We start from the raw sequence: 57,671 nt of genomic DNA, 5'->3' as shown, positions 1-57,671 counted from the left end.
GACGGCACCGGCCGGGCGGCGCTGCGGCCGTGCAGCACGTTCTGCCACAGCTCGTCGAGGCTGGCGGCACCGGGGTAGCGCCCGGCCAGGCCGACGACGGCGATCGGTTCGGTGACGGGGCCGGGAGCGGACGCGGCGTCCGGCGCCACCGCCGCGGACACCTGGGCGGTGCGGTCGACGGCCGGAGAGGCGGCCGGGGCGGGAGGCGGCGCCCCCTCGCCGGCCGCGGGTGCCGGCTCCGAGCCGTCCCCCGCCAGTGCCGCGGCGATGTCGCCGAGCGTCCGGTGCTCGAAGAACAGGGTCTTGGACAGTTGTCCGTACCGCTTCTCCAACCGGATCATCGCGTCCACCACGGACAGCGACGTCATCCGGATCGCTTCCAGCGGCGTATGCGGCCCGATGTCAGCCCGCGGCAGCCCCAGGACCTCGGCGACCACGGAGCACACGGTCTCCCGGGCCTCCGTGAGACCGCCCGTGGCGGGTGCCGCGGGAGGCGCCGGCTCCGTTGGGGCGGGGGCCGTGAGGCGGGCTGAGGGCCTGGTGGCACGCAGGACGGACGACAGCGGTTCCGCGTCCTGAGCCAGGTCGACGAGGGCGCGGCGGCGCACGCCGTCCCGTACGGCCCCGTCGGACGGCTTCGCCCTCCGGGCGGGCTTCGCCTCGGCCGACGGATCCGGCTGCGCGTCATCCGGCTCGAAGGCCACCGCGGCGACGGCGGTGACGGGCGCCCGGAACACGACGCGGCCGTTCTCGCCGGACTCGGCGAAGGAGCCGAGCACCGAGTCGAAGAAGCGGCGTACCGGCGTGTTCCGCTCGCTGGGCACATACGGCGCGACCAGCTCGGACACGCCCGCCTCGGCCAGCTCCCCGGCGAGGGCGGCCACGAAGGCGTGCTCGACACCGCGGCCGAGCACCCGGCAGCTCATCAGAAACGTGTCGAGGACCGCGGACGTCCCGTCGGCGGCCTCCCGGGTGATGGCGAGGCCCACCAGGCCGTAGTCGCCGAAACGGTCCCGCACGCGGGCGGTGCGGATCCGCACCGCCGGGTCGGCGAGCAGCGCCCGTATCTCCGGTTCGCCGCGGCGCACGGTGGAGAGGTTGAACTGGTTGGTGCGGTACGTCAGCTGCGAGATCCGCGGGTACTGCTCGGGCGTCGGCGGCGCGACGTCCACCGACAGCTCCAGACCGGCGATGAAATCGGCGAACGAGGCGGCGTCGCGCAGCATCGCGTCGCGCTCGCCCCGGGCCCGGTAGAAGTCGGACCGCTTGCGGTCCTCGTCGGTGACGGTGAGCCGGTCCAGCGACCACACCCGGTCCAGGAAGCCGGGCACCTCGGTCCCGTCCTCGGGCAGTTGCAGCGCCAGGACCTCGGGGTGGGCGGCGCGTACGTGCGCCACCTCCACCGGGTTGTCGTCGAGGAAGACGAAGCTGTCCAGCCCCAGGTCGAGTTCCGCGGCGAGGGAGGCGATGTTCAGGGCCTTCGGCTCCCAGTTCACCCGGCGGGCGGTGATGTGCTCGGCGCGCAGCGGCATGTCCGCGCGCACTGCCAGCACCTCATCGACGTCGGCAGCCTCGTTCTTGCTGGCCAGGCAGATCAGGACGCCCTCGCGCCGGCGGGCCACGGCCCACTCCTGCACCGCCCGGTGGGCCGGCTCCAGCCGTACCCCGTGCGGGCCGTCCTCGCCGACCACCCCGCCCCAGAGCGTGTTGTCGCAGTCCAGGACGATCACCTTCGAGGGCGGGATCAGCACGCTGTGCGCGGCCCTGGTGACGCCGGCCGCCAGGGCGGCGCAGCCCTCCTGGGTGAACGGGATGTGCGCGGCGGCGTCCCGCGCCTCGTCGTAGTGGGTCTCGCCGGCCGGGACGATCCCGCCCGCCCAGCGCTCCCGACCGAGCACGTGCACGCCCGGCACGCCCGTGAGCTCCTGGATGATCAGCCGCTCGGCGGCGGTCAGTTCCGCGTCCCGGCCACCGCCGTCGGAGTGCGCGGGGGACGGCGGGCACAGCAGCACCAGCAGCGGCACCGGGCTGCGGGCCGCGTGGGCGCGCACCGCTTCGGCGAACTCGCCGGCGGTGCGGCCACTCTCGTCCCGCGGCCAGTCCTCCGTCCGGACCAGGACGGCCTTGGCCCCCTGCTCGACGGTTGCGAAGACGCCGTCGGGGGAGAGGAGTTCCTGGAAGACCTGCGCGTAGTCGGCCGGTCGGACCCGCAGGCCGAGTCCCAGCCGGTCGCACCAGTGCTGAAGCGGCTCCACGAGCGGATCGAGGGTGAACGTGGCGACCACGCCGAGGTCGAGGGGGCGCGGGACGGCGGCGTCCTCCGGCTTCCCGGAGGGCGCGGTCTGCTCGCTTGTGCCGTCGTCGCCCGCAGCGCTGTCTTCCTGTCCGTCGGTGAGTGCGGTCCCGTCCTCGGCGAAGGGCAGTACCCGGACCTCGCCCGGCTCGGCGCGCCCGGCCAGCGCGTGGACCAGCGCCGCGGCGACCGGCTCGACGGCCGCGCCGCGTTCGCCGAGCGGGGTGGCGGTCATGGCGGTACGCAACCGGGGCGGGCGCGCGATCAGCCAGGAGGCGCCGGGAAGCTCGGCCGCCGCCGCACGCACGAGGCCCTCGACCGCGAACTTGGCCGTCACGTAGGCGGACCAGCCCGGCGGGGGAGCCTGCGTCCACGCACTGGAGACGGCCATGACCCGGCCGCCGCGCTCCGCCACCTCGGCCGCGAGGCCGGCCAGCGGTTCGCGGGTGAGGGCCAGCGCCCGGGTGACATGGTCGGTGGCGCGCTGTGAGGTGGCCGGTTCCAGCGGCAGTTCGGCCGGTGTGGGGCAGGCGTTGAGCACCAGCAGGTCCAGGCCGCCGCGCTCGGTACGGATACGGTCCAGGGCCGCGGCGACCCACTCGGGGTCGGCGGCGTTCCCGGGCAGCGGGTGGATGCGTGCCCCCGCGTCACCGACCCCTTCCACGGCCCGCGCCACGTCCTCGGTGCTGCGGTGGAAACCGGCGTACACCTCGGCGCCCTGCAGCGCGAGTGCCTGGGTGACCGCCGCCCCGAGGCCACGGCTGGCGCCGACGACCAGGGCGGTACGGCCGCGCAGCGGTTCCCGTCGCGGCAGCGCGGCGGTGAGCGTCCCGACGTCGCCCGGCGGCACGTCCGCACGGTGGAAGGCGCGGACCGTGGCCGAGGCCCGCAGACCGGCCGCTTCGACGGTGCCGGTCAGCCGCAGCATCCGGAACCGCTCCGTCACGTCCGCCACTTCGGCACGGGCGGTGAACGGACCGGCGTCGTCCGCCGCGCGGAACTCCACCTCGAAGTCGGACAGCAGAGCGGCCCGGCCCGGTGCCTCCATGCCGACCAGGTAGCTGATCCACGCCAGGACCCCGACCGGAACCGGCCCGAGTCCCCGCTCTGGCAGGCCGAGTTGGCCGGCCAGGCGCGCGACACCGTCCCACCGGGGCGCGTAGCCCTCGCCCAGTGGCAGGCCGGGGGCGAACTCCGTGAGCTGGGCGTCGCGCGGTTCCGCTCGCCGTGTCGCCGCTCCGTCCGGGGTCTCCTCGCCGGCGGCCGGGCGCTCGCCGAACTCCGCCGCCACCTCCAGCAGCGTGCGACTGCCGTCGCGCAGCCGCACCGTCGCGCGCTCAGCGGTGTCCTCGGCGATCTCGCGGAGGTAGTCCTGGTCGGCGTAGACCGGCGCGTGGAAGCGCGCGGAGATCCGGACCGGGCTGCGGCCGGGCCGAGGCGTCAGGCCGGACAGGGCGAGGAGCGTGCCGAGCACCCCGTAGACGACGGGCGTGCCGAAGGCGGTGCGCCGTGCGTAGTCGGCGTCGACGTGCAGCGGGTTGTCATCGGCACTGGCATGCCGGAACGTCTCGACCACAGCGGCGGAGGCCCGCACTCGGGTCGGCGTCGTCTGGTCTTCCATGATCGCCTCTCGACTCACTCGCTCGTGGGGTTCAGGCGGCGGCGGAGAGCGCCTGCCGCTGGGTCTTGATCTGGGCGATGAGCCCGGTCAGCACCTGGCCGGGGCCGACCTCCCGGAACTCCGGTTCGGGCCGGTCCAGCAGATGCTCGACAGACTCGGTCCAGCGCACCGGCGACGCGATCTGCCGGGTCAGCAGAGCGGCCGGGTCGTCCGTGCCGTACGGCCGTGCCGTCACGTTCGAGATCACCTCGATGCGCGGCGTCGCCAGGCGGTACTGCGCCAGGAACGTGCCGAACTCGGCTGCGGCGTCGGCCATGTGACGGGAGTGGAAGGCACCGCCGACCTTGAGCGGAACGACCGCCTGCGCCTCTTCGCCGAAGACCTCTCGCAGCTTCGCGATGTCGTCCCGGGGGCCGGAGACGACCGTCTGGCCGGGGGCGTTGAGATTGGCGACGTCGAGCGCCGGGGCACGAGCGGTGAGGATCTCGCGGACGCGGTCCGCTCCGATGCCCATGACCGCGGCCATGCCCCCCGCGGGTGCCTGGGCCATCAGCTCGCCACGCCGTATCACTATCTCCAGTCCGGTGAGGAAGTCGAAGGTGCCGGCGGCGAACAGCGCCACGTACTCGCCGAGACTGTGCCCGGCGACGGCGTCCGGCACCCGGCCGGTCTCACGGACGGCGTCCAGATACGACAGGGCGTTGACGACGTACATCGCGGTCTGGGTGTTGCGGGTGTCGGTCAGCTCCTGGGCGGAGGCGTTCAGGCACAGGTCCGTGATGGAGCGGCCGAGCACCGAATCGGCCTGCCGGACAAGGTGCGGGAACTTGGGGAACAGGTCCTGGCCGATGCCGGGGCGGTGCGAGCCCTGGCCGGGGAACACGTGGATGAGCGTCATGTCCGGGTCTCCCGAGGTCTGGTGTGGCTATGCCGCGGCGAACGGCCGGGACGGGGGAACGAGGTGGGCGGCGCGGGAGAGCAGTTCGGCGGCGCCGGTCATGATCAGTCGGGCGAGGTCGTCCGGGTGCCGGGCGCGCCAGTCCTCCCGGGAGGTTCCGCGCAACCGCTCGTTGAGCGCGCCGAGCGCCGGACCGCACGGGATCTGGAAGTCGACCCGGCTGTCCGCGTCACCCTGCAGCGCCACCCGGGTCGCCTTGGCGAAGTACCAGGTGAAGATCAGTGCCATACGGCGTTTGGGGTCTTCCTCCGCGCGCTCGATCACCGTCGGGCGGGTGCTCGCATAGCGGTCCTTGACCTCCTGCCACACCTCCTCGAAGGTGCGGCCGAGGATGCGCCGCTGCACGTGGTCGGCGGTGTCCGGATCGAGGTCGTCCAGCGATTCGTGCCGCAGCCACAGCTCGTACAGTTTGTTGGCGCGGGCCGGGAAGAACAGGCCGCGACGGAGCACCTGTGCCTTGGTGCCCACCTCGAACATGTCACCGGCCGGGACCAGTGCGGTGTCCTGTACCTGGGCGCGCTGGAGCAGGTCCTTCGCGGTGTCGGAGGTGCCTGCCTCCACGGTGCACTGGTTGATGCTGCCGGTCAGGACGAAATCGGCGCCCATGACGAAGGCGGCGGCGGCGGCCTCGGGCGTGCCGATTCCGCCTGCCGCCCCGATCCGGACCCGCCCGGCCGCCGGGTGGCTGAGGGACACCCGGTCGCGGAGGGTGAGGACGGCCGGCAGCAGCGCCGTCAGAGGCCGCTGGTCGGTGTGCCCGCCCGAGTCGGCCTCTGCGCAGAGGTCGTCGCACATGGCGACCGACGCGGCGAGCCGGGCCTCCTGATAGCTGATGCGTCCTGCCGCTTCCAGATCGCGGACGATCGTCGCGGGCGGCGCGGCCAGGAACGCCTCCGCGACCTCCTGGCGCGAGACCTTCGCCAACACGTGGTTCGGTGTCCGAACGGACCCGTCGGGCCGGCGGTGCGCACCCGTCAGGCGAAAGCGGACGAGGGCAGGGCTGATCTGGACGAATGACGCGGCTTCCATGCGCCGGACGCCGTGCCTGAGAAAGGCGTCGACCGTGAGTTCCTCGCGGTCCGGGCGAGCGGCGAGCAGATTGACGCCGAAGGGGCCGTCGCCGAGTTCGGCGCGGATACGCCGCAGGGCGGCGTCCAGTTCGTCCCCGGTGAGGCCGCCGGCGCCGAGGTAGCCCAGTAGGCCCGCCCGGCCCATCCGGACGACCAGGTCCACGGACGCGATGGCCTTGTACATCGACCCCGAGGCGTACGCGTACGCGACGCCGTGGTCGGCGCGGAAGTCGGCACTGCCGAGATCCTCCGGCCGCAGACCGGACCGTGGGGCGGCGGCCCGTGTCCCTGACGTACCGTCGGGCGAGTGCACGGGAGTCCTCCAGGACGTGGGTGAGTGGCGGCGCTCCCGCCCGCGTCGACGGTGAGAGGCCGTGGTGAAGGTGAGGTGCGCGGCCTAGAACAGTTCGGGCTCGCGCATCACGAACCGCAGCTCCTCGCCGCGGCGGCGGCCGATGCACACGGCCGCGTGGAAGTCGGCCGGCACCCTGACGAAGTCGTAGAGCCAGTGGTCGGGCCGGTCGGCCAGCGAGGGCTTCAGCATCAGCTCCGGGGTGCGACCGTCGGGAAAGAGGAAGGAGATGTCCTGCAGCGGCAGCGAGATGCCCTGGCCGCGGGCCTTGGCGTAGGCCTCCTTGAACACCCACACGTCGAGGAAGCGGCTCTTCCAGGCACGTGCGGGCAGGCGGCGCAGTTCCTCGATCTCGGGTTCGGACATGACTTGGTGGATCAGGTCGGGCAGCGAGATCCGCGCGTCGCGCTTCTCGACGTCCACTCCGATGGGGCGCTCCCGGGTGATGCCGAGCAGGCACATGCCGCGCGAATGCGACAGGTTGAAGTCGAGATCGAGGCCCAGCCGGTGGTGCACGGCAGGCTTGCCGTACTCGTTGAACTCGAACTCCCACTCGGCCGGTTCGACGTCGGCGTACTCTGACAGACAGCGCCTGAGCAGCGATCGCGCCATCACGAACTGGGCGCGGTCCTCCGCGAAGTAGAACTGGTCGGCCCGGTTCTGTTCCTCGGGGGACAGGACGGACTCGTGCGCACGCAGGCTGTGGGGTTCGCCGTCCCGCCCCGCGGAGGACGCGATCCACAGGTGCACGTCTGTCCTGCTCAACGTGACGTGTGCTTCCCTGGTCATGGTCCCTCGGTGCTCTCCGGACGCGGCGCGGATGCGACCGTCGCCCTGAAGGTGGTGGCCGGCGGTGGACGGGGCGCCCCCGGGTGGCACCCGGGGACGCCGAGGCGGATGGACGGACGGGCTCAGACCGCCGCCGAGTTGCGGTGCTCCTCGAAGACGTCGAAGACGCCCTCGAGCTTGCGGGAGATGACGCCGTAGAGGTTCTCCATGCGCTTGAGGCGCTCCAGACGCTCCTCCGGCTGGTCCTTGAGCACCTCCAGGCCGTGCTGGACGGCCGCGTGGAACTCGGGGATGCGGCGGAAGGAGTGCTCCACAGCGTTCGGCCAGGCGCCGTCGTTCAGGGTGATGTAGTAGTCGTCGGCACCGGGGATCTCTTCACGGGAGTAGACGCCCGGCGGCGTGAGCAGATCGGCGATCCAGTCCACCGGCTCGCGGGGGATGTCCAGCGTCTTGGCGATCTCGTTGGCGCTCTGCTTCGCCGGGTAGTTGATGATCAGCCAGCCGATGACGTAGCCGCGCTCCCACTCCATCCCGTCGGTGATGTGGTAGTGCTCGGCGATCTTGTGGACGAAGGACTTCTCGGCCTCGGTGAGGGTGGAGCGCTCGGATATGGCGCCCTCGATCTTTTCGGTCATGCCCTCAAGTATTGAGGCGTTGAATTACTGGTCAAGGCTTCGGCGAATGGCGTGATGCTGATTCCGCAAGGCTTCTGAAGTGTCTGTTTGCCTGGATGGACGAGCCGATGAGCTGCCACTTCACCGTGTCTTGAGCTTCACCTGTCACGGTCTTGGCATTCCGCTTTACATTCCCGGCAGGCCGCTGTGGCGGAGTTATGGCCGAGGGGTTTCCCATATTTGTTGTTCGGGTGGAGGGGCAGGGTTGGATGGGCAGTTGGGCCGACAGACGGGTGAGAGGGCCTTCCGGCGTGAGGTGCCGAGACGCGAGCGACCCGCTCGGCCCACCCTCTGCGCGGGGGCTGAGCGGGTCTCCCTGGCTGCTGGCCTACCGGCTCACCCTCGACCCGATGACGAGGCCGCTCTGGACTGGCTCGGCGCGCGGCGCGCAGCGGATCCCCGTCCGTCATGCGGAGACCTGGACGGCCTCCGGCCGTAGCGGCTGCTCCGCCAGCCCGTGGTTGGTCAGCCGCAGCACCCTCCGGTTGAGCGCCATGAACGGCTGGATCAGGCCGTCGACGAATACGAGGAAGCACAGCGTCCCGACACCCACGGGACCGCCAAGCAGGAAGCCGAAGCCGAGCAAAACCGCTTCGATGCCGGCCTTGGCCACCCAGAACGGCCACTTCCAGCGGTGGGTCATGGTGATGACGATGAGGTCCATGGCGCGTATGCCGATGCCGCTCATGATGATCAGAGCCGAGCCGTAGGCGCACAGGAGCACGGCCGCAACGAGCGACGGGACGCTCGCCATCCACGACAGGTCGGCGAGCAGCATGAGGTCGATGAGGCTGCCGCAAAGAAAGAAGGTGACGAACGGTGCCACCACCGGCCGTCGCCGATTCCACACGGCCCACACCGCGATGCACACCGCGGCGATCGCCCCCTGAGCGATGCCGATGGTCATCGGTATGTGCTCCTTGAGGCCCAGCGCGAGGACGTCCAGCGGGTCGGTGCCGAGGTCGGAATGGATGAAAAGGGTGGCTCCCGCGGCGAAGAGGACGCAGCCGGCGAGATAGACGCCGAGCCGCTGGGCCAGGCCGCGCGCCGACGGGGCAGCGAAAAGAGCAGGCAGTCGAGACATGAGGTTCCTTTGCGTCGGGGATGACGGTCTGCTGCACTCGCCCTGACCTTACGAATCCGAATGCAAGCCGCATATCATTGAAATGACAGGTAAACAGCAAAAATACGTACGAACCTCGTAAGGTCTCCGGGCGAGGCGGAGGGACAGAGGTGCAGGCGCATGCGCAGGCGCATACGTGAGGATCGGCAGGTTCTCTATGTTCGGTGTATCCTGAACGAATGGAACGCAGTGCACAGGGCAGGTCCACTGCCACCGAGGAAGAGCTCGCCTTCGTTGAGGAGGCCGCCATCAGCCTTGAGCGGCAGGGGCTGTTTCGCATGGCCGGGAGGGTGCTCGCCTGGCTGCTGATCTGTGATCCGGTGGAGCAGACGGCCGGTGATCTGGTCGAGGTGCTTCAGGCGAGCAAGGGGTCGGTCAGTGCCGCGACGCGTTTCCTGGTGCCGAGCGGCATGGTGGAGAAGATCTCGCGTCCCGGCGAGCGTCGGGACTACTACCGCATCAAGGAAGGCGTGTGGCCGGCCCTGGCGAAGAGCCAGGCCGAGCACTACCAGTCCTTCGTCGACATCACGGAGCAAGGACTGCGCATCCTTGAGGGAGCGCCGGCTCAGCGTAAGGAGCGGCTGCAGACCATGCACGACTTCTACGCCTGGTTGGCCAAGGAGATGCCGCTGCTCTGGAAGCGCTGGGAGGAGGAAGAGGGGGCCCGCAGCGCCGGCCGGGGAGCCTGACACCTCGCGGCCGAAAGCACTGATGCCCCGTCCACGACGGGGCATCGGCATGAGCAGGACGACCGGGTGTCGCCGTCCGGCGACATGACACTAGCGGTCGCGGTGCAGCGTGACGAACCTCCGTGCGGTTTCCTCGGCTTCGTCGAGGGACAGGAAGCCGCGGTCGCGTGCGGTGGCCTCCAGCTCGGCCCGCTCCTCGACGTGCCAGACGTCCGCCAGATGGCGCCGTGTGACGGAGCGCGGCAGGTGGCGGGGCGCGTGGCGGTCACCGGTCCGCGCCAGCCGCTCATTGAGGCGGTCCGCGGCGGACACGGCCTCGGCGCTCGACCTCCAGGCCGGGTCCGTGTCCCGCAGTTCCAGGGGCACGTCATGGAAGGGGGCCGCACCCGGGGCAGTGCGGAAAGACCGGACCAGCAGCTTCAGCAGCCGGCGCTCGGCGCCGCCGTCCCGCAGCTCACCGGGCGTCAGCCAGTACGTCCAGGCGGTCCGCGGCACCAGCTGCGCGGTGATGCCGCGCTCGGCCGCCGCCGCCAGTGCGGCGTGGACGAGACCTCGGTCCTCGGAGGCCAGGAGCGGTCCGGCGATGCGGGCCAGGGCGAAGCGCCGGTAGCGGCTCGGGAAACCAGGGGCGTACAGCTGCTGGAAACGCAGCACGTCCAGCTCGGAGACCGTGCCTTGTCCGCCGCCGGGCAGCGCGGCCCGGAAGGTGCCGCGCCAACGCTCCAGATACATGGTGCTCGGCACCATCCAGGCCGGAGTGGACCACGCCGCCGAGGCAGTGGCGGCCGGACGGGGCGTGCCGCAGTGCGCCAGTGCCAGCAGGGCATCCCGGCGCTTGAGGTCGGAGAACGCCGGATGGCGCTCCGCGAACCGCCGCAGTGCCTCGGCGGCTTCGCCCGTCGCGAGGGAGCGGTGCCCCGCCGTGTGCACGATGGCGGCCCACGACCGTTCCGTGAAGTGCAGCGACCGTGCCGCTTCCAGAACGTCCGCGCCGTGCGCCTCGTCCAGCCACTCCTGAGCGACCGCGTGGGAGATGGCCCACCGTACGTTGACCAGGGGGACGGTCGGCTGCCGGTGGTCGCCGGACGGCAGATGGCCGACCGCCACCTCGTCGTCGGCATCCAGGACGCCCTGGGCATACATCCCGAAGACGAGCCCGACGCCCTCCATGCCGTACGGCCACAGCTCGGCAGCGCGCAGGGCACCCGTGCTGGAGGCGCCGATGACCCGCGCGCCCCGGGCCAGCACATCGGTGATCTCCTTGTGCCGTACCGGAGCGGTGTGGTGGAACACGCCGTCGATGACGACCACGGTGTCGTCCGCGTCCGTGCCGAGAGCGAGGAGGTCTCCGTGCCGTACGGGGCCGTGGACCACCGCCGCCGGTAGTGCGGCACGGACTTCCCGGGCGGACAGGGTGGGCCCGGTGAACACGTGGGTCGTCATGGGATGTCCCGCCGTGGGCGGACGGACGTCGCCGTCGCGAGTGGGCGGGGGATCCGGTCGCGGTCGTCGGACTCCATTCCCGCCGCCACGACCTTCACCACGCTGAAGTCGCTCTCGGTGCCCAGGTCGACGACGACGGGCGGACAGCCGGTGTGCCGGCGCACCTGCTCGGCGAGCCAGCGGGCTTCGTCGGTGTCCTCGGCGAACTCGTGCGAGACCGCGGACACCTCCCTCCAGGAAGCGACCTTTCCATCGGCGACCGGGGGCGGGCCGGGTCGAGCGGGGCCGTGGGCGAAGAGGGTGGCGGCCAGGTCGTCCCGGCTTCCCGCGATCGCCGTCAGACGGTTCCGCGCCGATTCCGTGAGAGCCCGACTCAGCGCTACGGCCGGAGAACCGTGCACACCGGACCCGACCGCCGACGCGGGAAAGTCCTCCGACCGGACGTACGTGACGAAGCACGACAGCCCCCAGCGGTTGGGGACGTCCACGATCTCGGCCCAGGCGCCGGCCTCCCTGATCCGGGAGAGGACCTCCGCGCACACCGGGTCGTCCACGCTCGCCGGATCCACCTGCCGACGCTCCGTGAGGGGCACCGAGCCGGTCCCCGCGGTGCAGTCCCGCTCGATCACCTCGTACAGGGCGTGGGTGACCGCCTCGTCGTAACTGTTGCCGCCGGCCAGGCCGTTGGCGGAGCTGTGCAGCAGGGGCGGCTGCCAGGCGTCGGACACCTGGTGGTCGACCGTGACGTAGGAACGGGGCACCAGCGTCCGGGCTCCGCTCAGGGCGTCGGTGCCGACGACCCAGTCCAGCGGGGTGCGATCGGTCAGCAGACTCCCCGGGTGCTGTCGCAAGTCCGTCACGTCGTAGGGGAGATCGAGTCCGACCGCAGGCGTTTCCAGCACCTCCGGAGCGGGACATGCGTACTCGGCGTGCCACCGCTCCACGGACGCCATGACGGCCGAGACACGGGCGAGCAGGAGGGAAGTGCCCTTGCCCTGCGAGACGGTGAGGGTCTTCGCCGCCGGCCGCACCGCCGTCACGACCGGCACCCCCAAGGTGTCCAGCCCGGTGACGTCCGCGACCCGCGTGATGCCGAACCGGCTCCGCAGGCCGTCGACGAGAGCCCAGGTGTCCCCCGGACGCCGGACGCGATGGGTACCGTCGAAATGAACCTTCTTCATGCGCCCCTCCTCCCTCTTGCATGCCTGCGCATCAGCATCGGCGATGGCACGGAAAACACGTGCCAGGGGGGCGGACGTACAAGCGCAACTGTGGGGAAAGTCTTCGCACGGCCGGGATCAGATCAGAATGGTGCGAGCGCAAGCCCAGGGCGAATCTGAGGAAGCCGCATTACGGTGCTATGGCACGCCCGAGGTGGCGACGCGAGTTCGCCTCGACGTAGGCCCGCCGGAGTGCGAGCCGCTCCTGTGGTGTCGTGACACGTCGGCCGGTCTCCGGCGGCGGCCCGTGTGGCTGAGCACCTGGCGCGACGATCGACCCTCCTGTGGCACACGGTGACGGAGCGCGCATGTCACCCCCTTGCGCGCGGAACCCTGCGCACCGGCAGGGACTTCTCCCGGGGAGACGCGCAGGTGCCCGGCCTGAAACGACATGGTCGACGACCTCTCGGCATCGTCACGCCGGCGCAGCGAGCGGGTCAGACAGGTGCTCAGGGTGACCGCCGCGGCCGTCGACACCGCGAAGCCGATCCAGCGTGCCTCGAACCACATGCCGTTCACCACGCCGAGCCCCACCAGGTAGCAGGCCCACACCAGTCCGGCCAAGGCCGACCAGCGCAGATAGCGCGCACGCTGCTCCGGCTGGGCGCCCAGCGTCAGACCGAGGACGGTCCGGCCGGCGGGCACGAAACGCCCCGCCACCGTCACGGACGGCAGCCGCCGTGCGAGGTGGCGGCGCATCCGGCCGGCGGACGAAGCGAGCCCCGCGTGCCGGGCGAACAGCGCGTCCGTTCGAGCGGAGCCACCGCGGGCGAGCGCGACCACGGCCAGATCGCCGAGGAACGAGGCAGCCGCGACGGCAACCGCCAGCGCGACCGGCGCGCCGCCGTGGTCCAGGGAGAGCAGCGCGGCGGCGATCACGAGGCTGCCGCTGGGCAGGAACGGCAGCAGCGCGTCGCAGGCCACGGCGACCAGCGCGAGGCCGGTGACGAGCCACGGGTCGGATACGAGCGCGCCCAGTTGGATCTGCATGGATCGATCGTATCGAATGTTCAGAGAGTAGTGAACAGAGTAGAAATCGAAGGGTCGCTGTTGACGGATTCTTGATGCCTCGCGGCCGGTGCGAGGCAGGACGATCACGCCGCCACGACACGACTTCGGACGCGTGGTGCAGGATGTGCGGCCGAACCGTGCCCGCTTCGGAAGTCAGGACGCCACACGCCGGAGGCCGAGGCGCTCATGGGCCCGGCTGGAGCGTCGCCGGATAGGGTGACGGCGGTTGCGAGCTTGACGTAACCCGTACGGCATTCGTATCCGTCTCTGACTCAAGCAGCGTCGCGCGTAGAAAGGCAGCCGGTGGCAGGACGTCTCGCGCAGGCGCGACATTCGCTGTTCGCCGCGCATCCGGCCCGTACCGTCGTGGTGGCCTTCGCCGCCGTGATCCTGATCGGCACGGTACTGCTCGCGCTGCCGGTCGCCGCCGAGGACCGGACGGCCACTGCACTGGTCACCGCGCTGTTCACGTCGACGTCCGCCGTCTGCGTGACGGGCCTGGCGGTGGTGGACACGGGCACGTACTGGAGCGGCTTCGGCGAGGGTGTGATCCTTGCCCTGATCCAGGTCGGTGGCTTCGGCATCATGACGCTGGCCTCCCTCCTCGCCCTGCTGGTCTCCGGCAAGCTGCGCCTGCGCCTGCAGCTGACGGCCCAGGCGGAGACCAAGAGCCTGGGCATCGGAGACGTACGCCGGGTGCTCCTCGGCGTGGCCGGTACCACGTTCGCCGTCGAGGCCGCCGTCGGCGCCGTACTGTCTCTGCGCTTCCGCTACGGCTACGGCCACTCCATCGGCGACGCCCTCTACCTCGGCTACTTCCACGCGGTGTCCGCCTTCAACAACGCGGGCTTCGGTCTGCACGCCGACAGCCTCACCCGCTACGCCGAGGACCCGTGGGTCACTCTCCCGATCTCCGCGGCCGTGATCCTGGGCGGCCTCGGCTTCCCGGTGCTGTTGGAGCTGCTCCGACACCGCCACCGGCGCCGCACGACCGGTCGGCGCAGCTGGTCCCTGCACACCAGGCTCACGCTGGTCACCACCGTGTCCCTGCTGGCCGCCGGAACCGTGCTGACCTGCCTGCTGGAGTGGAGCAACGCCGCGACGCTCGGTCCCCACACGGTGGCGGAGAAGATGCTGAACGGGTTCTTCCACTCCGCGATGTCACGCACCGCCGGCTTCAACGCCGTAGACGTCGGCGCGCTGCAGCCGGCCACCCTGCTGACGACCTGCGTGCTGATGTTCATCGGCGGGGGCAGCGCCAGTACCGCCGGCGGCATCAAGGTGACCACCTTCGCCGTGCTGCTCGTCGCGATCATCGCCGAAGTGCGCGGCGAGCCGAACTCCTCCGTACTCGGACGCCGACTGGGCCCCCACGTGCTGCGTCAGGCACTGACGGTCGCCCTCATGGGCGTGGCACTGGTCATGGCGGCCACACTCGCCCTGCTGAGCATGACGTCGCTGCCGTTCGAGAAGGTGCTTTTCGAGGCCGTGTCCGCCTTCGCCACGGTGGGCCTGTCCACCGGCATCACCGCCGACTTCCCCGACGTCGGACAACTCATCCTCGTCCTGCTGATGTTCATCGGCCGACTCGGCCCGATCACCCTGGTCTCGGCGCTCGCCCTGCGCGAACGCACCCGCCGCTACGAACTGCCCGAGGAGCGACCCGTCATTGGCTAAGTACCCGCATTCCCTGCGCCGCGGCCGTAAACGCCCGGCCGGCCGGCAGCCCCGGCACACCGGTGACCAGCGCGTCGCGGTCATCGGCCTCGGCCGGTTCGGCAGCTCCCTCGCCAACGAGCTGATGCGCCGCGGCTGGGACGTCCTCGGCATCGACACCGACGCCCGTCTCGTTCAGAAGTACAGCGACGGCCTGACCCACTCGGCGGTCGCCGACTGCACCGACCCGGAGGTGCTGCACCAGCTCGGCGTCCATGACTTCACCAGCGCCGTCGTCGGCATCGGCACCGACATCGAAGCCAGCATCCTGGTCAGCTCGAACCTGCTGGACGCCGAAGTCCCCAACATCTGGGCCAAGGCCATCAGCCGTCAACACGGCCAGATCCTCGAACGCCTCGGCATCCACCACGTCGTCCTGCCCGAACACGAGATGGGCGAGCGCGTCGCCCACCTCGTCACCGGCCGCATGCTCGACTTCATCGAGTTCGACGACGACTACGCCCTGGTCAAGACCGTCGCCCCGGACGTCGCCACCGGGCTGTCCCTCGGGCGCAGCCAGGTCCGCAGCAGGTACGGCGTCACGGTCGTCGGTATCAAGCGCCCGGGCGAGGACTTCACCTACGCCACGGCCGACACCATCGTCGAGAAGGGCGATGTCATCGTGGTCACCGGCAAGACCCGCGCAGTGGAATCCTTCGCGGACCTGAGCTGACAGAACCGCACGGGCCTCGCCCCACCTGCCCTGCTCCTCGCGACATTCCTGTTCAACTGCTCGCACAACCGGTCGCGGTAGGTTCGGGCCGCTTCTCCACCGGCCGGCGCCGCGCAAAAGCCTCGGACGTCGTCGCCGAGCATCTCCTGGACGCTCAGCCCGTCCGCCGCGGTCTCTTCAAGCAGCCCCAGTCAGGTTCAGCGGTTCCAGCAGTCTCATTCGTCGTCTCATCGACTTGCGGCGACGGCTGGTACTCAATGTTCCCCGAGGAGGTCGCCGAGGTGTTCCGGTCGCCGAGGTGTTCCGGTCGGCGAGGTAGTCGCCGGCGCTCCTTGAGCGCGCTTCGACACCCCAATAATCACGAAGTCCGCGCCTGCTCTGCTATGCACCCCAACCGGGCCGCGCTTTCAGCCAAAATCCTTTACAAATAGGCCATACTCGCATGCGCTCGAACTCGTTCACGCCATATTCATCTGCCGTTAAGGAGAACCAATGAAGGTCGCCGAGAAAGCACATGATCGAGCATCGACTCATTGTCGTAGCCGTCAGAACCATGGAATTCCTGGGAGACCACATGAAAAGACGTGGCATTAAGGTCGCTCACGCCGCTGTAGCGCTCAGTGGATTATTGGTCGTCTTTGTGGCGCCCGCAGCCCATCCCGTCCCGGCTCCAATCGTAGACGCCATTGCGGCACAAAGGCTGGCCGCGGACCTGGGCCCTCACGATACAGCCGGTGTCTACTATAGAAATAATCGTCCGGTAATCGCAGTCACTAATGCGACCGCAGCTCATGCGGTTCGAAGCGCCGGAGGGCTGCCGGAAGTCGTGGAACACAGCACTGCGGAGCTACAGGCAGCACATGCCGATCTGGACAAATTGGCCGGGATCCCCAACACTGCGTGGGGTATTGACTCGCCCAGCAATTCGGTAACGGTGGAGCTGTATGACGGGGTGTCACTCGAAGATCGATCTCGCATCGAAGAGACCATAAAAGAGCATGGGAATGCCATACGCATCGAGGAACACTCGGGGGTACTTGAGGAAAGTGCTACCTACTATATGAGAGGTGGCCTCGGCATCAGCAATGGAAACAGAATATGCAGTGCTGCGTTCAACGTCGAGAACAGGGCCGGGAAGAAATTCCTCCTCAGTGCCGGGCACTGCGTGGTGGGCGGCTACGATCATTGGTGGAGGCGAACTGGCCAGGTCTACTTGGGTCCTGTGCACGAGTGGGGATACGAGCCCGAAGACTACGCTTTCATCGAATACACGAATTCTGATGTAGTTGCTGTTGGCTCCCTCCAGCTGAGGAATGAATCGGAGCAGTCGATCACGACTTCACGCGATCCTGTGACTGGGGAAAGCGTGAAGCGAGTGGGCACCATGAGCCAGGACTTGGTCGGCAAGGTGATCCGGACCAGCACGACCGTCACCTACACCACCGGAGCAACGCTCTATAATATGATCGAAAGTGACTTGTGCAACGTGGGTGGCGACAGCGGAGGAGCACTCTACAGCGGGACGAGCGCTCTGGGAATAACGTCTGGCGGAAATCACCTCGACAAGCCCTGTTCCGACTCGGATGCGGAAGTAGGTCGTCGCTCATTCTATCAGAATGTGCAGCGTTTGGTCAGCCGAGAAGGGTACGAGGTGTATTGACCATCGCCCATCGAGCGAAAAGTAATGGCATAGTTCATGGGGGATTCATGGTCGCACATAGCAGGCGCAGGCCGCTCAATGTATTCGCCACCGTAGCGATGGCTGCCGTCACCGCAGGTGTGCTCGCTGGTTGCGGCGGCGAAGAGACGGCCGGAGATTCCGAGAAGGCGGACCGTACAGACCATACCGCCTACGCAGAGGCTCGCGCTCGTGAGGTCGCTGACGCCTGGCAGAAATCCAAAGCAGCCGACGTGTGGAATCGCGGCTACTATCCTATGGCCGACCTGACGGAGGCGCCGGAGCGAGGCTTTCGTAACAAAGCCGACGAGCACGCTTTCGCAACAGGAAACTTCGAACTCCGTGGCGATCTCTCCGACGGGTCCCAGAAGAGCGGAAAAGTGACCTGGCGGACGGGAGAATCGCTCGAACTGCCGCTGATGGAGCCGCGCAAGGCATACGAGGCCTTGGACCGTAGTGAAGCCGAGGGAACGAGTCTGATCGTCACAGGGGTGAGACTCGGGGCGATGGTGCACCAGACGAGCCGTGGCCCGGCAACCGTCCCAGCCTGGTTGTTCACCGTGGACGGCTACGAGGCACCGCTCAAACGGGTAGCGGTCAGTCCCTCTGCATTGCCTACCCCTCCGATTCGACCCGCACGTGACGTGTCCGGGAGCGAGTTGACTCCTTTGAACGGTATCGCCGAAGTGGCCCAGGACGGGCGGTCGCTGACCGTACTGGCCAGCCATGGAGCTTGCGACGACGGCCCCGCCGTGCGCACGCTCGAGACACGGACGACTGTAGTCCTGTCGGCCTCCGTGCTCGGGGCCGAGGACGGTCCGTGCTCCGGCGAGAGCAATGTGACATCCGTGAACGTGAAACTCGATCGATCGGTCTACGGCCGCATCGTGCTGGACGCCTTCACGGGTCGGCCTGTGCAGTACGCACCACGAGTTGTCGGCAGGTCTTGATCAAGGTCCGGAGTCGTGCGGCTGGTCTGGGGCATGACCGGTCGGGGTGCACAGCAGAGCAGGCACGAACTTCGTGATCATTGGGCTGTCGAAGCTCGCCGATCACGAGGTGGCCCGTGCATGCCGCGGGGCTGTGTCGCTGACCTGCGACCATGCTGACGGCCGTCGGAGTCCGGCGGCACCCGCTCAAGTAGCGTCGCTCGCCCTCGCAAACCACGATCAGCCCGCCTGCCCGCCGCCCTCTCCCTGGCGGGACATCGCCGTCCAGCGGTGCTTCCCAGAGGGAGTAGACACCGAGCTTACCGGGGTTGCTCCAGCCCTTGTTCACGCAGATCTCGCGGATGATCGACTCCCGCTGACGGAGCGGCCCAGCCGGCAAGGGACCGCCGGCATTGCCCGAAGGGGCAGCGGAATTGCCCGGAGAAGTTTTTCAAGATGCTCACAGGCGATGATTTCCAGCTCCGGCCGCCCACTTGACGGCTGGTAACGTGCCCGCCGTTCCACCCCCACAGAACGAAGTACCCGATCTTTGGAACTCACTTGATGACTGGTACGCCCGACGAAACCCCCACGAACACTTTCGCCCCGGGCGGACGCCGCCGGCACCGCCGGGCAAGAGTCGGCCGGATCGGCGCGCGACGGGCCCTCGTGCTCGCGATGGCCGTGCCCGTGGCCTCCGCCACGCTGGCCGGAACCTCGGCCTTCGCCGCCGACGACAGTGCCGCGGCACCGCAGGGCATCGCCATCGACGGTCTCGACGCCGACGACGCCCAGTTGGTCAAGAACCTCAACGAGCGGGTCGCCGACCAGCGCCTGGGTGCGAACGTCAGCGGCGTGGTCCTCGACGCCGACTCGGACACCGCCCTGTGGGACCACAACGGCTCCACCACCCTCATGCCGGCCTCCAACGCCAAGCTCGCCACGGCGACCACCGCACTGACGCTGCTGGGCGCGAACCACGAGTTCACCACGAAGGTCGTGTACGGCGACGGCACCCTCACCCTCGTCGGCGGCGGTGACCGCACCCTCACCGGCGACGACGTGGCCGAGATGGCCAAGACCGCCGTCGACGGGCTCAAGGCCGCGGGCCTGACCGGCGTCAAGGTCCGGGTGGACGACAGCCTGTTCGCCGAGCCCAGCCTAGCCAAGGGCTGGAACGAGGGCTACTACCCCACCGAGGTCGCACCCGTCCGCTCACTCGTCGTCGACGGCGCCGCGGTCGACGACACGGCGATCGACGCCGGCAAGGTCTTCGCCGAGAAGCTCGCCGCGCTGGGCGTCACCGTCGACGGCGAGGTCGGCCGCGCGAAGGCGCGGCAGTCCGACGTACCGGTGGCGCAGCACAAGTCGGCACCGCTGTCGGAGATCGTCAAGAAGATGCTCAAGACGAGCGACAACAACATCGCCGAGACCCTGCTGCGGATGTCCGCGGTGGAGCTGGGGAAGCCGGCCACCTTCGAGAGCGGCGCCGGACTCGTCCGCCAGGTGCTCAGCTCGTACGGGGTGTCGCTCGACCACTTCGAGATGTACGACGGCAGCGGCCTCTCCCGCGCCGACCGCATCCCCGCCGCGACCCTCGCACAACTCCTCGACGCGATCACGGAGTCCCCGGCCCTCGGCTCGATCCTGGAGGGTCTGCCGGTCGCCGGCGAGGCCGGTGCCAGCCTCGGCCCGGAGTGGGGACGCTTCGACGACGCCGACTCCAAGTGCGCAGTCGGCAAGGTGCACGCGAAGACCGGCACACTCACCGGCGCCATCGCCCTGAGCGGTGTCACACGGACCGATGACGGCGAGTGGCGGATCTTCTCCTTCATCGAGAACAACTCGTCGGCCGACCCGAGCGACATCAAGGACGCCATGGACGGCCTCGCCGCCACGGTGAACGGCTGCTGGGCCTGACCCCCCCCCGCACTCACGCCCGCCCGCGCGTCGCCAGGCGGCGGCGCGTGGGCGGACGTGGGCGGACGCGTGCGGAGTTTCGGTGAAGAACCGAGCGGACTCGGAGACTCGTGGCCATGCTTGTCGACGGTGCCGCGAGTGCAACGGCGCATGACCTTTCGGGCAAGAGCCCTGATTCCCACCATTCGGCTCCCAGCGAGGTGGCGACAGGTCAGCCGTGTTACGGGATGCAGCCGTTGCCGTCCCTGTCATTGGCCTTCTTCGTGCAGGCGGGGACGCCGCCGGGTGCGGTGCCGAGCCGGTCGGCGGGCACGCGTTCTATGCGGGTCCAGCCCTTCCAGCCACGCTCCTGCAGAATCGCCAGCACCAGTTCGGCACCCGGCGCTGACGCCACCATGGCCGAGTCCATCAGGGCGACGAACTGATCGTCGAAGCCGTCCTCACCCACCTCGCCGGCCTCCACGGCACGAATCATCAGGCGCTCCAGGATGTCCGCGATCTCGACGATCCGTGGATCGCCGGCCCGCCAGTCGGGCTCCCCGGTGAAGAAGGAGTAGAGCCGCACCATGTCGGGGTCGTCCAGCTCCTCGTGCTTCTTGGCGATCACGGAGTCGATCAGGTGCGGCACCTGCGCGGCGATCATGATCCAGGCATCCCGCTCCAGTTCGATGTACCGCTCACCGACGCCGAGACCGCGCAGCCGGTCGAGGTACCCCACGACGCACTGCGGCAGCGCCAGCTGCTCCCCGGCGGCGAGCCGGGCGAGCCGGCCGCGGGTGCCCCGCAGCCGCCGGATCTCGGCGCGCAGATCCTTGTCGATCTCCCGCACGCCACCGGCGAACTCCTCGGGACCGGCGTCGAGGAGTTCCTGCACCCTGGCCAGCGGCACGCCCGCGTCGGCCAGGGTGCGGATCCGGATCAGCCGCACGACCGCGCCGGCGTCGTAGGTGCGGTACCCGGACCGGTCGCGCTCGGGCTCGGGCAGCAGCCCGATCTTGTGGTAGTGGCGTACCGCCCGTACCGTCACCCCGGCGTACGCGGCCAGCTGGCTGATGGTGAGCATGGGTCTCAGCCTGCCTCAGGCGATCTTCCGGCGGTAGGCGAGCATCGCGAAGACGTACGCCACGACGAGGATGCCCGCACACCACGCGAGCGTGATCCAGATGTCGTCGCCGACCGGTTGCCCGGCGAACAGGGCACGGATCGTGTCGACGATCGACGTCGCCGGCTGGTGCTCGGCGAACCAACGCACCGGGCCGGGCATCGTGTCGGTCGGCACGAACGCCGAGCTGACGAACGGCAGGAAGATGAGCGGGTAGGCGAACGCGCCCGCTCCCTCGACCGACGACGCGGAGAGCCCGGGGATCACGGCCAGCCAGGTCAGCGCCAGGGTGAACAGGAGCAGGATGCCGGCGACCGCGAGCCATGCGGACACTCCCGCCCCTGAGCGGAAGCCCATGAGCAGGGCGACGCCCACCACGAGCACGAGCGCGATCAGGTTGGCCACCAGCGAGGTGACGACATGCGCCCACAGCACACCCGACCGCGCGATCGGCATGGACTGGAACCGCTCGAAGATCCCGCTCTGCACGTCGGTGAACAGCCGGTACGCGGTGTACGAGATGCCCGACGCGATGGTCATGAGCAGGATGCCGGGCAGCATGTAGTCCACGTACGGGACCGACCCGGTCTCGATGGCGCCGCCGAACACGTAGACGAACATCAGCATCATGGCGACCGGCGTGACGACGGTCGTGACGATGGTGTCCATGCTGCGTGTGACGTGCCGCAGGGTCCGCCCCGTGAGCGCGGCGGTGTCGCCGAGGAAGTGCGCGGTCATCGTTGCCCCTTGGGTGTCGTGCCAGTGGCACGGCTCGTCTCTCCGCCGACCACGGCGAGGAAGATCTCTTCGAGGGTCGGCTGCTTCTCGACGTACTCGACCTTCGCGGGCGGGAAGAGCCGCTTGAGCTCGGCGAGGGTGCCGTTCACGATGATCCGGCCCTGTCGGAGGATCGCGATCCGGTCGGCCAGCTGTTCGGCCTCCTCCAGATACTGCGTGGTGAGCAGCACGGTCGTCCCGTTGCGGGCCAGTTCCCTGACCGCGTCCCACACCTCGATGCGCGCCTCGGGGTCCAGCCCGGCCGTCGGCTCGTCCAGGAAGATCACCGGCGAGTCCCCGATGAGACTCATCGCGATGTCCAGGCGGCGGCGCATCCCACCCGAATACGCCGACACCCGCCGCGCCCCCGCCTCGGTCAGCGAGAAGCGCCTCAGCAGGTCGTCCGCGACCGCGCCCGGATCCTCCAGGTGGCGCAGCCTGGCGACCAGAACGAGGTTCTCCCGGCCGCTGAGGATCCCGTCGACGGCCGCGAACTGACCGGTGAGACTGATGGACTCCCGCGCGTCGGCCGGCTGCGTGGCGACGTCGAACCCGTTGACGCTCGCCGTCCCCGCGTCGGCCTTCAGAAGCGTGGCGAGGATGCGTACGGTCGTGGTCTTGCCCGCCCCGTTGGAGCCGAGCAGGGCGAAGATGCCGCCCCGCGCCACGTCGAAGTCGACGCCGCGCAACACGTCGAGCTTCCCGTACGACTTCTCCAGCCCCCGCACACGGATCGCCGGACCGGCCATCGCTTGGGCCCTCACGGTCATCTGCCTCCTTGGTCCTCCGTGGAGCCGTTCCAGGCGACCGCCAGGAAGCTCCTGCGGAAAGGATGGAGGGTTGACCCCGCGTCAGGGTCAACCCGGTTCACCTCCGGACTTCGGAGGGACTCGGCCTCGCCGTCGCCGGAGAGCGATCGATAGCCTGCCGACGGAGCGGGACGAGGAGAGCGTCACGCGGACGACGATGTGAGAGAGGCCCCGTGTTCACCACCCGACCCACCCTCCAGGGCACCTTCGGCATGGTGTCCTCCACCCACTGGCTGGCCTCGCAGTCGGCCATGGCCGTCCTCGAGGACGGGGGCAACGCCTACGACGCCGCCGTGGCCGGTGCCTTCGTGCTGCACGTCGTCGAGCCGCATCTCAACGGGCCCGCCGGGGAGGTGCCCATCCTGCTCGCGCCCGCGGGCGGCGAGGTGCGGGTGCTGTGCGGGCAGGGTGTCGCGCCCGCCGGGGCCACCGTCGCGCACTACAAGGGGCTCGGTCTGGACCTCGTACCCGGCACCGGCCCCCTGGCCGCCGCCGTGCCCGGAGCCTTCGACGCCTGGCTGCTCCTGCTGCGCGACCACGGCACCAAACCGCTGGCCGACGTGCTGAAGTACGCCATCGGCTACGCCGAAGACGGGCACGCTCCCGTGGAGCGCGTCGCGGAGACCGTCGAGACCGTACGGAACCTGTTCGAGACGGAGTGGACGACCTCGGCCGAGGTCTACCTGCCGGACGGCCGTCCGCCCCGCCCCGGCGAGCTGTTCCGCAACCCCGCCCTCGCCGCCACCTGGAGGCGGCTGCTGGCCGAGACGGCAGGCGCGGGGGACCGCGAGGCGGAGATCGACGCCGCGCGGGAGGTCTGGCGCTCCGGGTTCATAGCCGAGGCCCTGGTCCGGCAGGCCGCCCGGCCCACCATGGACACCAGCGGCGAACGCCACACCGGCACGCTGACCGCCGCCGACCTGGCCGGCTGGTCCGCGCACTACGAGGCTCCCGCCACCTACGACTGGAACGGCTGGACCCTGTGCAAGGCCGGCCCGTGGAGCCAGGGTCCCGTCCTCCTCCAGCAGCTGGCGCTGCTCCCGCCCGAACTGCCCGCGTACGGCTCCGCCGACTACGTCCACCTGCTGGTCGAGGGCTGCAAGCTGGCCATGGCGGACCGGGAGGCCTGGTACGGCGACGCCGACGGCGCGGAGCGGGTGCCGCTCGACGACCTGCTCTCGGCCGGGTACAACGCCGAGCGGCGCGACCTCGTCGGCGACAAGGCGTCCTTCGAACTGCGGCCCGGCGGTCCGGGCGGCCGCACCCCACGGCTCAGCGCCCACGCGCTGTCGGCGGCGGACGAGGCCGAGGGCTTCGACGCCCTGGGGGTCGGCGAGCCGACCGTCGCCAAGAGCCCGGCCTCCCCGGTGCCGGGCGAACCCGAGGTCACGGGAGAGCCGGACGTCACGGGAGAGCCGGAGATTACGGGAGAGCCGGACGTCGCCGCCGACGGAGGCACCCGCGGCGACACCTGCCACCTCGACATCGTGGACCGCTGGGGCAACATGGTCTCGGCGACGCCCAGCGGCGGCTGGCTCCAGTCCAACCCCGTCGTGCCCGAACTGGGCTTCCCGCTCGGCACCCGGCTGCAGATGACCTGGCTGGAAGAGGGCCTGCCCAACTCGCTCACCCCCGGCCGCCGCCCCCGCACCACGCTCACGCCCTCCATCGCCCTGCGCGACGGCGTCCCCGTCATGGCCTTCGGCACGCCCGGCGGCGACCAGCAGGACCAGTGGCAGCTGCACTTCTTCCTGGCGGTCGCCCTGCGCGCCCGGATCCGCGGCGGCCTCGACCTCCAGGGCGCCATCGACGCACCGAACTGGCACAACGACGGCTTCCCCGGTTCCTTCTTCCCGCGCGGCATGCGGGCCGGCAGCGTCACCGTGGAGTCCCGGATGCCGGCCGGTGTGGTGGCGGAGCTGCGGCGCCGCGGGCACGACGTGACGGTGGGCGACGCCTGGTCGGAGGGCCGGCTGTGCGCCGTCGCGCGGGACCCGGAGACAGGCGTGCTGTCGGCGGCGGCGAACCCGCGCGGCATGCAGGGGTACGCGGTCGGCCGGTGACCCCCGCACCGCATGTTCGTGCCGATTCCACCCGGAGTACACCACCCGGGCGGGGATTGTCAGCGGGACGTGCTCTCATGGAGCCATGATCGAGAACAACGAAACCATCGACGAGTTTCTCGCCCGGCACGCCGACGACGTGGAGGAGGCCGTCCGCAAGGCGGCCGCCCAGGAGATCATGCCGCGCTGGCGGCGGCTCGCGGCGGACGAGGTCGACCAGAAGGCCGGCCCGCACGACCTGGTGACGGACGCCGACCGCAAGGCCGAGCTGTACCTCACCGACGCCCTCGCCGACCTGCTGCCCGGCTCGGTCGTCGTCGGCGAGGAGGCGGTGCACGCCAACCCCGCCTCCTACGAGGCGCTACGGGGCGACGCACCGGTGTGGATCGTCGACCCGGTCGACGGAACCCGGCAGTTCGTGCGCGGCGAGCGGGGCTTCTGCACCCTGGTCGCGCTCGCCCGGCACGGAGTCGTGCACGCCTCCTGGACCTACGCCGCGGCCGACGACCGGCTCGCCACCGCCGTACGGGGCCGGGGTGCGTACCTGGACGGTGAGCGGCTGTACGCGGGCGTGCCCGAGCCCGGCCGCGACCTGCGCGTCGCCACCTCCCACCCGGACTACACGACGGACGAGCAGAAGCACGACCTGCTCGGTCTGCGCACCCCGGGTGTCGCCCCGCGGGCCTGCGGCTCGGCCGGCCTGGAGTACCTCGCCGTCGCCCGCGGCGAGTCCGACGCCACCGCCTTCTCGTGGGAGGCCGCCTGGGACCACGCGGCCGGACTGCTCCTGGTCGAGGAGGCGGGCGGCGTCCACCTGACCCGTACGGGCGTACCCTTCCGCGTCACCGGGGGCAATGACCTGCCGTTCACCGCGGCCCGCGACGCGGCCACGGCCCGCCGGGTGGTGGGGCTGCTGTCCGGCGAAGCCTGATCTCGGCGCCGGAGGCGACCCGCCCCCGCCCCCCGGCGACCAGGGGCCCGCCCTCGCCCCTCGCCTCCAGCCCTCCCCGCCCCACCCGCGACCGCCGGCCGTCGGACCCCGGGCATATCCTGATCCGGAGTTGCCATCGGCTGACGAAGGGGTCCGAAGGTGCCGTCGATGCTCGATGCGGTCGTAGTGGGTGCGGGGCCGAACGGGCTGACCGCTGCCGTGGAGCTGGCCCGCCGGGGTTTCTCGGTCGCCGTCTTCGAAGCCCAGGGCGCGGTGGGCGGCGGGGCGCGCACCGAGGAGCTGACGCTGCCGGGCTTCCGGCACGACCCGTGCTCCGCCGCGCACCCCCTCGGCATCAATTCGCCCGCCTTCCGAGACCTCCCCCTGGAGCGGTACGGACTGGAGTGGCTGCACCCCGCGCTGCCCATGGCGCACCCCTTCCTGGACGGCTCCGCCGCCGTGCTGTCCCGGTCGGTGGGCGAGACCGCCGCCTCCTTCGGAGCGCGCGACGCGGGCACGTACCGCAGGCTGGTCGAGCGCTTCCTGCCCCGGTGGGACACCCTGGCCCGGGACTTCATGTCCCTGCCGCTGACCGCGCTGCCCCGCGACCCGGTCACCCTGGCCCGGTTCGGCCTGGTCGGGCTGCCCCCGTCGACGTGGCTGATGCGCCGCTTCCGCGACGAGCGGGCCAAGACCCTCTTCGCGGGCCTCGTCGCGCACGTCATGGCCCCGCTCGGCGGGTTCGCCACCGGCGCCATCGGTCTGGTCTTCGCCCTCGCCGCGCACGCCCGCGGCTGGCCCGTGGCCCGCGGCGGCTCCCAGGCCATCTCCGACGCCCTGGCCGGCCACCTCCAGGACCTCGGCGGCGCCGTCCACACCGACTACGTGGTCAAGCGCCTCGACGACCTGCCGCCCGCCCGCGCCTACGTCTTCGACACCTCGCCCACCGCCCTCGCCCGTATCGCCGGCCTCGGCAACCACTACGCCGGCTACCGGTACGGCCCCGGCGTCTTCAAGATCGACTACGCGCTGGACGGGCCCGTGCCGTGGACCGCCGAGGCACCGCGCCGCGCCGGCACCGTGCAGATCGGCGCCGACAGCGCGGAGATCGGCGCCGCGCTGAACGCGGCCTCCCGCGCGGGCCGCGCGCCCGACGCGCCGTTCCTCATCACCGTGCAGCCCGGCGTCGCCGACCCCACCCGCGCTCCGGCCGGCAAGCACGTCTTCTGGGCGTACGGCCACGTCCCCAACGGCTGGACCGGCGACCTGACCGACGCGATAGAACGCCAACTGGAGCGCTTCGCCCCCGGCTTCCGCGACCGCGTCCTCGCCCGCGCCACCGCCGGCCCACCCGAACTGGCCGCCCGCAACGCCAACTACGTCGGCGGCGACATCGCCTCCGGTGCGGTCTCCGGCCTCCAGCTCCTGCTCCGCCCCAAGCTCTCCCTGTTCCCGTACACCACCCCGCACCCGGCCGTCTTCATCTGCTCGTCGGCCACCCCGCCCGGCCCGGGTGTGCACGGCATGTCGGGGCACAACGCGGCCAAGGCCGTGTGGCGCAGGCTGCGTCAGACCTGACCACGCGACGAAGCCGGGTGGCGCGGGCAGCGGCAGACCCCGGGCACGAGGCAGACGGCGACGACAGGGAAGGGCCCATGACCACCATCACGCTCGTCCAGGGCGACATCACCCGCGAGAGCGCCGACGCGATCGTCAACGCGGCCAACTCCTCCCTGCTCGGCGGAGGCGGCGTCGACGGCGCCATCCACCGGCGCGGCGGACCCGCGATCCTGGAGGAGTGCCGCAGGCTCCGCGCGGGACACCTCGGCGGAGGGCTGCCCACCGGCCGGGCGGTCGCCACCACCGCCGGAGCCCTGGACGCGCGCTGGGTGATCCACACGGTGGGGCCGGTCTGGTCGGCCACCGAGGACCGCTCCGGCCTGCTCGTCTCCTGCCACCGCGAGTCCCTGCGCGTGGCCGACGCGTTGGGTGCCCGTGTCGTGGCCTTCCCGGCGATCTCCACCGGCGTCTACGGCTGGCCGCTGGAGGACGCCGCCAGGATCGCCGTGACGGCCGTACGGGAGGCGGACACCGAGGTCGAGGAGGTCAGGTTCGTGCTCTTCGACGACCGGGCCCACGCGGAGTTCGCCGCCCGGCTGGGCCGATAGTCCGGGCGGCTACGCGGGGCGGCTACTCGGGCGAGTTCGCTTCCGGAGAGTCCGGGCGGTGGCTGGGCAGGGCGGACCGGTCGGTGGCCTCGCGGTGCAGGCGCAGGAATTCCAGATGCCGCTCGTACTGGTCGAGGCTGTCGCCGATGAGCTGTTCCTGGGTGTAGCCCATCACGTCGTAGCCCTGGTTGCCCTCGGCGAGCCGGACCTCGAAGCGCACGTAGGTGTCGTGGGTGGTGACCGACCGGGTGGCGAAGCCGGGGGTCGGCTTCTCGACGGGCCAGACCTCGTACCTGAACGCGTCGCTCGGGCCGATCGGCACCTGGAGGCCGACGTGCGGAAGTCCGTTCTCCTCGCTGACCCCTTCCAGGAGTTCGGCCTCCGCTCCCTGTTCCCGCAGAGCCTGGCCGACCTCCTGGAAGGCCGGGCGGCACACGTCGTCGACGAACCTGACGGCGGCCCGCCTGCCCGGGAAGGCCATCGCACGCGTCAGCCGCTGCCGCCAGTTCCGTGCCGCGGTGGGGCCCTGCTGCGTCGTCCGTCCCGACAGCGACGCCGGCAGCGTGGTGGCCAGCGCCTCCTCCCGCATGTACTCGGTGCGCAGCGCCAGATAGAGCCCCACCATGATCAGGAACATCACGAAGGAGAACGGCAGACCCATGATGATGGTGGCGTCGGTGAGTGCCTGCACGCCGCCCACGATGAGCATGGCGAGGGTGAGCAGACCCGTCGTCAGCGCCCAGAAGATGCGCAGCCACGGGGCCGCGTCGGTCACCGGAGTCGGCAGGTGGGAGCTGAGGTTGCCCATCACCAGGGCCCCGGAGTCGGCGGAGGTGACGTACAGCAGCAGTCCGACGAAGGTGGCGAGTCCCGCGCTGAACAACGCGCCCGGATACTGCTCGAGCAGGCCGTAGAAGCCCTGCTCGGGGGTGTTCATCGCGGTCTGGCCGAACTCGGTGTTGCCGTCGCGGACCAGGAACAGCGCGCTGTTGCCGAAGACGGCCAGGAAGAGACCGGTGAAGACGAAGGGGATGATCAGCGTCGCGGCGACGAACTGACGCAGGGTGCGGCCGCGGGAGATGCGGGCCAGGAAGAGTCCGACGAAGGGCGCCCAGGCGATCCACCAGGCCCAGAAGAAGAGCGTCCACGCGTCCAGCCACTCGGTGGGCTGGTCGTAGGCGAAGGTGTTCAGGGTCATCGAGGGAAAGCGGCTGACGTAGTCCCCGACGTTCTGCACGAGGGAGTTGAGCAGCCGGAAGGGCTCACCCACCACGAGGATGAAGAGCATCAGCAGGACGGCGAGCAGGACGTTGAGCTGCGACAGCCGACGGATGCCCTTGTCCACACCTGCCACCGCGGACACCGTCGCCATCACCACCGCCACGGCGATCAGGCCGATCTGGGCGGGGAGACCCTCCGGCACGTCGAAGAGCACCTTCAGCCCGTAGTTGAGCTGCACCACACCGATGCCGAGCGACACGGAGATGCCGAACACGGTGCCGATGATGGCCGCCAGATCGACGGTGTCCCCGATCCGGCCGTGGATCCGGCGTCCGATGACCGGGTAGAGCGCTGACCGGATGGCGAGGGGCAGCCGGTACCGGAAGGCGAAGAAGCCGAGCGCCATGCCCATCAGCGCGTACATGGCCCAGCCGGTGATGCCGTAGTGGAACAGCGTCCAGACCACGGCCTGCCGGGCGGCCTCCACCGTCTCCGGGTCGCCCTCCGGCGGCGCGAGGTAGTGGCTGACCGGACCGGAGACGGAGAAGAACATCAGGTCGATGCCGATGCCCGCCGCGAACAGCATCGCCGCCCAGGCGAACAGCCCGTAGTCGGGCTTGTAGTGCTTGGGCCCCAGCTTGATCGTGCCGTACTTGGACACGCCGACGAAGACGACGAATCCGAGGTAGACGGTCGCGGCGAGGAAGTAGTACCAGCCGAACCAGGACGAGATCTTGTCGACAGCCACTCCGATGGCGGATTCGGCACCGGACGGCGTGGCGATCGCCCAGATCGAGATCGCCAGGATCAGCACCGCCGACCCGAAGAAGACCGTGCGTTTGAGCGCACTCGGGCCCGCCGGTCCGGTATCCGTCGACGGCCCTTCCGGTTCTGCTCCGGTGCTTCCCTCTGCTGCGGTCGACACGGCCGTTTCCTCCTGGTTGGCGCCCGTCGCACGGTCAATCGGGCGATATGGCAGTTTCCTGCCGATCGCATGCGCCGTCCAGTACTGGTCCCACGTGTCGCTCCCGGTCCCTGCGGAGGCAGTCGCCGGGCGAGGCGCCTCTCACCTGGCTTGACGCCTTAATTGCAACTGATGTGCAATAACCCCGCATCGCCAACCAGTGTGGGGGAGACATGACAACCCGTCGGATACGAAGTGCCGCCGTCGCGGCGGCGGTCGCCGTCGGCGTCACCGCCTGCTCCGCGCCCGGCGGTGGCGGAACGGACGACGACGCCGGCGCGGCCGCGTCCGTGGTGATCGGGGTGGGCTCCGAACCGGACACCCTCAGCCCGCTGCTCGGCTACGGCAAGGACGGCAACTCCAAGATCTTCGACGGGCTGCTCGCCCGCGACACCGGCCTGAAGCTGAAGCCGGCCCTCGCGGCCGCCCTGCCGAAGATCGCCGACGGCGGCCTGACCTACACGTACACCCTCCGCAAGGGCGTGAAGTTCAGCGACGGCGAACCGCTCACGGCCCAGGACGTGGTCTACACGTACCGCACCGTCCTCGACGAGAAGACGAACTACACCGCCCGTAGCGAACTCGACGCCGTCAAGGACGTCCGCGCGACCGGTGACGACACCGTCGTCTTCACGCTCAAGTACCCCTACGCCGCCTTCGCCGCCCGCACGGTGCTGCCCGTCGTCCCCGAACACCTGGCGGGCGGGCAGGACCCCAACACCGGTGACTTCAACACCAAGCCCGTCGGTACCGGGCCGTACGTGCTCACCAACTGGAGCAAGGGCGAGAAGCTCGCCTTCAAGGCCAACCCGCACTACTGGGGCGACAAGCCCACCGTGAAGTCGTTCACCATGGCGGTCGTCGCCGACGACAACGTGCGCGCCACCCGGCTGCGCTCCGGCGACCTCGACGGCGCCGTCCTGCCGCCCAACCTCGCCGCCACCTTCAAGAACGACGAGGGCAAGCGCACCTACGAGGCCCGGTCCTACGACTTCCGGGCCGTCACCCTGCCCACCTCCGGCAAGGTCACCGGCGACCGCGCGATCCGGCGGGCCCTGGACGCCGCCGTGGACCGCCGGGCGATGGTCGACAAGATCCTCGACGGCGCGGGCCGGCCGGCGTACGGGCCGCTGCCCGTCGACGACCCCTGGTACGAGCGCGCCATCGAGCGCCCGCGCGACCTCGCCAAGGCCGAGCGCCTCCTGGACGAGGCCGGCTGGAAGGCCGGTTCCGGCGGCATCCGCGCCAAGGACGGACAGCGCGCCTCGTTCACCCTTTACTACCCCTCGGGCGACAAGGTCCGTCAGGACCACGCGCTCGCCTACGCCTCCGACGCCAAGAAGGCCGGCATCGAGGTGAAGGTGGAGGGCGCCACCTGGGAGGTCATCGAGCCGCGCATGGGACGCGACGCCGTCCTCGCCGGCTTCGGCAGCGTCGGCGACCCCGACTTCGGCCTCTACACCCTGCTGCACTCCTCGCTGGCCGGCGACGGCTTCAACAACATGGCCCACTACGACGATCCGGCCGTGGACCAGGCCCTCGATGCCGGCCGCCGCACCCAGGACCCGAAGACGCGCGCCGCCGCCTACGGCAAGCTCCAGAAGGCGCTCGTGGAGAACCCGGGCTACACCTTCCTCACCCACATCGACCACCTCTACGTCCTCGCCGACCGCTGGGACGGGCTGACCACCCAGCTGGAGCCGCACGAGCACGGCTTCGCCAGCGGGCCCTGGTGGAACATCGAGGACTGGCAGCCCAAGAAGTGACCCGGTCTCCCCGGCGCGTGCCCTGGGAAGCGATGGCACGGCTGGCGGGGCGGCGGGCGCTGTTCGCCGTCCCCGTCGTCCTCGTCGTCACCTTCGGTGTGTTCGCGATCGCCGCCGCCTCCCCCTTCGACCCCGTCAAGGCGTACGCCGGCACCGCCGCGCTCGGCGCCGACCAGGAGACCCTGGACCGGCTGCGGGAGAACCTCGGCGTCGACCAGTCGTTCGTCGTCCGCTGGTGGAACTGGCTGACCTCCGCGCTCACCGGCGACCTCGGCCACTCCGGGGTGATGCGCCAGCCGGTGACGCAGGTCATCGGCGAACGCCTCGTCTGGTCCGTCCTGCTGTGCGCCGTCGCCTTCGCCGCCGCCGTCCTGGCCGGCACGGTCCTCGGCGTGCTGGCCGCCCGCCGCCCCGGTTCGATGCTCGACCGGGCGGTCACCTCACTCGCGTACACCCTGGAGGCGGCACCGGTCTTCTGGATCGCGCTGCTCGCCGTGTGGCTGTTCGCCCTCCAGTGGGACGTCCTGCCGGCCGGCGGCCTGACCGACACCGCGAGCGAGCGGGTCACCCCCGGCCAGGTCGCGAGCCACGTCGCGCTGCCCGCGGGCGTGCTCGCCGTCTCCCAACTGCCGTGGTTCACGCTGTACGTGCGCCAAGGCGTCGGCGACGCCCTCGCCGAGGACCCGGTGCGCGGCGCGCGCGCCCGCGGCCTGGGGGAGCGCACCGTCCTGCTCGGGCACGCCCTGCGCTCGGGACTGCTGCCGGTGCTCACCCTGATCGGCTCGCGCGTTCCCGAACTCATCACCGGCGCCCTGCTGGTGGAGAGCGTCTTCAGCTGGCCGGGGATCGCCGCGGCCACCGTCGAGGCGGCCACCGCCGTCGACTTCCCGCTGCTGGCGGCCTTGACCACCCTCGCCACCGCCGCCGTACTCGCCGGCAACCTGCTCGCCGACCTGCTCTACGGACTGTTCGACCCGAGGGTGAAGCTCAGTGACATGTGACCCCGCCGCGCCGCCACCCACCGCGCCCGCGCCCACCCCGGCCCCCGACCCCGCCTGGCGCTCCCAGGGCACCGCCCGCCGCTCCACCCGCACCCTGCGCCTGCGCACCTCCGCCGCGCTGCTCGCCCTGACCGTCCTCGCCGTGCTGCTCGTGCCGCCGCTGGTCCAGCTCGACCAGCAGGCCGTCGACCTCGCGGCGAAGCTGCGGCCACCGAGCCCGGAGCACCCCTTCGGCACCGACGACGTCGGCCGGGACCTGCTGCTGCGCTGCGTGTACGGACTGCGCGTCTCCCTGCTGGTCGGGGTGGCGGCCGCGCTGACGGCGACGGTCGTCGGCACCGCCGTGGGCGCCACCGCCGGGGCGCTGGGCGGCTGGGTCGACCGGGGCGTGATGCGGGTCGTCGACACCATCTCCTCCGTGCCCCACCTGCTGCTGGGCATCTTCATCGTCGCGATGTTCCGGCCGGGCGTCTGGCCGGTGGTGGCCTCCGTGGCGCTCACCCACTGGCTGTCCACGGCGCGCATCGTCCGCGCCGAGGTGCTGTCCCTGCGCTCGCGCCCCTACGTCGACGCGGCCGTCTCCGGCGGCGCCTCCCGGTGGCGGGTGACCGTACGGCATCTGCTGCCGGGCGTGCTGCCCCAGGCCGCGCTCGCCGCCGTGCTGATGGTGCCGCACGCCATGTGGCACGAGTCGGCGCTGTCCTTCCTCGGGCTCGGGCTGCCCACGCACACCGCAAGCCTCGGCAACCTGATCCAGGAGGCGCGGGGTTCGCTGCTCGCCGGACAGTGGTGGCCGACCCTCTTCCCGGGACTGTTCATCATCGTCCCCACCCTCGCCGTCGCCGGACTCGCGGGCGCCTGGCGGGAGCGGATCAACCCCCGCCGCCGATCGGAGCTGATGCTGTGACCGGGCGAGCCCCCGTGCTGTCGGTACGCGGTCTGTCGGTGCGCTTCCTGATGCCCGGCGGGCGCCGCGTCGCCGCCGTGACCGACGCCCACTTCGACGTGGCGGCCGGCGAGTGCCTGGCCCTGATCGGCGAGAGCGGCTGCGGCAAGTCGGTCCTCGCCTCCGCCCTCCTTGGCCTGCTGCCCGGCAACGCGCAGACCGCGGGCGCAGCTCTGCTCGGCGACCTGGACCTGCTCGCCACCGACGAGCGCACCTTCGCCCGTACCGTGCGGGGCCGGCTGGTCGGCCTCGTCCCGCAGAGCCCGGCTGCCCACCTCACCCCCGTGCGCACCATCCGCTCCCAACTGGAGGAGACGGTCGCCGAACTGACCGGCACCCGTGGCCGCGCGGCCCTGCGCAAGGCCGCCGAGGCCGCCGCCGGACGCGCCGCGTTCCCCGTGGACCACCTCGACCACCACCCGCACGCACTCTCCGGCGGCCTCGCCCAGCGCGCCGCCACCGCCCTCGCCCTGGTCGGCGACGCCCCGCTGCTGCTGGCCGACGAGCCCACCACCGGACTCGACCGGGACCTGGTCGACCGCACCGTCGACGAGCTGAGACGACATGTCGACAACAAGGCGGACGGCGAGGGCCGTGCCCTGCTGATGATCACCCACGACCTGGCCGCCGCCGAGCGCGTCGCCGACCGGATCGCCGTGATGTACGCGGGCCGGATCGTCGAACTCGCCGACGCCGCCGCATTCTTCGGCGCCCCCGGCCCCCGCCACCCCTACAGCCGGGGGCTGCTCGACGCGCTGCCCGACCACGCCTTCACCCCGATCCCCGGCCTGCCGCCCGAGCTGGGCGCCCTCCCGGACGGCTGCGCCTTCGCCGCCCGCTGCGGCCGGGCGACCGACGCCTGCGCCGTCCTGCCGCCGCTCACCGGCACGGTCGCCTGTCACCACCCCCACGCCGCGCTCCCGGAGGCCGCCGACCGTGCTTGAACTGCGCACCGTGACCGCCGGATACGCCCGCAAGGCGCCCGTCTTCCGGGACGTCACCCTCTCCGTCGCGCCGGGGGAGGCCGTCGGACTGCTCGGCCCCAGCGGCTGCGGCAAGTCCACCCTCGCCAGGGTCGCCGCCCTGCTGCACCAGCCCGAGGCCGGCACCCTGGTCGTCGACGGCACACCCGTACGGCGCTGGCGCCACCGCGCCCCGCGCGAGCGCCGCACCGCCTTCGGTGTCGTCTTCCAGCAGGCCCGGCTCTCCGCGGACCCCCGGCTCACCCTCGCCGACCTGATCGCCGAACCGCTGCGCGCCACCGGCCGGCGCGCGGACGCCGCCGTCAGGGTCGCCGAACTGGCCGCCATCGTCGGACTGACCACCGACCTGCTGACCAGGCGCCCGCACGAGGTCAGCGACGGCCAGTTGCAGCGCGCCTGCCTGGCCCGCGCCCTGGTGCTGCGCCCGCGCTGGCTGGTGTGCGACGAGATGACGGCGATGCTCGACGCCTCGACCACGGCCGCCCTGGTGCGGGTCGTGGAGGACTACCGGGCCGCCACCGGCGCCGGACTGCTGGCCGTCGGCCACGACCGCGTCCTCCTGGACCGCTGGTGCGACCGCACCGTCGAGTGGGACACCCTCACGCGGCCCTGAGTTCCGGCCTCTCGCTCAGGAACCAACAGAGTCCGACGGGATAATTGATTCGGTTGTGTTCGGGTCCTAGGGTGACCTTGACTCAGTAGTCGCCGCGTCACCGGCAGTTGTGAACAAGCCCAGTGTCAACTGCCTCCACAGCACCGTGTGTTGAGCCGCCCCCGAAACCCACGGAAGGCCACGGTCATGCCGCACTCGCCCGTGTCACCCACCGGATCCCCGGCCCGCCTGCCCCGCCCCGTCGTCAGCCGCCGCCGTCTCATGGAGGGCGGTGCCGCCGTCCTCGGCGCCCTCGCCCTGTCCGCGTCGCCCGCCGGAGCGCACGCGGCCGGGCGGCGGCCGCAGCCCGCCGCGCCCCCGGAGTGGAACGACTTCGGCGTCTTCCGGCTCGGGACCGAGCCCCCGCACACCACGCTCATGCCGTACCAGGACGTCGAGCAGGCGCTCGCCGCCGACCGCACCCGCTCGCCGTACCGGCTCAGCCTGGACGGCACCTGGAAGTTCGCCTACGCCGACCGCCCCGAGGACCGGGACGCCGACTTCCACCGCACCGACACCGACGACGGCGACTGGGAGACGATCCCCGTCCCCTCCGTCTGGCAGCTGCACGGCCACGACTTCCCGATCTACCTCAACATCACCTACCCGTACTGGGGCCCCAACGGCCTCGGCGAGGACCCGCAGCCGCCCACCGCGCCGACCCGCTACAACCCGGTCGGCCAGTACCGGCGCACCTTCACCGTCCCCCGCGACTGGACGGGCCGTCGCACCTTCCTCCACTTCGAGGGCGTCAAGTCCGCCCACTACGTGTGGATCAACGGCGAACTGGTCGGCTACGACGAGGACTCCTACACCCCCTCCGAGTACGACATCACCGACCACCTGAAGCCCGGCACCAACCAGATCGCGGTGGAGGTCTACCGCTACGCCGACGGCGACTGGCTGGAGGACCAGGACATGATCCGGCTGAGCGGCATCTTCCGCTCGGTCTACCTCTACTCCACCCCGGCCGTGCACCTGCGCGACTTCAAGCTCGACACCCCGCTGAACGACACGTACACCGCCGCCGAGCTGGCCGTCACCGCGAGCGTGCGGGCGTACGGCGAAGGCGGCACCGGCCGCTGCACCGTCGAGACCCAGCTCTACGACGCGCGCGGCCACGCCGTCTGGTCCCGGCCCCTCCAGCAGTCCGCCGACCTCGGCACGGCCGGCCCCGGCGAGGACGTCACCGTACGGGCCGCCAAGGCGGTGCCCGAGCCCCGGCTCTGGTCGGCCGAGCACCCGTACCTCTACACGGCCGTCCTGCGCCTGCGGGACCCGGCGGGCAAGGTCATCGAGACCCTGTCCCACCGGGTGGGCCTGCGCGAGTTCGCGCTCAAGGACGGGCTGATGCGGATCAACGGCCGGCCCGTCTCCTTCCGCGGCACCAACCGGCACGAGATGCACCCGTCCCGCGGCACGGCGCTCACCCGCGAGGACATGGTCGAGGACGCGAAGATCATCAAGCGGATGAACATGAACTCCGTCCGCACCTCGCACTACCCCGACAACCCGTACTGGCTGGAACTGGCCGACGAGTACGGCCTCTACCTCGTCGACGAGACCAATCTGGAGACCCACGGCATCCGCGACGAGTACCCCGGCGACCACCCCGACTGGACCGAGGCGTGCGTCGCCCGCGCCCAGAACATGGTCCACCGCGACAAGAACCACGCCTCCGTCGTCATCTGGTCGCTCGGCAACGAGGCGGGCGGCGGCAGCACCTTCAACGCCATGCACGACTGGATCCGCTCCTACGACCCCACCCGCGTCATCCAGTACGAGGGCGACGACCGCCCCGGCATCAGCGACATCCGCTCGGAGATGTACGACACCCCGCAGCGCGTCGAGCAGCGCGCCCGGGACACCTCCGACACCCGGCCGTACGTCATGATCGAGTACGCCCACGCGATGGGGAACTCCAACGGCAACCTCAAGAAGTACTGGGACGTCGTACGCGCCCACGACGTGTTGCAGGGCGGCTGGATCTGGGACTTCGTCGACCAGTCCCTGTACACCCCGGTCCCCGCCCGCACCCTGCTCACCGAGTCCGGACCCGCCGCACTGCGCGGCGAGATCCTGGCCACCCGCGGCGGGCTCGACCGGGACGAGGGCCTGTCCGGCATCACGGTCTTCGAACGCGACGACAGCCTCGACCTCCGCGACTCATTGACCCTGGAGGCCTGGATCACCCCACACGTGACCGGCTACCACCAGCCGATCGTCGCCAAGGGCGACACCCAGTACGCGCTCAAGCAGAACGACCGGAAGCTGGAGTTCTTCATCCACTCCGAAGGCCAGTGGATCACCGCGAACTGGGACGTGCCCGACGACTGGACCGGCCGGGAGCACCACCTCGCGGGTGTCTTCGACGCGGACGCCGGAACGCTGACCCTCTACGTGGACGGCGTGGTACGGGCCACCCGCACCACCGACCGGCGCCCCAGCGGCAACACCGCGCCCCTCGCCCTCGCCACCGACGCCGACGCTCAGACCCGCGAGTTCAGCGGCAGGATCCGCCGCGCCCGCGTCTACGCCCGGGCGCTCTCCGCCGGCGAACTCGCCCGGGACGACCGCGGTCCCAAGGACGACGGCGTGCGGTTCTGGTTCGACGCCGCCACGGTGCGGACCGAGCGGAAGCGGCCCCGGGAGAAGACGTTCCTCGCGTACGGCGGCGACTGGGGCGACAACCCCAACGACGGCGCCTTCGTGGCCGACGGCATCGTCACCGCCGACCGCGGCCACACCGGCAAGGCCGCCGAGGTCAAGCGCGTCTACCAGGCGATCCACGTCACCCGCCGGCCCGGCGGCGACCCCGGCGCGGTGACCCTCACCAACGAGTACCTCTTCACCGGCCTGCGTGACTTCGACGGCCGGTGGCAGCTCGTCGCCGACGGCCAGGTGGTGCGGCGCGGGAAGCTGACCCGGGACCAGCTCGACGTGGCGCCCGGGGCCGCCAAGGACATCACCCTCCCCGTCCGCCTCCCGGACGACGCGGACGACGGCACCGAGTACTTCCTGGAGCTGTCCTTCACCACCAAGGACGCTACGCCGTGGGCGGAGGCGGGCTTCGAGGTGGCCCGCCTGCAGCTCCCCGTCGGCCCCGAAGCCCCCACGGCGGCCCCCGTACCGCTCGTGAGCGTCCCGGCCCTGCGCCACGACGACCGCGACAAGGAGGTGCGGGTCCGCGGCAAGGACTTCTCCGTCACCGTCGACAAGCGCACCGGCACCATCACCTCCTACGAGGCCAAGGGCACCCCGCTCATCACCTCGGGACCCGCGCCCAACTTCTGGCGGGCGCCCACCGACAACGACAAGGGCAACGGCCAGCACACCCGCAACCAGACCTGGCGCGACGCCGGCTCCCGCCGCACGGTCACGGACGTGGCCGTGCGCCCCCTCGGCGACCGCGCCGTCGAGATCAAGGTCAGCGGCACGCTGCCCACCACGGTGGAGTCGACGTACAGCACCACCTACACGGTGTTCGGCAACGGCGAGATCAAGGTCGACAACACCCTGCACCCGGGCGCCGCGACCCTGCCCTACATCCCCGAGATCGGCACCCTGCTCTTCCTTCCCGGCCGCCTGGACCGCCTGCACTACTACGGGCGCGGCCCCGAGGAGAACCACTGGGACCGCAACACCGGCACCGACGTCGGCCTCTACTCCGGCACCGTCGCCGAGCAGTGGACCCCTTACATCCGCCCGCAGGAGAACGGCAACAAGACCGACGTCCGCTGGATCGCCCTCACCGACCGCCAAGGGGTGGGCCTGCTCGCGTCCGGCGAACCGCTGCTGGAGGCCAACGCCTCGTACTTCACGCCGGAGGACCTGTCGACGGGAGTCCGGCACGACTACCAGCTGACGCCGCGGGACGAGGTGGTCCTGCGCCTCAACCACCGTCAGATGGGCGTCGGCGGTGACAACAGCTGGGGCGCGCACACGCACGACGAGTTCAAGCTCTTCGCCGACCGGGACTACGCCTACACCTACCGGCTGCGCCCGCTGACGGACGTGAAGAAGGCGACGGCGGCCTCGCGGCGGCCCACGGCCACCGAGTAACCGGGGACGGAGCGGGAGCCCGGGCAACCCGGGCTCCCGCTCCCCAAGGTGATCCGGGCAGGCCCAGGAAGCGCGAGGTCCATGTCGGATTCTCGCCAGCACCTGCCCGGCCGGTGGACCATCCTGGACCCATGCAGACGGGAATGCACACCGACACCGAGCGCTGCGTGCGCGCCGTCCGGTCCAAGGACGCGCGGTTCGACGGCTGGTTCTTCACAGCCGTCCTGACCACCCGCATCTACTGCCGGCCCAGCTGCCCGGTGGTGCCGCCCAAGCCTCAGAACATGATCTTCTATCCGAGCGCGGCGGCCTGCCAGCAGGCCGGATTCCGGGCGTGCAAACGCTGCCGCCCGGACACCAGCCCCGGCTCCCCGGAGTGGAACCAGCGGGCCGACCTCACCGCCCGCGCCATGCGGCTGATCGCCGACGGCGTCGTGGACCGCGAGGGCGTGCCCGGCCTCGCCGCGCGCCTCGGCTACAGCACCCGGCAGGTCGAACGCCAGCTCCTCGCCGAGCTGGGCGCCGGACCGCTCGCGCTCGCCCGCGCGCAGCGAGCCCAGACCGCCCGGGTGCTGATCGAGACCACCCCGCTGCTCATGGCGGACGTCGCCTTCGCGGCCGGCTTCGCCTCCGTGCGCACCTTCAACGACACCGTCCGCGAGGTCTACGCGCTCTCCCCGAGCGAACTGCGCACCCGCGCCCCGAAGGACCGCGTCGCCGGCACCACCCCCGGCACCCTCTCCCTCCGCCTCCCCTTCCGCACCCCCCTCAACCCCGACAACCTCTTCGGTCACCTCGCCGCCACCGCCGTACCCGGGGTGGAGGAGTGGCAGGACGGCGCCTACCGCCGCACCCTGCGCCTCCCGTACGGTCACGGCATCGTGGCCCTCACCCCCGGCCCCGACCACATCGCCTGCCGCCTCACCCTCAGCGACCCGCGCGACCTGACCGTCGCCATCAGCCGCTGCCGCCGGCTGCTCGACCTGGACGCGGACCCGACGGCGATCGACGGCCAGCTGCGCGCCGACCCGCTGCTCGCGCCGCTCGTCGACAAGGCGCCCGGACGGCGCGTGCCGCGCACGGTGGACGAGGCGGAGTTCGCGGTCCGGGCGGTACTCGGCCAGCAGGTCTCCACCGCCGCCGCCCGCACCCACGCCGCCCGCCTGGTCACGGCGCACGGCGAGCCGGTCGACGACCCGGAGGGCGGCCTGACCCACCTCTTCCCGTCCACGGCCGCACTGGCGGCGGTGGACCCGCGGACCTTGGCGATGCCGGGCACCCGCCGCACGACCTTCACCACCCTGGTCGCCCACCTGGCCGACGGCTCGGTCAACCTGGGCGTCGAGTGCGACTGGTCCGAGACCCGCGCCCGGCTCCTGGCGCTGCCCGGCTTCGGCCCCTGGACCGCCGACGTCATCGCCATGCGCGCCCTCGGCGACCCCGACGCCTTCCTCCCCACCGACCTCGGCATCCGCCGCGCCGCGGGGGAACTGGGCCTGCCCTCCACCCCGGCGGCGCTCACCGCCCGCGCGGCGGCCTGGCGGCCCTGGCGGGCGTACGCCGTCCAGTACCTGTGGGCGACGGACAGCCACCCGATCAACTTCCTGCCCGTGTAGGACGACCCGTGGGAACCGGACCCGTGAAACAGCACACCGTGATCGACAGCCCGTACGGCCCCCTCACCCTCGTCGCCGAGGACGGCGTCCTGTGCGGCCTCTACATGACCGACCAGCGGCACCGCCCGCCGGAGGAGACCTTCGGAACGCCCGACGACGCCCCGTTCGCGCGGGCGGTGGAGGAACTGACCGCGTACTTCGACGGCAGACTGACCGACTTCACCCTCGACCTGCGTCTGAACGGCACCCCGTTCCAGCGCACGGTATGGGACCGACTCCGTTCCATCCCGTACGGCGAGACCCGCACCTACGGCGAACTCGCCGACGCCCTCGGCAACCCGGCCGCCTCCCGGGCCGTGGGCCTCGCCAACGGCCGCAACCCGATCGGCATCATCGTCCCCTGCCACCGCGTCATCGGCGCGAGCGGCAGCCTCACCGGCTACGGCGGCGGCCTGGAACGCAAGCGCCGGCTCCTGGACTTCGAACGGGGCACGGCGGGACCGGCGCCGTTGTTCTAGGGCGCCGCTGTTCCAGGCCCTAACCCAGCCCGCGCAGCAGCTCGGGCAGGGCCGTGCCGATCGGTTCCCGGACCACCTCGTCGGCCAGGTCGTCGTACGGCGTCGGTTCCGCGTTGACGACGACCAGCCGGGCGCCGTGGTCGGCGGCCACGCCGGCCAGCCCGGCGGCGGGCTGAACCTGGAGGCTGGTGCCGACGGCGACGAACACCTGGCAGGCCTTGCTGATGGCGAGCGCCTCACCCATCACCACCGGGTCGAGGCGCTCGCCGAACATCACGGTCGCCGACTTCAGGATCCCGCCGCACTCCAGGCACGGCGGGTCGTCCTCACCGGCGTCGACCCGGGCGAGCGCGTCCGTCATCGGCCCGCGGACCCGGCAGCCGGTGCACACGTAGCTCAGCGCGGTGCCGTGCAGTTCGAGGACCTTGCGGGCGGAGAGCCCGGCGAGCTGGTGCAGCCCGTCCACGTTCTGCGTGATCACGCGGACCGGGACCCCCGAACGCTCCAGCTCGGCCACCGCCCGGTGCGCCGCGTTCGGCTCGGCCCCCAGTGTCCGGTTCGCCCGCCGCATCAGCCAGGAGCGGCGGCGGATCTCCGGATCGCCCATGTAGTACTCGTACGTGACGAGCTTCTCGGCCTCCGGGTCGCGCCGCCACAGCCCGTTCGGGCCGCGGTAGTCCGGGATGCCGGAGTCGGTCGAGATCCCGGCCCCGCTGAGGATGGCCACGAGCGGCTTGCTGGTCATGCGGCCGAGGGTAGGGCGGCCGCGCTCCGCCAGGCGAACGGTTATCGGCCGACCCTGACGCCGTTCTCCAGCTCCGCCGGGCCGGTCCCGTCCGCCAGTGCGTCCAGCGCGGCCAGGACCCGGCCGTGCAGTGCCCCGAGCAGATGGGTGCCCAGTTCGCCGCGCTCCACCAGCCGCCACGACAGCAGTTCCTCCTCCTGGAGCCTGATCGCCTTCAGGTCAACCTCGGAGAGCACCCCGCCGTCGTACAGGTACGCCACGATCGGCGGGCGGCCCGTCCCGCCCACCCAGTCCACCGCGAGCAGCCGGCCGAGCCGGACGTCGAGACCGATCTCCTCCAGGGTCTCCCGCCAGGCGCCCTGCCGCGGGGTCTCCCCGTCGTCGGACTCGATCGTCCCGCCGGGCAGCGCCCATCCCTCGCGGTAGTTCGGCTCGACGAGCAGCACCCGTCCCCCGGCGTCCCGGAAGAGCGCGGCGGCACCGGCGAGGACCCGGGGGAGACCGGCGATGTAGGTGGCGTAGTCAGGAGTGGTCATCCCGAAAGCGTAGCGAGAGCCGGCCCCGCCCCCGGCGCGGTCGTTCCAGGGTGCGGGCAGGGCATGACGACGCGGGTGTCCTCCGGTTATGGTCGCAGCGGCGCGACTGCCTTGACGTGCGCAAGGCTCGGAGAGCAAGGGGAGATCAAGGTGGCTGACGCTGCTGTGGACGGGGCCCGTCGGGTGCTCGTCGCCGCGGACAAGTTCAAGGGGTCGCTGACGGCCGTGGAGGTCGCCGAGCGGGTGACGGCCGGGCTGCGCCGTGTCGTGCCGGACGTCCGGGTCGAGGCGCTGCCCGTGGCCGACGGCGGCGACGGCACCGTGGCCGCGGCGGTCGCGGCCGGGTTCGAGCGCCGTGAGGTGCGGGTCGCCGGGCCCCTCGGTGACGAGGTGACGGCGGCGTTCGCGCTGCGCGAGGACACCGCGGTCGTGGAGATGGCCGAGGCCAGCGGCTTGCAGCGGCTGCCCGAGGGCGTTCTCGCGCCGCTGACCGCGTCCACGTACGGTTCGGGCGAGCTGCTGCGGGCCGCGCTGGACGCGGGGGCCCGGACGATCGTGTTCGGCGTCGGCGGCAGTGCGACCACGGATGGCGGTGCCGGGATGCTCGCCGCGCTGGGCGCGCGGTTCCTGGACGCGGACGGCGAGCCGGTCGCGCCGGGCGGGGGCGGTCTCGCCTCGCTGGCCTCGGCCGACCTGTCCGACCTCGACCCGCGGCTCTCCGGCGTCGAGCTGGTGCTCGCGAGCGACGTCGACAATCCGCTGACCGGGCCGAAGGGTGCCCCGGCGGTCTACGGCCCGCAGAAGGGCGCCTCGCCGGAGGACGTGGCGGCCCTGGACGCGGCCCTCACGCACTTCGCGAAGGTGCTGGCCCAGGCGGAGAGCGTGGGCGCGCGGGGCGCCGAGTACGCGGCGTCGCCGGGGGCCGGTGCGGCGGGCGGCATCGGATACGGTGCGCTGCTCCTCGGGGCGCGGTTCCGGCCCGGCATCGAGGTGATGCTGGACGTGCTGGGCTTCGCGCCGGCGCTGGAGCGGGCCGACCTCGTGGTCACGGGCGAGGGCTCGCTGGACGAGCAGACCCTGCACGGCAAGGCCCCTGCGGGCGTCGCGGCGGCGGCGCGGGCCGCGGGCAAGGAGGTCGTCGCGGTGTGCGGGCGGCTGGCGCTGCCGGCGGAGGCGCTGGGGCGGGCCGGTATCCGCCGGGCATACCCGCTGACGGCCGTGGAGCCGGACGTGGAGAAGTGCATCGCCGAGGCGGGGCCGATCCTGGAGCGGGTGGCGGAGGGCATCGCCCGGGACTTCCTGAGCTGATCCCGCCGCTCGCCGGAGGGGGCTGTTGCGGTCCCTTCCATCCCACCGAGTCGGGTGGTGGGTGGGCATAGGCCCGGGGGGCTGGGGGCGGAGCCCCCAGCGAGGGCGACAGCAGCGCCGGGCCCGGCAAAAGCGAGGGCCCCGGACCAACCCGGTCCGGGGCCCACTCAAGCCAGCGCAGCGCTACGGCTGAGCCGCCCGCGCCTCCCGCCGATTGTCACGGAAGTTGTTCACCCGCCGCGCCGTCGCGAACAGCGGGATCACCGCCCCCATCACCAGCTGCAACGCGCATCCCGTCTGCAGCAGCAGCTGCCCGCTCGGCGCGTCGAACGCCCACGCGGCCAGCAGCCCCATCGACAGCACGATCCACGACAGCATGGCCACCGCGAGGCGCCCCCGCGGCTTCGGGTACTCCACCCGGCTCACCATCAGCCACGCCGTCCCGATGATCGCGAGGAGCGTCGCCACGAACGGCAGCTCCAGCAGGACGATCGACACCACCGTCAGCGCCCCGAACGGGGACGGCATGCCCTGGAAGGTGCCGTCCTTGACGGTGACGCAGGAGAACCGCGCGAGCCGCAGCACCACCGCCAGCAGCACCACGATCGCCCCCACCGCCGCCACTCGCTGGTAGGCGTCGTCCGCGACCATGCCGTAGACGAGGACGAAGTACGCCGGCGCCAGCCCGAAGCTGATCAGGTCGGAGAGGTTGTCCAGCTCCGCGCCCATGGGCGACGACCGCAGCTTGCGGGCCACGAGGCCGTCGCACAGGTCGAAGATCGCCGCGCACAGCATCAGGATGACCGCGGTGGCCGCGCTGTGCCGGGCCATGCCCGACTCGTCGCTGCCCATGAGGTGCGGGATGAGGATCCCGGTGGTGGTGAAGTACACCGCCATGAACCCGCACGTGGCGTTGCCGAGGGTGAGGGTGTCCGCTATCGACAGACGGAGCGAGAGAGGCATCTCCTCCTCTTCGTCCATCTCGTCGGCCTCGGGCACCCATCCGGCCTGCGTCTGTGGATCAATCACGGTCAATTCGAGTCACCCCAGCCACCGTCTTCTGACCCACTTCGACATCGACCTCCACACCCTCGGGCAGGTACAGGTCGACGCGCGAGCCGAAGCGGATCAGACCGACCCGGTCGCCCTGCTCGACCTTGGTGCCCTGCGGCACGTAGGGGACGATGCGGCGGGCCACCGCGCCGGCGATCTGGATCATCTCGATGTCGCCCAGCTCGGTGTCGAAGTGCCACACGACGCGCTCGTTGTTCTCGCTCTCCTTGTTGAAAGCGGGAACGAAGCCGCCCGGTACGTGCTCGACCGAGGTGACCGTGCCCGACAGCGGGGCGCGGTTCACGTGGACGTTGAGCGGGCTCATGAAGATCGCGACGCGGGTACGGCCGTCCTTCCACGGCATGATGCTCTGCACCACACCGTCGGCGGGCGAGACGACCCGGCCCTGGGTGATCTCGCGCTCGGGGTCGCGGAAGAACCACAGCATCCCGGCCGCGAGCGCGGTGGCGGGGACGGCGACGGCCTTGGCCGCGCCGGAGCGGCGGGCGCGCAGGAGGCTGACGGCTGCGGTGGCGACGGTCGGCAGAAGCCACGGCGATGCTCCGCGCGCGAGGCGTACGCCGGCGAGGCTGTCGCGAGGTGCAGAGGTTTGGCTGTGGGGCATGGATGACCTTCGTAGCGGATGATGCCGCACACTGACGGGGGACGGCGGCTTTCCGGCGATCGTAGCGGCTCTCAGCCGCAACTGGGTAAGCCAGGAAGCCGAGTCGGCGGCCGAACACTGCCTACGGGGTGTGACCTTGTTCTCCAAGAAAACACCCCGTATCCGGACATCTAACCCTGGAATCGATACTCTTCGAGCAGTCGGCGGCCGATGATCATTTTCTGGATCTCGGCGGTGCCTTCACCGATCAGGAGCATCGGAGCCTCGCGGTAGAGGCGCTCGATCTCGTACTCCTTGGAGAAGCCGTACCCGCCGTGGATCCGGAAGGCGTCCTCCACGACCTCTTTGCAGTACTCGGATGCGAGGTACTTGGCCATACCCGCTTCCAGGTCGTTTCGTTCGCCCGAGTCCTTTTTGCGTGCAGCGTTCACCATCATCGCATGCGCCGCCTCCACCTTGGTAGCCATCTCGGCCAGCTTGAACTGAATGGCCTGGTGCTGGGCGATCTGCTTGCCGAAAGTGTGGCGCTGCTGGGCGTACTGGATGCCGAGTTCGAAGGCACGCTGAGCGACGCCGCAACCACGCGCCGCCACATTGACGCGGCCGACCTCGACGCCGTCCATCATTTGGTAAAAACCTCGCCCGGTGACGCCGCCGAGCACCCGATCGGCCGGAATGCGCAGGCCGTCCATGATGAGCTCGGTGGTGTCGACGCCCTTGTAGCCCATCTTGTCGATCTTGCCGGGGATGGTGAGGCCGGGGCGGACCTCGCCGAATCCGGGCTCCTTCTCCACCAGGAAGGTCGTCATCGACTTGTGGGCTGCGGTTCCCTCGGGGTGACCCTCGTCACTTTTCACGAGAACGGCCACCAGCGACGACGTACCGCCGTTCGTGAGCCACATCTTCTGGCCGTTCAGGACGTACTCGTCGCCGTCCCGCACCGCCTTCGAGGAGATGGCCGACACGTCGGAACCGAGCGCCGGTTCGGACATCGAGAAGGCGCCGCGGATGTCGCCCGCGGCCATCCGGGGCAGGAAGTGGTCCTTCTGCTCCTGGGTGCCGTGCTGCTTGAGCATGTACGCCACGATGAAGTGCGTGTTGATGATGCCGGACACCGACATCCAGCCCCGGGCGATCTCCTCCACGCACAGCGCGTAGGTGAGGAGCGACTCGCCCAGGCCCCCGTACTCCTCCGGAATCATCAGCCCGAACAGGCCGAGCTCCTTGAGCCCGTCGACGATGTCCTGCGGGTACTCGTCCCGGTGCTCCAGCTCCGTCGCGACCGGGATGATCTCCTTGTCCACGAAGTCCCGGACGGTGGAGAGGATCTCCGTCTGCACGTCCGTCAGGCCGTGGGTCTGGGCGAGGCGGCTCATCTACTTCCCCTGTTCCTTCAGGTCGGGGCGGCCCGGCTGCTCGCCGCCGCGCTCCTTGATGTACGTCTCGGTGGGCACCATCACCTTGCGGCGGAAGACGCAGACCAGTGTGCCGTCCTGCTTGTAGCCCTTGGTCTCCACGTGCACGATGCCCCGGTCGTCCTTCGACTTCGACGGCCATTTGTCGAGCACGGTCGTCTGGCCGTAGAGCGTGTCGCCGTGGAAGGTCGGCGCCACGTGCTTCAACGACTCGATCTCCAGGTTGGCGATCGCCTTGCCGGAGACGTCCGGGACGGACATGCCGAGCAGGAGCGAGTAGATGTAGTTGCCCACCACCACGTTCTTGCCGAAGTCCGTCGTCTGCTCGGCGTAGTTCGCGTCCATGTGCAGGGGGTGGTGGTTCATGGTGAGGAGACAGAACAGGTGGTCGTCGTACTCGGTGACCGTCTTGCCCGGCCAGTGCTTGTACACCGCCCCGACCTCGAACTCCTCGTAGGTCCGTCCGAACTGCATGGCCGTCACGCCTCCGGGATCTCGAACGTGCTGGTGCGCTTCATGCCGGCGGCGCGGCCCTTGCCGGAGACGACCAGGGCCATCTTGCGGCTGGCCTCGTCGATCATCTCGTCGCCGAGCATCGCGGAGCCCTTCTTGCCGCCCGCCTCGGACGTGTAGTAGTCGTACGCGTCCAGGATCAGCTCGGCGTGGTCGTAGTCCTCCTGGGAGGGCGAGAAGATCTCGTTGGACGCCTCGACCTGCCCGGGGTGCAGCACCCACTTGCCGTCGAAGCCGAGGGCGGCGGCGCGCTGCGCGACCTCGCGGTAGCCGTCGACGTTGCGGATCTGGAGGTAGGGGCCGTCGATCGCCTGGAGGTTGTTGGCGCGGGCGGCCATCAGAATCTTCATCAGGATGTAGTGGTAGGCGTCCGCCGGGTAGCCGGGCGGCTGCTCGCCCACCACGAGGGACTTCATGTTGATGGACGCCATGAAGTCGGCCGGGCCGAAGATGATGGTCTCGACGCGCGGGGAGGCCTGCGCGATCTCGTTGACGTTGTTCAGGCCCTGGGCGTTCTCGATCTGCGCCTCGATGCCGATGCGGCCGACCTCGAAGCCCATCGTCTTCTCGATCTGCGTGAGCAGCAGGTCGAGGGCGACCACCTGCTGGGCGTCCTGCACCTTGGGCAGCATGATGCAGTCCAGGTTCGGGCCCGCGCCCTCCACCACCGTCACGACGTCGCGGTACGTCCACTCGGTCGTCCAGTCGTTGACCCGCACGACGCGGGTCTTTCCGGTCCAGTCGCCCTCGTTGAGGAACTTGACGATGGTGTGCCGCGCCTCCGGCTTGGCGAGCGGCGCGCAGGCGTCCTCCAGGTCGAGGAAGACCTGGTCGGCGGGGAGGCCCTGAGCCTTCTCCAGGAAGCGGGGGTTGCTTCCCGGTACCGCCAGACAGCTACGGCGGGGGCGAAGGCGGTTGACGGTCGTCATGCGGGGACCTCCAGGGGGTCGAGCTTGTTCGCGTGCCGGATCTCGTCGACGATCCGGCCGATGATTCCGGTGATGTCGAAGTCCTTCGGGGTGAAGACCGCGGCCACTCCGGCGGCCCGCAGCGCTTCGGCATCACCGTTGGGGATGATGCCACCGGCGATCACCGGTATATCCGTGGCACCGGCCACACGGAGGCGGTCCAGCACGTCGGGGACGAGCTGGGCGTGCGACCCGGACAGGATGGACAGGCCCACCGCGTGCACGTCCTCGGCGAGGGCGGCGTCCACGATCTGCTCCGGGGTCAGCCGGATGCCCTGGTAGACCACTTCGAACCCGGCGTCGCGGGCCCGCACCGCGATCTGCTCGGCGCCGTTGGAGTGGCCGTCGAGGCCGGGCTTGCCGACCAGGAAGCGCAGTTTGCCCACTCCGAGGTCCTTGGCCGTCAGTTCCACCTTGCGGCGCACACCGGCCATCGCCGATCCCTCCTCGGCGGCGACGGCGACCGGAGCCGAGGAGACCCCGGTCGGTGCCCGGAACTCGCCGAAGACCTCGCGCAGCGCCCCGGCCCACTCACCGGTCGTGACGCCGGCGCGGGCGCACTCCAGGGTGGCCTCCATCAGGTTGTCGGTGCCCTTGGCGGCCTCCTTCAGTTTCTCCAGCGCCTTGCAGGGGCGCGGGTGGTTGAAGGGCGGCTGGTAGCGGGTGTCCCGCCAGTTCAGGAGCGAGGCGACGACCCGTGCCTCGACCGCCGGGTCGACGGTCTGGATCGCGGTGTCCAGGTCGGCGGTGAGCGGGTTCGGCTCGGTGCCCTCGAAGGCGTTGACGCCGATGATCTTCTCCTCGCCCGACTCGATCCGGGCGCGGCGCTCGGCGTGCGAGGAGACCAGCTGGGACTTGAGGTAGCCGGACTCGACGGCGGCCATGGCGCCGCCCATCTCCTCGATGCGCTCCATCTCCGCGAGCGACTCCTCGACCAGCTCGTCCACCTTCGCCCCGACCACCGTCGAGCCCTCGAAGAGGTCGCCGTACTCCAGCAGGTCGCTCTCGTACGCCAGCACCTGCTGGATGCGCAGCGACCACTGCTGGTCCCACGGCCGGGGCAGGCCCAGTGCCTCGTTCCAGGCCGGCAGCTGCACGGCACGCGCGCGTGCGTCCTTGGAGAGGGTGACCGCCAGCATCTCCAGGACGATCCGCTGGACGTTGTTCTCCGGCTGGGCCTCCGTCAGGCCCAGGGAGTTGACCTGGACGCCGTAGCGGAAACGGCGGTGCTTGGGGTTCTCGATGCCGTACCGCTCCCGGGTGACGCGGTCCCAGATGCGGCCGAAGGCGCGCATCTTGCACATCTCCTCGACGAAGCGGACGCCCGCGTTCACGAAGAACGAGATGCGGCCGACGACGTCCCCCATGCGCTCCTGCGGCACCTGGCCGCTGTCACGCACGGCGTCCAGGACGGCGATCGCGGTGGACATCGCGTACGCGATCTCCTGCACCGGCGTGGCGCCCGCCTCCTGCAGGTGGTAGCTGCAGATGTTGATCGGGTTCCACTTCGGGATGTGGGAGACCGTGTAGGCGATCATGTCCGTCGTCAGGCGGAGCGAGGGCCCCGGCGGAAAGACGTGCGTGCCCCGGGAGAGGTACTCCTTGACGATGTCGTTCTGGGTCGTGCCCTGGAGCTTGGTGATGTCCACCCCCTGCTCCTCGGCGACGACCTGGTAGAGCGCCAGCAGCCACATGGCCGTGGCGTTGATGGTCATCGAGGTGTTCATCTGGTCCAGGGGTATGTCCTGGAACAGCCGGCGCATGTCGCCGAGGTGCGCCACCGGCACGCCGACCCGGCCCACCTCGCCGCGGGCGAGGATGTGGTCGGAGTCGTAGCCGGTCTGGGTCGGCAGGTCGAACGCGACCGACAGACCCGTCTGGCCCTTGGCGAGGTTGCGCCGGTACAGCTCGTTGGACGCCTCGGCCGTGGAGTGACCGGCGTAGGTGCGCATCAGCCACGGCCGGTCCTTCTGACGCTCGGTCATGCGGCGCTCCTCAGATGTTCCGGAAGCGGTTGATGGCGTCGACGTGCTTGGCGCGCATCTCCTCGTCGCGCACGCCCAGGCCTTCCTCGGGGGCGAGGCAGAGCACGCCGACCTTGCCCTGGTGGGCGTTGCGGTGGACGTCGTGGGCGGCCTGGCCGGTCTCCTCCAGGGCGTACACCTTGGAGAGGGTGGGGTGGATCTTGCCCTTGGCGATGAGGCGGTTGGCCTCCCAGGCCTCGCGGTAGTTGGCGAAGTGGGAGCCGATGATGCGCTTCAGGGACATCCACAGGTAGCGGTTGTCGTACTCGTGCATGTAGCCCGAGGTCGAGGCGCAGGTGGTGATGGTGCCGCCCTTGCGGGTGACGAAGACGCTCGCGCCGAAGGTCTCGCGGCCGGGGTGCTCGAAGACGATGTCGATGTCCTCGCCGCCGGTGAACTCGCGGATGCGCTTGCCGAAGCGCTTCCACTCCCTGGGGTCCTGGGTGCGCTCGTCCTTCCAGAACTTGTACCCCTCGGCGTTGCGGTCGATGATCGCCTCGGCGCCCATCGAGCGGCAGATGTCCGCCTTCTGCTCGCTGGAGACGACGCAGACCGGGTTGGCGCCGCCGGCCAGCGCGAACTGGGTGGCGTACGAGCCGAGGCCGCCGCTGGCGCCCCAGATGAGCACGTTGTCGCCCTGCTTCATGCCGGCGCCGTTGCGGGAGACCAGCTGGCGGTAGGCGGTGGAGTTGACCAGGCCCGGTGCCGCGGCCTCCTCCCAGCTGAGGTGGTCCGGCTTGGGCATCAGCTGGTTGGACTTGACCAGCGCGATCTCGGCGAGGCCGCCGAAGTTGGTCTCGAAGCCCCAGATGCGCTGCTCGGGGTCGAGCATCGTGTCGTTGTGGCCGTCGGAGGACTCCAGCTCGACGGAGAGGCAGTGCGCGACGACCTCGTCGCCGGGGTGCCAGGAGTTGACGCCGGGGCCGGTGCGCAGCACGACGCCCGCGAGGTCGGAGCCGATGATGTGGTACGGCAGGTCGTGGCGCTTGGCCAGGTCGCTGGTGCGGCCGTAGCGCTCCAGGAAGCCGAAGGTCGACAGCGGCTCGAAGATCGAGGTCCACACCGAGTTGTAGTTGACCGAGGAGGCCATGACGGCCACCAGGGCCTCACCCGGACCCAGCTCCGGCAGCGCCACCTCGTCGAGGTGGATCGACTTGCGCGGGTCCTTGTCGCGGGTTTCGAGGCCCGCGAACATCTCGGTCTCGTCCTTGTGCACGGTGATCGCGCGGTACGACTCGGGGAGCGGCAGGGCGGCGAAGTCGTCCGGCGTGGAGTCGGCCGACTGGATCGCGGCCAGGATGTCCTTCATGGTCACGGTGTTGCCTCCGGCGTCGAGCGCCCTGAGGGAGGGGCGCTGAGGGTTACGTCGGTGCTGCTGAGGGTCGGGTGAGGGGTGCCGTCGGTTCGGCGGGTGTGGTGCTGCGGCGGCGCTTTGTGGCGCGGAGGGTGCCTGTGACGCAGGCGCCGGGCACGCGGGCGATGGCTCGCGGGGACAGCCCGGACACCTTCAACGTATGGCACCGCGTGTCACCCCGCAAGGCACTCGGTGCCAGAACTTGCTCTCAGATGAAATCTTTACGCGACAGATGAGCGATGATCGATCGAACGGGGGTCGCGAGAGGCGGGAAAAGGGGCGTTGACATGCAAAAACGGCCACCCGAAGGGTGGCCGTCGTCACAGGGGGAAGGGTGGGCTCAGTGCTCCTTGAGGGCCTGTTCGATGGTCCGCATGACCTCGTGCAGCGGCGCGTCGGTGCGCGCCACCGTCACCAGCACGTCGCCGTGCACCGAGGCCGAGGCACCCTCCGGGCGCCCCGTGGAGGCCGTACCGCGCCCCGCGCCGATGCCCGTCCCGAACGTCTTGCGGACGATCGCGAAGGCGTGGTCGAGCTGCGCCTCGACGTCGCCCTGCCCGCCCGCCCGCAGCCAGCGCCGGAGCACGTGGTTGTGCGCGGTGACCACGGCCGACGCGGCCACCTCCGCCAGCAGCGGGTCGTCGTTGGCGTCGTCGTCGTGCGCGTGCTCGTCGAAGTGGCCGAGCAGATAGCGGGTGAACAGGCGCTCGTAGCGGGCCACCGACGCGATCTCCGCCTCGCGCAGGGTGGGCACCTCGCGCGTCAGCTTGTAGCGGGCGACCGAGATCTCCGGCCGCGCCGCGTACATCTTCATGACCTCCTTGATGCCGCGGCACACCGTGTCGAGCGGATGCTCGTGCGCCGGCGCCGCGTTGAGGACCGACTCGGCGCGCACCAGGGTGTCGTCGTGGTCCGGGAAGATCGCCTCTTCCTTGGAGCGGAAGTGGCGGAAGAAGGTGCGGCGGGCGACCCCGGCCTGGGCCGCGATCTCGTCGACGGTGGTCGCCTCGTACCCCTTGGCCGCGAACAGCTCCATGGCCGCCGCCGCCAGTTCCCGGCGCATTTTGAGCCGCTGGGCGGCGGCGCGGCTGCCGGCCGCGCTCTCCGTCGCGTCGGGCGTGGCTGGTGTACGTGAGGACCTGGCGGGCTGGGGCATGACCCGAACGTACTGCATGTGTGCGCAATCATGCGCGTGACCGGGGATCTCCCCGCCCGCGGAGGGCGGGGGAGACCCGGCCGGATCGAGCAGCCCGCCCCAGTCCTCCGGTGACCGGAACCAGTCGCCCGGACGCTCAGCGGCGGGCATGCTCGCGGAAGCCGCGGCCCGTCTTGCGGCCGAGGCAGCCCGCGGCCACCAGGTGCTCCAGCAACGGCGCCGGGGCCAGGCCCGGATCGCGGAACTCGCGGTGCAGGACCTTCTCGATGGCCAGCGAGACGTCCAGACCGACCACGTCGAGCAGCTCGAAGGGGCCCATCGGGTAGCCGCCGCCCAGCTTCATCGCGGCGTCGATGTCGTCGAGCGTCGCGTAGTGCTCCTGCACCATCTTGACCGCGTTGTTCAGGTACGGGAACAGCAGCGCGTTCACGATGAACCCGGCCCGGTCGCCGCAGTCCACGGCGTGCTTGCGGATCTTCGCGCAGACCTCGCGGACGGTGGCGTGGACGTCGTCCGCCGTGAGCACCGTGCGGACCACCTCGACCAGCTTCATGGCCGGGGCCGGGTTGAAGAAGTGCATGCCGATCACGTCCTGCGGGCGCGAGGTGGCGCGGGCGCAGGCGACGACGGGCAGCGAGGAGGTGGTGGTGGCCAGCACCGCGCCGGGCTTGCAGACCTTGTCCAGCGTGGCGAACAGCTGCCGCTTCACCTCCAGGTCCTCGGCCACCGCCTCCACGGCCAGGTCGACGTCGGCGAAGTCGTCGTAGGCCCCCGTCGGCGCGATCCGCTCAAGCGTCCGCGCGGCGTCCTCGGCGCTCATCCGCCCCTTGTCGACCGAGCGGGCCAGCGACTTGCCGACCCGGGCCTTGGCGGTCTGCGCCTTCTCCGCGCTGCGGGCGGCGAGCACGACCTCGTACCCGGCCTTGGCGAACACCTCCGCGATGCCGGACGCCATCGTGCCCGACCCGGCGACGCCCACCGCGCGCACCGGGTGGCCGGCCACGGGGGTGGCGTCCGGGCGCGGGGTCAGGGCGTCCGGCACCACGACCGCGCTGCCGGGCGCCTCGTAGGTGTAGAAACCGCGCCCCGCCTTGCGGCCCGTCAGGCCCGCCTCGCTGAGCTGCCTGAGGATCGGGGCGGGGGCGTGCAGCCGGTCGTGCGAGGCGGCGTACATGGCCTCCAGGACCGTGCGCGCGGTGTCCACGCCGACCAGGTCCAGCAGCGCCAGCGGCCCCATCGGCAGACCGCAGCCGAGGCGCATCGCGGCGTCGATGTCCTCCCGCGAGGCGTAGTTCGCCTCGTACATGGCCGCGGCCTGGTTGAGGTAGCCGAACAGCAGGCCGTCGGCGACGAACCCGGGCCGGTCGCCGACCGCCACGGGCTCCTTGCCGAGGTCCAGGGCGAGATCGGTGACCGCCGTGACGGCGGCCGGCGCGGTCAGCACCGAGGAGACGACCTCGACCAGCTTCATCGCCGGGGCCGGGTTGAAGAAGTGCAGGCCGAGCACCCGCTCCGGACGGGAGGACTCGGCGGCCAGCCGCGTCACCGACAGGGCGTTGGTGCCGGTCGCCAGGATCGTCTCCGGACGCACGATCCCGTCCAGCTCCCTGAAGACCTGCTGCTTGACCTCGTACGACTCCGGGACCACCTCGATCACCAGGTCGGCGTCGGCCGCCGCGCGCAGGTCGGTGGCGGTGCGGACGCGGGCGAGGGCGTCGGCGCGCTCCTGCTCGGTGAGGCGTCCGCGCTCGACGGCACGGGCGGTGGACGACTCCAGTGCGGCGAGCGCCTTGGCGGCCTGCGCCTCGCTGACGTCGACGCCGACGACGGCGCGGCCGGCCCGGGCCAGGACCTCGGTGATGCCGGTGCCCATGGTGCCGAGGCCGATGACGGCGATGGTCCGGAGCGGGGACAGAGGGGTGTCGGACAGGGGAGTGGCCATCGCGGGACTCCAGGAATGAGGGTGACGACGGAACACGCCCGGACGCGCCGAGGGGCGCGCCGGATGCGTGAAAGAGGAAGGAGTGCGGAGTGCGGGTGTTGCCGGGCTGGGATCGCACACGCCCGGTGCCGTCGCGGAGGCGTGCACACGCCCGCCCGGCGGCTCTCTCCGACCGGCCCTGTCCCGGGGCCGAATCGTCCTGCGGTACCCGTGGTACCGAACCGACTGTTCTCCCGGTGGCCGCGTCACCAGACCACCGTGAGGAGTTGCTGCGAGTGGGTGACCCGCTCGTCTGAGATTAACTCGCGGGTAACGAGCGCGCCAGCCCCCTGTGTTCGTGATGTACGTCCCACCCGCGGGGTGACCCGCCTAACCTCGGTGTCATGGACGAAGAGTTGCGCGTGGTCACGGAGCGCTTACGGGCCGAGGCGGCGACCTCGGGGGTGCCGGGCGCCCCGAGCGCCCACGACCGGCTCGTGGCCACCGGGGACCACGACGAGCTGGCCGCGGTGCTCACCGAGCCCGGACAGCCGCTCTGGGCACGGGAACTGGCCGCCTTCCGGCTCGGCACGGCGGGCGACCGGCGGGCCTTCGAGTCCCTCGTGCTGCTGCTCAACCACCGGGACCCGCCGCGCTGCGCCGCCGCCGCCCATGCCCTGGCCCGCCTCGGCGACCCCCGCACCGCCCGCGCGGCCGCCGCCCTCGCCACCAACGAGCTGCGGGTCGCCTACGCCCTGCACCCGGTGCGGCTGCTGGTCGAACTGCGGGCCCCCGAGGCCGTGCCCGCCCTGATCACCACGCTGCGACGCCGGCTGCGCCCGCACGACCCCCACCGGCGGGTCGCGCTCGCCTGCGTCGAGGGCCTGGGCGCCCTCGGCGACGACCGGGCCGGCCCCGTGCTGAACGACGCCCTCGCCCACCCGGCGCTGGCCCAGGCGGCGGTGCGGGCGCTGGCGCGCATCCCGGGGCAGCGGTGAGCGGTCAGCCGGCAGGCCGGTGCGGCCGTCCGGGAAGGCCGGCGGCGTACCGCACCTCGGGCACCTCGACGCCCTCCACCCGGAAGGGCTCCTCGGCGCCGTCGGGGCCGAAGCCCGCCCGTTCGTAGAAGCGCCGGGCGCGGGCGTTGTCCTTGAGCACCCACAGGAGCATCCGCGGGTGCCCGGCCGCCGCGCACCGGCGCACCGACTCCCGGATCAGGGCCTGCCCGATGCCCGCGCCGAGCCGCTCCGGGTCGACGTAGAGCGCGTACAACTCGGCGTCCCCGGTCGGCCGTTCACCGTCCCGGTAGGGGCCGTGGCAGGCCCAGCCCACGACCTCGCCGCGATCGTTCTCGGCGACCAGGTTCACCACGCCGGCGGGGGCGCCGGCGAACAGGACGCGGCGCCGCTCGGCGTCCCCCGCGGCGTCCATGCCGTCCAGGTACACCTGCGGGACCAGGCCCCGGTAGGCGGTCTGCCAGCCCCGGACGCGGATCAGGGCCACCCGGTCGCAGTCGGCGACCGTCATCTCCCGCACCAGTGGCCCGCTCACGGGGCCACGACCGCGAACGCCTCGATCTCCATCAGGAACTCCGGCCGGACCAGCGCCGCCACCTGCACCGCCGAGGCAGCCGGCAGCCGGTCGCCGGGTATGTGCGCGGCACGCGCGGCGCGGATCGCCTCCATGTGGGCCATGTCCGTGACGAAGTACGTCAGTTTCACCACGTCGTCGAACCCGGCGCCGGCCGCCGACAGGCACCGGCGCAGGTTCTCGAAGACCTGGTGGGCCTGGGCCGCGGGGTCGCCCACGCCGACCGGCCTGCCGTCCTCGTCCAGGGCGAGCTGACCCGAGACGGCCACGAACCGCCCGGTGCCGAGGACGACATGGGTGTACTGGGCGGCGGGCGCGACGCCGTCGGGGGCGTGGATCCTGGTCAGCTCACTCATGCACCCATCGTGGACCATGGCACTGACAACGCCCCCGGCGGGCCGCCGCCCGCGGGGCGCGGACGACAGGGCTAGGCCGTGTCCGCAAAGTCCTGCCTGCCCCGCGGCGTCCGGCACGCACTCTCGCCGCACCGGGCGAAGCCCCGACTACGCCCAGTACGAGGGGCTGCGCCCGGCACTCCCCCAGCCTCCGGCCGGGGGGGACCCCCAGAGCACGCACCGGACGCCGCGGGGCCCGCCCTCCGGGCGGACGGCAGGACTTTGCGGACACGACCTAGTCTTTTGAGTCAGGAATTCTGTTCAGATAGCTGGCGAGGCGTTCGAGGATCTCGTCTGCGGTCTTCGTCCAGACGTAGGGCTTGGGATCGG

General features: G+C 71.0%; 46 protein-coding genes and 1 pseudogene (1 of these 47 running past the window's edge). 20 read left to right on the top strand and 27 right to left on the bottom strand.

Features of this window, described 5'->3' with window-relative positions:
- The 6 genes from ACFW01_RS22705 to ACFW01_RS22680 all read right to left on the bottom strand — a co-directional run.
- On the bottom strand, positions 1–3,914 hold the 5' portion of the coding sequence (locus ACFW01_RS22705) for an SDR family NAD(P)-dependent oxidoreductase (RefSeq protein ID WP_384506031.1). Its footprint begins 8,962 nt before the window's first position; only the first 3,914 of its 12,876 coding nucleotides appear in the window; it begins with the start codon at positions 3,912–3,914; the stop codon falls past the left edge of the window.
- Between the two features lie 31 nt (positions 3,915–3,945).
- Positions 3,946–4,812: an ACP S-malonyltransferase gene (fabD, locus tag ACFW01_RS22700; protein ID WP_234956695.1), complete on the bottom strand. Its 867-nt coding sequence runs from the start codon at positions 4,810–4,812 to the stop codon at positions 3,946–3,948.
- A gap of 27 nt (positions 4,813–4,839) precedes the next feature.
- Positions 4,840–6,255, bottom strand: a complete 1,416-nt coding sequence (locus ACFW01_RS22695) for a PfaD family polyunsaturated fatty acid/polyketide biosynthesis protein (RefSeq protein ID WP_384506028.1) — start codon at positions 6,253–6,255, stop codon at positions 4,840–4,842.
- 84 nt (positions 6,256–6,339) lie between these two features.
- Positions 6,340–7,083, bottom strand: a complete 744-nt coding sequence (locus tag ACFW01_RS22690) for a 4'-phosphopantetheinyl transferase superfamily protein (protein ID WP_234956697.1) — start codon at positions 7,081–7,083, stop codon at positions 6,340–6,342.
- A 122-nt stretch (positions 7,084–7,205) separates the two neighbouring features.
- Entirely contained in the window at positions 7,206–7,718 is a 513-nt protein-coding gene (locus ACFW01_RS22685; RefSeq protein ID WP_234956698.1) for a hypothetical protein, read from the bottom strand.
- A gap of 445 nt (positions 7,719–8,163) precedes the next feature.
- On the bottom strand, positions 8,164–8,841 hold the full coding sequence (locus ACFW01_RS22680) for a YitT family protein (RefSeq protein ID WP_384506023.1): 678 nt from the start codon (positions 8,839–8,841) through the stop codon (positions 8,164–8,166).
- 218 nt (positions 8,842–9,059) lie between these two features.
- On the opposite strand from ACFW01_RS22680, the gene ACFW01_RS22675 reads away from it, so the two are divergent.
- A complete protein-coding gene (locus ACFW01_RS22675) occupies positions 9,060–9,569 on the top strand; it encodes a GbsR/MarR family transcriptional regulator (RefSeq protein ID WP_234956700.1) in 510 nt (169 codons plus the stop codon).
- Between the two features lie 90 nt (positions 9,570–9,659).
- Here ACFW01_RS22675 and ACFW01_RS22670 read toward each other — a convergent pair whose 3' ends face one another.
- The 3 genes from ACFW01_RS22670 to ACFW01_RS22660 form a co-directional block, all read right to left on the bottom strand.
- Positions 9,660–11,012 carry a TfuA-like protein gene (locus tag ACFW01_RS22670; RefSeq protein ID WP_384506020.1) on the bottom strand — a complete coding sequence of 451 codons (1,353 nt, stop codon included), beginning with the start codon at positions 11,010–11,012 and terminating at the stop codon, positions 9,660–9,662.
- Positions 11,009–12,193 (bottom strand): YcaO-like family protein, encoded by a 1,185-nt coding sequence (locus ACFW01_RS22665; RefSeq protein ID WP_384506017.1) that lies wholly within the window; start codon positions 12,191–12,193, stop codon positions 11,009–11,011. Before ACFW01_RS22665 ends, ACFW01_RS22670 begins: the two co-directional genes overlap by 4 nt.
- 177 nt (positions 12,194–12,370) lie before the next feature.
- Positions 12,371–13,222, bottom strand: coding sequence for a DedA family protein (locus ACFW01_RS22660; RefSeq protein WP_384506014.1), 852 nt, complete (start codon positions 13,220–13,222; stop codon positions 12,371–12,373).
- Positions 13,223–13,546: 324 nt separating this feature from the next.
- Here ACFW01_RS22660 and ACFW01_RS22655 point away from each other — a divergent pair, with 324 nt between their 5' ends.
- Complete coding sequence (locus ACFW01_RS22655; protein WP_384506011.1) at positions 13,547–14,920, top strand: TrkH family potassium uptake protein; 1,374 nt, start codon at positions 13,547–13,549, stop codon at positions 14,918–14,920.
- A complete protein-coding gene (locus ACFW01_RS22650) occupies positions 14,913–15,632 on the top strand; it encodes a TrkA family potassium uptake protein (RefSeq protein ID WP_234956705.1) in 720 nt (239 codons plus the stop codon). The genes ACFW01_RS22655 and ACFW01_RS22650 overlap by 8 nt, the downstream gene beginning before the upstream one ends.
- A 20-nt stretch (positions 15,633–15,652) precedes the next feature.
- On the opposite strand, the pseudogene ACFW01_RS22645 reads toward ACFW01_RS22650, so the two are convergent.
- A pseudogene (locus ACFW01_RS22645) lies at positions 15,653–15,823 on the bottom strand (DUF1048 domain-containing protein); the annotation flags it as partial.
- 323 nt (positions 15,824–16,146) lie between these two features.
- Between ACFW01_RS22645 and ACFW01_RS22640 the strand changes: the two are divergent.
- The 3 genes from ACFW01_RS22640 (at position 16,147) to dacB (ending at position 20,159) form a co-directional block, all read left to right on the top strand.
- Positions 16,147–17,292, top strand: coding sequence for a S1 family peptidase (locus tag ACFW01_RS22640; RefSeq protein WP_384506008.1), 1,146 nt, complete (start codon positions 16,147–16,149; stop codon positions 17,290–17,292).
- Between the two features lie 98 nt (positions 17,293–17,390).
- Entirely contained in the window at positions 17,391–18,260 is an 870-nt protein-coding gene (locus ACFW01_RS22635) for a hypothetical protein (protein WP_384506005.1), read from the top strand.
- A 543-nt stretch (positions 18,261–18,803) separates the two neighbouring features.
- Entirely contained in the window at positions 18,804–20,159 is a 1,356-nt protein-coding gene (gene dacB / locus ACFW01_RS22630) for a D-alanyl-D-alanine carboxypeptidase/D-alanyl-D-alanine-endopeptidase (protein ID WP_234956709.1), read from the top strand.
- Positions 20,160–20,379: 220 nt separating this feature from the next.
- Here the strand turns inward: dacB and ACFW01_RS22625 are convergent, their stop codons facing one another.
- Genes ACFW01_RS22625 through ACFW01_RS22615 form a run of 3 tightly spaced genes read right to left on the bottom strand, consistent with a single transcriptional unit; the run spans position 20,380 to position 22,808 of the window.
- On the bottom strand, positions 20,380–21,222 hold the full coding sequence (locus ACFW01_RS22625; RefSeq protein WP_384506002.1) for a MerR family transcriptional regulator: 843 nt from the start codon (positions 21,220–21,222) through the stop codon (positions 20,380–20,382).
- Positions 21,223–21,237: 15 nt separating this feature from the next.
- Positions 21,238–21,999: an ABC transporter permease gene (locus tag ACFW01_RS22620; RefSeq protein WP_234956711.1), complete on the bottom strand. Its 762-nt coding sequence runs from the start codon at positions 21,997–21,999 to the stop codon at positions 21,238–21,240.
- Positions 21,996–22,808, bottom strand: coding sequence for an ABC transporter ATP-binding protein (locus ACFW01_RS22615; protein WP_384505999.1), 813 nt, complete (start codon positions 22,806–22,808; stop codon positions 21,996–21,998). Before ACFW01_RS22615 ends, ACFW01_RS22620 begins: the two co-directional genes overlap by 4 nt.
- Before the next feature lie 212 nt (positions 22,809–23,020).
- On the opposite strand from ACFW01_RS22615, the gene ACFW01_RS22610 reads away from it, so the two are divergent.
- The 4 genes from ACFW01_RS22610 to ACFW01_RS22595 all read left to right on the top strand — a co-directional run bounded on the left by ACFW01_RS22610 (position 23,021) and on the right by ACFW01_RS22595 (position 28,009).
- Positions 23,021–24,910 carry a gamma-glutamyltransferase gene (locus ACFW01_RS22610; protein WP_234956713.1) on the top strand — a complete coding sequence of 630 codons (1,890 nt, stop codon included), beginning with the start codon at positions 23,021–23,023 and terminating at the stop codon, positions 24,908–24,910.
- Between the two features lie 85 nt (positions 24,911–24,995).
- Positions 24,996–25,841, top strand: coding sequence for an inositol monophosphatase family protein (locus tag ACFW01_RS22605; protein ID WP_234956714.1), 846 nt, complete (start codon positions 24,996–24,998; stop codon positions 25,839–25,841).
- Positions 25,842–26,009: 168 nt separating this feature from the next.
- Positions 26,010–27,419: an NAD(P)/FAD-dependent oxidoreductase gene (locus ACFW01_RS22600; protein ID WP_234956715.1), complete on the top strand. Its 1,410-nt coding sequence runs from the start codon at positions 26,010–26,012 to the stop codon at positions 27,417–27,419.
- A gap of 77 nt (positions 27,420–27,496) precedes the next feature.
- Positions 27,497–28,009, top strand: coding sequence for an O-acetyl-ADP-ribose deacetylase (locus ACFW01_RS22595; RefSeq protein WP_384505994.1), 513 nt, complete (start codon positions 27,497–27,499; stop codon positions 28,007–28,009).
- Between the two features lie 22 nt (positions 28,010–28,031).
- On the opposite strand, the gene betT is transcribed toward ACFW01_RS22595, so the two are convergent.
- Positions 28,032–30,155: a choline BCCT transporter BetT gene (gene betT / locus ACFW01_RS22590; protein WP_384505991.1), complete on the bottom strand. Its 2,124-nt coding sequence runs from the start codon at positions 30,153–30,155 to the stop codon at positions 28,032–28,034.
- Positions 30,156–30,367: 212 nt separating this feature from the next.
- Here betT and ACFW01_RS22585 point away from each other — a divergent pair, with 212 nt between their 5' ends.
- The 8 genes from ACFW01_RS22585 (at position 30,368) to ACFW01_RS22550 (ending at position 41,738) form a co-directional block, all read left to right on the top strand.
- Positions 30,368–31,960, top strand: a complete 1,593-nt coding sequence (locus ACFW01_RS22585; RefSeq protein ID WP_384505988.1) for an ABC transporter substrate-binding protein — start codon at positions 30,368–30,370, stop codon at positions 31,958–31,960.
- A gap of 32 nt (positions 31,961–31,992) precedes the next feature.
- Positions 31,993–32,961: an ABC transporter permease gene (locus ACFW01_RS22580; RefSeq protein WP_384505985.1), complete on the top strand. Its 969-nt coding sequence runs from the start codon at positions 31,993–31,995 to the stop codon at positions 32,959–32,961.
- Positions 32,951–33,868 carry an ABC transporter permease gene (locus ACFW01_RS22575; protein ID WP_384505982.1) on the top strand — a complete coding sequence of 306 codons (918 nt, stop codon included), beginning with the start codon at positions 32,951–32,953 and terminating at the stop codon, positions 33,866–33,868. The genes ACFW01_RS22580 and ACFW01_RS22575 overlap by 11 nt, the downstream gene beginning before the upstream one ends.
- Positions 33,865–34,851, top strand: a complete 987-nt coding sequence (locus ACFW01_RS22570; RefSeq protein ID WP_384505980.1) for an ABC transporter ATP-binding protein — start codon at positions 33,865–33,867, stop codon at positions 34,849–34,851. The genes ACFW01_RS22575 and ACFW01_RS22570 overlap by 4 nt, the downstream gene beginning before the upstream one ends.
- Positions 34,844–35,503 carry an ABC transporter ATP-binding protein gene (locus ACFW01_RS22565; protein ID WP_384505977.1) on the top strand — a complete coding sequence of 220 codons (660 nt, stop codon included), beginning with the start codon at positions 34,844–34,846 and terminating at the stop codon, positions 35,501–35,503. Before ACFW01_RS22570 ends, ACFW01_RS22565 begins: the two co-directional genes overlap by 8 nt.
- A 186-nt stretch (positions 35,504–35,689) precedes the next feature.
- On the top strand, positions 35,690–39,604 hold the full coding sequence (locus ACFW01_RS22560) for a glycoside hydrolase family 2 TIM barrel-domain containing protein (protein ID WP_384505975.1): 3,915 nt from the start codon (positions 35,690–35,692) through the stop codon (positions 39,602–39,604).
- A 131-nt stretch (positions 39,605–39,735) separates the two neighbouring features.
- Positions 39,736–41,220, top strand: a complete 1,485-nt coding sequence (locus tag ACFW01_RS22555; protein WP_384505972.1) for an AlkA N-terminal domain-containing protein — start codon at positions 39,736–39,738, stop codon at positions 41,218–41,220.
- Between the two features lie 23 nt (positions 41,221–41,243).
- Positions 41,244–41,738, top strand: a complete 495-nt coding sequence (locus tag ACFW01_RS22550) for a methylated-DNA--[protein]-cysteine S-methyltransferase (RefSeq protein WP_384505969.1) — start codon at positions 41,244–41,246, stop codon at positions 41,736–41,738.
- Positions 41,739–41,757: 19 nt separating this feature from the next.
- On the opposite strand, the gene ACFW01_RS22545 is transcribed toward ACFW01_RS22550, so the two are convergent.
- Positions 41,758–42,483 (bottom strand): Sir2 family NAD-dependent protein deacetylase, encoded by a 726-nt coding sequence (locus ACFW01_RS22545; protein ID WP_234956724.1) that lies wholly within the window; start codon positions 42,481–42,483, stop codon positions 41,758–41,760.
- 41 nt (positions 42,484–42,524) lie between these two features.
- Positions 42,525–43,019 carry an NUDIX hydrolase gene (locus ACFW01_RS22540; protein ID WP_234956725.1) on the bottom strand — a complete coding sequence of 165 codons (495 nt, stop codon included), beginning with the start codon at positions 43,017–43,019 and terminating at the stop codon, positions 42,525–42,527.
- Between the two features lie 183 nt (positions 43,020–43,202).
- On the opposite strand from ACFW01_RS22540, the gene ACFW01_RS22535 reads away from it, so the two are divergent.
- Positions 43,203–44,327 (top strand): glycerate kinase, encoded by a 1,125-nt coding sequence (locus tag ACFW01_RS22535; RefSeq protein WP_384506075.1) that lies wholly within the window; start codon positions 43,203–43,205, stop codon positions 44,325–44,327.
- 183 nt (positions 44,328–44,510) lie between these two features.
- Here the strand turns inward: ACFW01_RS22535 and pssA are convergent, their stop codons facing one another.
- The 9 genes from pssA to ACFW01_RS22490 all read right to left on the bottom strand — a co-directional run bounded on the left by pssA (position 44,511) and on the right by ACFW01_RS22490 (position 55,377).
- Complete coding sequence (pssA, locus tag ACFW01_RS22530) at positions 44,511–45,326, bottom strand: CDP-diacylglycerol--serine O-phosphatidyltransferase (RefSeq protein ID WP_122618910.1); 816 nt, start codon at positions 45,324–45,326, stop codon at positions 44,511–44,513.
- 22 nt (positions 45,327–45,348) lie between these two features.
- Positions 45,349–46,005, bottom strand: a complete 657-nt coding sequence (locus ACFW01_RS22525; protein WP_234956726.1) for a phosphatidylserine decarboxylase — start codon at positions 46,003–46,005, stop codon at positions 45,349–45,351.
- Between the two features lie 170 nt (positions 46,006–46,175).
- Positions 46,176–47,381, bottom strand: coding sequence for an acyl-CoA dehydrogenase family protein (locus ACFW01_RS22520; RefSeq protein ID WP_234956727.1), 1,206 nt, complete (start codon positions 47,379–47,381; stop codon positions 46,176–46,178).
- Positions 47,382–47,894 (bottom strand): MaoC family dehydratase, encoded by a 513-nt coding sequence (locus ACFW01_RS22515; RefSeq protein WP_234956728.1) that lies wholly within the window; start codon positions 47,892–47,894, stop codon positions 47,382–47,384.
- Between the two features lie 5 nt (positions 47,895–47,899).
- Complete coding sequence (locus tag ACFW01_RS22510) at positions 47,900–48,862, bottom strand: CoA ester lyase (protein ID WP_355825433.1); 963 nt, start codon at positions 48,860–48,862, stop codon at positions 47,900–47,902.
- Positions 48,859–50,886 (bottom strand): protein meaA, encoded by a 2,028-nt coding sequence (locus tag ACFW01_RS22505; RefSeq protein WP_234956730.1) that lies wholly within the window; start codon positions 50,884–50,886, stop codon positions 48,859–48,861. Before ACFW01_RS22505 ends, ACFW01_RS22510 begins: the two co-directional genes overlap by 4 nt.
- A 10-nt stretch (positions 50,887–50,896) precedes the next feature.
- Positions 50,897–52,234: a crotonyl-CoA carboxylase/reductase gene (ccrA, locus tag ACFW01_RS22500; RefSeq protein WP_234956969.1), complete on the bottom strand. Its 1,338-nt coding sequence runs from the start codon at positions 52,232–52,234 to the stop codon at positions 50,897–50,899.
- 385 nt (positions 52,235–52,619) lie between these two features.
- Positions 52,620–53,435, bottom strand: a complete 816-nt coding sequence (locus ACFW01_RS22495; protein ID WP_234956731.1) for a TetR family transcriptional regulator — start codon at positions 53,433–53,435, stop codon at positions 52,620–52,622.
- Positions 53,436–53,571: 136 nt separating this feature from the next.
- Entirely contained in the window at positions 53,572–55,377 is a 1,806-nt protein-coding gene (locus tag ACFW01_RS22490; RefSeq protein WP_384505962.1) for a 3-hydroxyacyl-CoA dehydrogenase family protein, read from the bottom strand.
- A 383-nt stretch (positions 55,378–55,760) separates the two neighbouring features.
- Between ACFW01_RS22490 and ACFW01_RS22485 the strand changes: the two genes are divergently transcribed.
- Entirely contained in the window at positions 55,761–56,354 is a 594-nt protein-coding gene (locus tag ACFW01_RS22485; protein WP_384505959.1) for an adenylosuccinate lyase, read from the top strand.
- A 4-nt stretch (positions 56,355–56,358) separates the two neighbouring features.
- Here ACFW01_RS22485 and ACFW01_RS22480 read toward each other — a convergent pair whose 3' ends face one another.
- Together ACFW01_RS22480 and ACFW01_RS22475 are read right to left on the bottom strand one after the other, a co-directional pair.
- Entirely contained in the window at positions 56,359–56,883 is a 525-nt protein-coding gene (locus ACFW01_RS22480) for a GNAT family N-acetyltransferase (RefSeq protein WP_384506071.1), read from the bottom strand.
- Between the two features lie 20 nt (positions 56,884–56,903).
- A complete protein-coding gene (locus tag ACFW01_RS22475) occupies positions 56,904–57,302 on the bottom strand; it encodes a RidA family protein (protein WP_234956734.1) in 399 nt (132 codons plus the stop codon).
- Between the last annotated feature and the right edge of the window lie 369 nt (positions 57,303–57,671).

This window comes from Streptomyces sp. NPDC058985 (assembly GCF_042740985.1).
GTDB lineage: Bacteria > Actinomycetota > Actinomycetes > Streptomycetales > Streptomycetaceae > Streptomyces.
The sequence above is the reverse complement of the archived record's forward strand: the minus strand, read 5'-3'. Positions and strand labels throughout refer to the sequence as shown.

Excerpts from the sequence above, each read along its gene's own strand:
- fabD (WP_234956695.1), bottom strand. The coding sequence starts at position 4,812 with ATGACGCTCATCCACGTGTTCCCCGGCCAGGGCTCGCACCGCCCCGGC.
- ACFW01_RS22690 (WP_234956697.1), bottom strand. The coding sequence starts at position 7,083 with ATGACCAGGGAAGCACACGTCACGTTGAGCAGGACAGACGTGCACCTG.
- ACFW01_RS22685 (WP_234956698.1), bottom strand. The coding sequence starts at position 7,718 with ATGACCGAAAAGATCGAGGGCGCCATATCCGAGCGCTCCACCCTCACC.
- ACFW01_RS22680 (WP_384506023.1), bottom strand. The coding sequence starts at position 8,841 with ATGTCTCGACTGCCTGCTCTTTTCGCTGCCCCGTCGGCGCGCGGCCTG.
- ACFW01_RS22675 (WP_234956700.1), top strand. The coding sequence starts at position 9,060 with ATGGAACGCAGTGCACAGGGCAGGTCCACTGCCACCGAGGAAGAGCTC.
- ACFW01_RS22670 (WP_384506020.1), bottom strand. The coding sequence starts at position 11,012 with ATGACGACCCACGTGTTCACCGGGCCCACCCTGTCCGCCCGGGAAGTC.
- ACFW01_RS22665 (WP_384506017.1), bottom strand. The coding sequence starts at position 12,193 with ATGAAGAAGGTTCATTTCGACGGTACCCATCGCGTCCGGCGTCCGGGG.
- ACFW01_RS22660 (WP_384506014.1), bottom strand. The coding sequence starts at position 13,222 with ATGCAGATCCAACTGGGCGCGCTCGTATCCGACCCGTGGCTCGTCACC.
- ACFW01_RS22640 (WP_384506008.1), top strand. The coding sequence starts at position 16,147 with ATGATCGAGCATCGACTCATTGTCGTAGCCGTCAGAACCATGGAATTC.
- ACFW01_RS22635 (WP_384506005.1), top strand. The coding sequence starts at position 17,391 with ATGGCTGCCGTCACCGCAGGTGTGCTCGCTGGTTGCGGCGGCGAAGAG.
- dacB (WP_234956709.1), top strand. The coding sequence starts at position 18,804 with ATGACTGGTACGCCCGACGAAACCCCCACGAACACTTTCGCCCCGGGC.
- ACFW01_RS22625 (WP_384506002.1), bottom strand. The coding sequence starts at position 21,222 with ATGCTCACCATCAGCCAGCTGGCCGCGTACGCCGGGGTGACGGTACGG.
- ACFW01_RS22620 (WP_234956711.1), bottom strand. The coding sequence starts at position 21,999 with ATGACCGCGCACTTCCTCGGCGACACCGCCGCGCTCACGGGGCGGACC.
- ACFW01_RS22615 (WP_384505999.1), bottom strand. The coding sequence starts at position 22,808 with ATGACCGTGAGGGCCCAAGCGATGGCCGGTCCGGCGATCCGTGTGCGG.
- ACFW01_RS22605 (WP_234956714.1), top strand. The coding sequence starts at position 24,996 with ATGATCGAGAACAACGAAACCATCGACGAGTTTCTCGCCCGGCACGCC.
- ACFW01_RS22600 (WP_234956715.1), top strand. The coding sequence starts at position 26,010 with ATGCTCGATGCGGTCGTAGTGGGTGCGGGGCCGAACGGGCTGACCGCT.
- ACFW01_RS22595 (WP_384505994.1), top strand. The coding sequence starts at position 27,497 with ATGACCACCATCACGCTCGTCCAGGGCGACATCACCCGCGAGAGCGCC.
- ACFW01_RS22585 (WP_384505988.1), top strand. The coding sequence starts at position 30,368 with ATGACAACCCGTCGGATACGAAGTGCCGCCGTCGCGGCGGCGGTCGCC.
- ACFW01_RS22580 (WP_384505985.1), top strand. The coding sequence starts at position 31,993 with ATGGCACGGCTGGCGGGGCGGCGGGCGCTGTTCGCCGTCCCCGTCGTC.
- ACFW01_RS22560 (WP_384505975.1), top strand. The coding sequence starts at position 35,690 with ATGCCGCACTCGCCCGTGTCACCCACCGGATCCCCGGCCCGCCTGCCC.
- ACFW01_RS22555 (WP_384505972.1), top strand. The coding sequence starts at position 39,736 with ATGCAGACGGGAATGCACACCGACACCGAGCGCTGCGTGCGCGCCGTC.
- ACFW01_RS22545 (WP_234956724.1), bottom strand. The coding sequence starts at position 42,483 with ATGACCAGCAAGCCGCTCGTGGCCATCCTCAGCGGGGCCGGGATCTCG.
- ACFW01_RS22540 (WP_234956725.1), bottom strand. The coding sequence starts at position 43,019 with ATGACCACTCCTGACTACGCCACCTACATCGCCGGTCTCCCCCGGGTC.
- ACFW01_RS22525 (WP_234956726.1), bottom strand. The coding sequence starts at position 46,005 with ATGCCCCACAGCCAAACCTCTGCACCTCGCGACAGCCTCGCCGGCGTA.
- ACFW01_RS22520 (WP_234956727.1), bottom strand. The coding sequence starts at position 47,381 with ATGAGCCGCCTCGCCCAGACCCACGGCCTGACGGACGTGCAGACGGAG.
- ACFW01_RS22515 (WP_234956728.1), bottom strand. The coding sequence starts at position 47,894 with ATGCAGTTCGGACGGACCTACGAGGAGTTCGAGGTCGGGGCGGTGTAC.
- ACFW01_RS22510 (WP_355825433.1), bottom strand. The coding sequence starts at position 48,862 with ATGACGACCGTCAACCGCCTTCGCCCCCGCCGTAGCTGTCTGGCGGTA.
- ACFW01_RS22505 (WP_234956730.1), bottom strand. The coding sequence starts at position 50,886 with ATGACCGAGCGTCAGAAGGACCGGCCGTGGCTGATGCGCACCTACGCC.
- ccrA (WP_234956969.1), bottom strand. The coding sequence starts at position 52,234 with ATGAAGGACATCCTGGCCGCGATCCAGTCGGCCGACTCCACGCCGGAC.
- ACFW01_RS22495 (WP_234956731.1), bottom strand. The coding sequence starts at position 53,435 with ATGCCCCAGCCCGCCAGGTCCTCACGTACACCAGCCACGCCCGACGCG.
- ACFW01_RS22490 (WP_384505962.1), bottom strand. The coding sequence starts at position 55,377 with ATGGCCACTCCCCTGTCCGACACCCCTCTGTCCCCGCTCCGGACCATC.
- ACFW01_RS22485 (WP_384505959.1), top strand. The coding sequence starts at position 55,761 with ATGGACGAAGAGTTGCGCGTGGTCACGGAGCGCTTACGGGCCGAGGCG.
- ACFW01_RS22480 (WP_384506071.1), bottom strand. The coding sequence starts at position 56,883 with ATGACGGTCGCCGACTGCGACCGGGTGGCCCTGATCCGCGTCCGGGGC.
- ACFW01_RS22475 (WP_234956734.1), bottom strand. The coding sequence starts at position 57,302 with ATGAGTGAGCTGACCAGGATCCACGCCCCCGACGGCGTCGCGCCCGCC.